Below are 57,671 nucleotides of genomic sequence, written 5' to 3' on the forward strand. Positions count from 1 at the left end.
GCGCGGGCTCTGACGTGGGGAGTTTACAGAGCAACTATACCCGTAAGAATGGTAAGGTTTATCTTAATGGCAGCAAATGCTTCATCACCAGCAGCGCTTATACCCCGTATGTGGTGGTCATGGCGCGCGATGCCGCCTCACCGGATAAAGCCATTTTCACCGAGTGGTGCGTCGACATGAGCAAGCCGGGCGTCAAAATCAACAAGCTCGAAAAGCTAGGTCTGCGCATGGACAGCTGCTGCGAACTGGTCTTCGACAACGTTGAACTTGATGAAACGGATATGTTTGGCCGGGAAGGCAACGGTTTTAACCGGGTAAAAGAGGAGTTTGACCATGAGCGTTTCCTCGTGGCGCTCACCAACTACGGCACCGCGATGTGCGCCTTTGAAGACGCGGCGCGCTACGCCAATCAGCGCGTTCAGTTTGGTGAAACTATCGGCCGCTACCAGCTTATTCAGGAGAAGTTCGCCCATATGGCCATCAAGCTCAACGCGATGAAAAACATGCTCTACGAAGCGGCCTGGAAAAGCGACAACGGCACGATCACCTCCGGGGATGCGGCGATGTGTAAATACTTCTGCGCCAACGCGGCCTTTGAGGTTGTCGATAGCGCAATGCAGGTGCTCGGCGGTATCGGCATTGCCGGTAATCACCGCATTACCCGCTTCTGGCGCGATCTGCGCGTGGATCGTGTCTCCGGCGGTTCGGATGAAATGCAGATCCTGACGCTCGGTCGTTCGGTCCTGAAACAGTATCGCTAACAGGCTGGCACTTTGCCCTGTAGCGACTGCCGGATGCGGCTATGCCTTATCCGGCCTACAACTGCATAACGCCATTGATGAGGTGAAGCATGACTGCTCAACTACCTATGCCAGAGTTCGGCCCGCTTTCCGGGCTGCGGGTTGTCTTTTCCGGAATTGAAATCGCCGGGCCGTTTGCCGGACAAATGTTTGCCGAATGGGGTGCCGAAGTTATCTGGATAGAGAACGTCGCCTGGGCCGACACTATCCGTGTCCAGCCCCATTACCCGCAGCTTTCACGCCGTAACCTGCGGGCACTGTCGCTTAACATTTTCAAAGATGAAGGCCGCGAGGCGTTCCTGAAGCTGATGGAAACCACCGATATCTTCATCGAAGCCAGCAAAGGCCCCGCCTTTGCCCGTCGCGGTATTACCGACGACCTGCTGTGGCAGCACAACCCTAAACTCGTTATCGCCCACCTTTCCGGCTTTGGGCAGTACGGCGACCCGCAATACACCCATTTACCGGCCTACAACACCATAGCCCAGGCCTTCAGCGGCTATTTGATCCAGAACGGTGATAAAGATCAGCCGATGCCCGCATTTCCCTACACCGCCGACTACTTCTCAGGCATGACCGCGACTACCTCTGCGCTTGCCGCCTTGTATAAAGCCCGCCAGACCGGCAAAGGGGAAAGCATTGATATCGCGATGTACGAGGTCATGCTGCGGATGGGCCAGTACTTCATGATGGACTACTTCAATGGCGGGGAAATCTGCCCGCGCATGACCAAAGGTAAAGATCCGTACTACGCCGGATGCGGACTATACCGCTGCAGCGATGGCTACATCGTGATGGAGCTGGTCGGCATCAGCCAGATTCAGGAGTGTTTTGCCGATATCGGCCTCGCCCATTTACTCGGGAGCAAAGAGATCCCTGAAGGGACGCAGCTCATTCATCGGGTTGAATGCCCCTTCGGTGAGCTGGTGGAGGACAAACTCGATGAATGGCTGGCGGCGCATACCATCGAACAGGTGCTGAAGCGCTTCGCCGAGCTAAATATTGCCTGCGCCAAAGTGTTGACGATCCCGGAGCTTGAGCACAACCCGCAGTATCTCGCCCGCGAATCCATCACCCAATGGCAAAACCTGGAGGGTCGCACCTGCAAAGGCCCCAACGTGATGCCGAAATTTAAGAATAACCCAGGACAGATCTGGCGTGGTATGCCCTCTCACGGCATGGATACCGCCGCTATTTTACAAAATCTCGGCTACAGCAGTGCCGATATCAGGGGGCTGGTCGACAAGGGGCTGGCTAAAATTGAGGAGTAATCGCCCGAAGGGTTCAGGCCAGACCTGAATATTCAGCGATTTGACAGGATACGCGCGCAATGGATGTCATTGGTGGACAACATTTAGGTCAGATGTGGGACGATTTAGCTGATGTTTACGGCGATAAAACGGCACTCATTTATGAGTCCGCTCAGGGTGAAACAGAGCACTTCAGCTACACGGGTCTGAATCAGGAAATAAACCGTACCGCCAACCTGTTTTCATCGCTTGGGATCCAGAAAGGCGATAAGGTTGCCCTGCACCTGGACAACTGTCCGGAGTTTATTTTCTGCTGGTTTGGGCTCGCGAAAATTGGCGCGGTGATGGTGCCGGTGAATGCCCGACTGCTCGGCGAAGAGTGCACCTGGCTTTTACAAGAGAGCCAGGCCAGGATGGTGGTGACCACCAGCCATTTTTATCCTGCCTATCAGCAGATCCTGGCGCAGAACGGCACGTTGCTGGAACAGATTCTGCTTATCAGGCAAACACCTATTGCGACCTGCGCGCGCACCCTCGATTTTCGGCATGAGCAGTCCCGACAGCCTGCGGAGCTCCTCCACGCCGTTGCGCTAAGTGTGGAGGATACGGCAGAAATTCTGTTCACCTCGGGCACCACCTCAAGGCCCAAAGGGGTGGTCATCACCCACTACAACCTGCGCTTTGCCGGGTACTACACCGCCTGGCAATGTCAGCTTCGCAGCGACGATGTCTACCTCACCGTCATGCCAGCATTTCATATTGACTGTCAGTGTACTGCCGCCATGGCGGCTTTCTCGGCGGGGGCCACGTTTGTGTTGCTCGAGAAGTACAGTGCCCGGGCATTCTGGGGACAGATCCTGAAGTACCAGGCGACGGTCACCGAATGCATTCCCATGATGATCCGCACACTAATGGCGCAGCCCCTCGCCGATAACGAAAAACAGCATCGCCTGCGCGAGGTGCTTTTCTACCTCAATCTCTCCGTTGAGGAAAAAGACCGCTTTATCGCACGTTTCGGCGTCAGGCTGCTGACCTCTTATGGCATGACGGAAACCATCGTCGGCCTGATAGGCGACCGCCCCGGCGACAAGCGGCGCTGGCCCTCCATTGGACGTCCCGGGTTTTGTTATGAAGCGCAGATCCGCGATAGCCAGAATCAGGTGCTGGGGGCCGGAGAGATTGGTGAAATCTGCGTCAGAGGCATCCCGGGGAAAACGCTGTTTAAGGCCTATTACAACCAACCGGAAGCCACCGCCAGGGTATGGGACAACGGCTGGCTGCATACCGGCGACTACGGCTATCACGACGCTGAAGGCTATTTTTATTTCGTCGATCGCAGCTGCAATATCCTCAAACGCGGCGGGGAGAATGTCTCCTGCAGCGAAATTGAAAACATCCTCTCCTCACATCCCAAAATTCAGGACGTGGCCATCGTTGGTATTCCGGATGCTATTCGCGATCAGGCGATCAAAGCATTTGTTGTGCTTTTCGAAGGCGAAACCCTCAGCGAAGAGGAATTCTTCCGCTATTGCGAACGAAATATGGCGAAATTCAAAGTGCCGTCGTTTGTGCAGATTTGCCCGGACCTGCCGCGCAACTGCTCAGGAAAAGTGATTAAAAAATATTTGCAATAACGTCTTTATTTAAAGGGATAAAAATATGAGCGAATCATTACATCTGACCCGCAACAGCGGCATTCTGGAAATCGTGCTCGACAGGCCAAAAGCTAACGCGATAGATGCCAGAACCAGCATGGAGATGGGCGAAGTTTTTCTGCAGTTCCGGGATGATCCTGCTCTGCGCGTCGCCATTATTACCGGCGCGGGGGAGCGTTTTTTCTCCGCGGGCTGGGATTTAAAATCGGCCGCCGGAGGCGAGGCGCCCGACGCCGATTTCGGTCCCGGCGGTTTTGCTGGCCTCACCGAAATTTTCACTCTCGATAAACCGGTGATTGCCGCCGTGAACGGCTATGCCTTCGGCGGTGGCTTTGAGCTGGCGCTGGCCGCCGACATGATTGTGTGCAGCGACACCGCAAGCTTTGCCCTGCCGGAGGCAAGCCTTGGCATCGTCCCTGACAGCGGCGGCATACTACGGCTGCCTAAAATCCTGCCCCCGGCTATCGTCAATGACATGGTGATGACCGGGCGGCGCATGGACGCAGAAGAAGCGCTGCGCTGGGGGATAGTCAATCGTGTGGTCAGCGCCGGTGAGCTGATGGCGTGTGCCCGCCAGCTTGCCGCTGATATCGTCAACAGCGCCCCGCTGGCGGTGGCGGCGCTAAAAGAGATTGGCCGCGCTACCGCAGAACTCTCCGTTGAGGAAGGCTACCGGCTGATGCGCAGCGGCGCGCTCAGGCACTATCCGGCGGTGCTGCACTCTGCGGACGCAACGGAAGGCCCGCTGGCCTTTGCCGAGAAACGCGCACCGCGCTGGCAGGGACGTTAATCCAAAGGAGTCATTTCGTGAGCTACTATGCGTTTGAAGGCCTGGTGCCGGTCGTTCACCCCAGCGCCTGGGTTCACCCATCCGCAGTCTTGATTGGCGATGTCATCATCGGTGCCGGGGTTTACATTGGGCCACATGCGTCGCTGCGGGGTGACTACGGGCGGCTTATCGTCGAAGCTGGAGCGAATATCCAGGATGGCTGCATTATGCACGGCTATTGTGACACCGATACCGTGGTGCAGGAGTGCGGGCATATCGGCCACGGCGCGGTATTGCACGGCTGTATCATCGGACGGGAAGCTCTGGTTGGTATGAACAGCGTGGTGATGGACGGCGCGCAGATTGGCGCCGGGAGTATTGTCGCGGCGATGAGCTTCGTTAAAGCGGGTTTTTCAGGGGCTCCCGGACAGCTGCTGGTGGGGTCTCCCGCCCGCTATCTGCGGGATGTCTCCGACGACGAGTTGCACTGGAAGCGCCTGAACACCCGTGAGTACCAGAATCTCGTCGGGCGCTGTCGCCACGGGTTACGAGAAACGACACCGCTTGCTGAGGCAGAACCCCATCGCCCACGGCTGCGCGGCACGACAGCGGTGCAACCAAAGCACCTGCGCTAACAAAAAAACAGGCGCCAGGCGCCTGTTTCTCCTTCCAGCCCGCCGTTTAACGACGCTGGGTTTTGGACAGCATCCACTGCCACTTTTGCTCCCGGTTGAGTTCACCCGGCGGTACAGCACTGCCCGGCGTACCAGAACATAGCGTACTTTTCACCGACGCCGGAGACTTAAGACGGTCGTACAACAGTTTGCTTATTCCATTCACGCGCACCAACCGCTGGCACTGACATCCCCGGCCTTCCAGCTGGTTAGGGATCGTTTTGGTTTCACATTCTATCTCCCCCACTTCGGCAAGAATGTAGGAGACGGTATTAATGGCTTTACAGTGGTCAATCTCGAATTGCCGGGCGATTTCTTTGGCGGTGACCCAGCGATTTTCCGCCATCACCCAGTCAGCGATTAACAAATAAAGCGGTTTATCGACATCTTTTTCGTGCATACCCACTCCCTGTATTTCAAGCTAATGATTCTGTGGTGGTAAACGGGTCACCAGATAAATTACCCGCATAATATGAATGGTTATTTAGGGGTAATATAAAACAGAAAAAACAGGGAGGGTAAGCAAAACGGCGGGCTCATTGTTCAATATCAAAATCGCGCAGCGTCATCCGCTGAGCGCCCTTTCCCTGTCGACCAGGGAAAGGGGTAAAACAGGAAGGGAATACGCCTGTCAGGACGGTTTCTTACTCACGGTTGCTTTCAACTGACCGACGATCTCCCGGCGGAAATCGCCGAGCTTCGGTTTGTCATTATCTATCCACGGCAGCGGGCGGCAGAGCTCCATTGCTTTAATGCCGAGACGCGCGGTCAGCAGCCCCGCCCCAATGCCCTGCGCAGCGCGGGCGGAAAGACGCGCCGCCAGATCCTGCGACATCCAGTCCATCCCAATTTCACGCACCAGTTCGCTGGCTCCCGCAAAGGCGATATTGAGCAGCACCAGGCGGAACAGGCGCAGGCGGCTGTAGTAGCCCAGCTCAATGCCGTACAGCGTGGCGATACGATTGATGAGACGCAGGTTACGCCAGGCGATGAACGCCATATCTACCAGCGCCAGCGGGCTGACGGCGATCATCAGCGCCGATTCCGCCGCCGAACGACTGATTTCACGTCGCGCCTGGGCGTCCAGCACCGGCTGGACCAGATGGGCGTACAGGCTCACCACTTCCCTGTCGTTTTGCGTTTCGTGGATGGCGGCATACCAGCGCTGCAGCGCCGGATGCGACTGGTCAATTCCCGCCTGTTGAGCAAGCTTTTCGCAGAACGCCCGGCCTTTACCGGTGCCATGGCTGTGCATCAGGTCGCGGGCTTCATCGCGCTCTTCCGCGCGCTGGCGCAGACGCCACAGACGGCGCCATTCCGTTGCGACGGAACCTACCCCGGCGCCGATGATCAGCGCCCCGGCGGCACAGCCCCCCAGCGCCACCCAGTCGTTCGTCTGCCAGGCGTTAACCGTCCACTGAACGCCCTGAGCAACCACGCTGATACCGAACAGCCCCAGCCCGGCGGTGACCATCCGCCGCCACAGGCTGCGCTTCGGACGTAGCGCGGCCTCAACCACCGCCTCGGCGGCGCCCTCTTCCGGCAACGCCTCTTCGCTGAGCGCCGGAGCAAAAGTTTCAGCCTGTTCAGCGGCAAAGGTCTGCGCCGTTTTAAACTGCTCGTGCTTTTCCACATCCAGCGGACCGGCGAAATCGATCCGCGGTTTTAACGGTTCGTTCATCGCAATTTATCTCCAAGCAAAAACTCCAGCGCCGCATCAACGCGAATATGCGGCAGCGGTTTATCGACATCCATGACCTGCGGGCGGAAGTTCTCAAACTGGAAGCCCTGCGTTTCCCAGAACGCCTGGCCGGGCAGACGCGCCGGGACTTCACCCGGGTATACCGTTAGCGGCTGGCCGTCGCTCAGGCGATGACCGCGCAGCGCCGGGATCTTCTCGCCGTTCACTTCAATCAGCCCGCTTTGCGTCGCCTGCACCGAGGCAAGCCCCAGGCAGTCCATCGCAATCCCTTCAAATGCCGCGTTCTGCCATGCATCCTGAATCAGCTGCTGGAGCAACGACACCATGTTGGCATGCTGATCGACGGTGACGTGATCGGCTTTGGTCGCGGCAAACAGCAGCTTATCGATAACCGGGGAAAACAGGCGGCGGAACAGCGTGCGCTGCCCGTAGTGAAAACTTTGCATCAGCTGCGTCAGCGCGAGCCGCATATCGTTAAACGCCTGCGGGCCGCTGTTCAGCGGTTGCAGACAGTCCACCAGCACAATCTGGCGGTCAAAACGCAGGAAGTGGTTGCGATAAAACCCTTTCACCACTTTCTCGCAGTAGTAATTAAAGCGTTCGCGCAGCATCCCGGCGTTGGTGTGTTTATCAGCCTGAGCCAGCTTCGCTTCACCCACCGCATCCACATCCGGCCACGGGAAGAACTGCAGCGCCGGGGCTCCGGCCATGTCGCCCGGCAGCACGAAGCGCCCGGGCTGAATGAAGTGCATGCCCTGCTGTTTACAGGTATGCAGGTAGTCGGTCCACGCGGCAGAGATTTCCGCCAGCCGGTTTTCATCGGCAGGTGCCAGCGGATCCAGACCCTCGCAGAGTTTGCGCCACTGCGCCGACCATTCGCCACGCTGCCCCTGCAGCAGCCCGACCATCTGCCGCGACCAGCTCAGGTAATCCTGCGCCAGCATCGGCAGGTCGAGCAGCCATTCACCGGGGTAGTCGACGATTTCCAGATACAGCGTTGAGGTGTCTTTGAAATGACGCAGCAGCGAATCGTTGGAGCGAAAACGCAACGCCAGACGGATCTCGCTCACGCCACGGGTCGGCGTCGGCCACACGGGTGGCGTGCCGTACAGTTGGGCAATCCCTTCGTCATAAGTAAAACGCGGGATGCCAAAATCGCGCTGCGGGACGCGCTTCACGCCGAGCAGACGCTCTTCCCTTACCGCGCTCAGCAGCGGCAAACGTGCCCCACCGTGTACGTTCAGCAGTTGATTAACCATTGCGGTGATAAACGCGGTTTTGCCGCTGCGGCTCAGCCCGGTCACCGCCAGTCGCAGGTGACGGTCTACCCCACGGTTCACCAGCGCGTTTAATTCGGATTTCAGTCGCTTCATCGCCATCCTGTTATGCCTGAAGGAGTTTGTAGGTTGATTTTAATAGAGATATGACATGGGGACGAGCAAGGAAGATGTAAAGGGTGAAATAAAAGTCGGCGGCACAGCCCTCGCTGTGCCGCGGCGCGTTACTTCATCGCGCGGTTCATCCCACGGGAAACTCGGCGGGCCAGTCGGGCCAGCAGCGGCTCAAGCGCCACCGCGAGCAGCATTTTCACCGGCCGACGAGCGACCGATTTCACCGCCCAGCCAGCGATACCCGCCGGGCCGTAGCGTAATGCGCCCAGCAGTACCAGCTTACCGGCAAGTTTCAGCCCCGGTTTCACTTTTTGTCCTGCCTGTTGCCATTTGTTGTTCATGACTCGCCTCGTGTTAGTAACACCGTGGTTTATAGCTGACGGAAGCGGCTACGCAACGTGAAGGTATCCGACGTGACATAGCGTTCCATATTACGCAGACGTTGCTCACCGGCGGCAAGCTCGGCGTCTACGGCATCCAGCAGTTCACCGCTGGATGGAATTCTTTCGCCGTGCAGCTCGCTGTCCGGCATCGGGTCGAGGGCGAAAGTCAGAATGATGTATGCCGCTACTACAAACAGGAACAGACCAAAGATCATCGCCAACACGGTAATAATGCGCACCAGCTTGACCGGCACGTCCAGATAGTGGGCAATCCCGGCGCAGACGCCTTTGACCATACCCTGCTGCGGGATACGCCACAGCTTTTTGTTCAGATCCAGTCCAGCCATTATTATTCTCTCCAGTTCGGATGCTCGGCATCAAGAATCGCTTCCAGCGACTGAATGCGCTCGCCCATCCGTTTTGCGTCGTCAGTCAGCTGCAGTAATCGCTGCTGGTCGCTCTGCGACAATCCACCCTGCTTTGAGCGGTTGTTGTAGTGCAGCCACAGCCAGACCGGCAGGACGAATAGCACGAACAGCGTCAGCGGTATGGCAAGAAAAAGCGCGCTCATATGTACTCCTTACAGATGATGGTCTGGCGACGCGAAACGTCGCGTCGCCAACGTATTATTATTAATTATCCTGCTTCATTTTGGCTTTCAGCTCTGCCAGCTGCGCGCTGATTTCATCATCCGCTTTCAGCTCCGCAAACTGTTGGTCCAGATTCTTCTGTTTGCCAAAGTTGTGGCTTTCCGCTTCCGCTTCCATCTGATCGATACGGCGCTCGAAGGATTCAAAACGCGCCATGGCTTCGTCGAGCTTGCCGCTGTCCAGCTGACGACGAACGTCACGGGATGAACTTGCCGCCTGGTGGCGCAGCGTCAGCGCCTGCTGGCGAGCGCGCGTTTCATTCAGCTTGTTCTCAAGCTCACCAATCTCTTTTTTCATGCGCGCCAGAGTGTCATCCACCAGCGTCACTTCATGCTCAAGCGTCGCGATAACGTCGGTCAGCTTCTGTTTTTCAATCAGCGCAGCACGCGCCAGATCGTCTTTCTCTTTACGCAGCGCCAGTTCGGCTTTCTCCTGCCATTCGGCCTGCTGGAGCGTCGCCTGCTCAATGCGGCGGGACAGCTGTTTTTTCTCTGCCAGCGCACGGGCGGAGGTAGAGCGAACTTCAACCAGCGTGTCTTCCATTTCCTGAATCATCAGGCGCACCAGCTTCTGCGGATCTTCCGCTTTCTCCAGCAGCGAGTTGATGTTGGCGTTCACGATGTCGGCAAAACGAGAAAAGATACCCATAATTTAAATCCTCACAGTTCTGATATCGGGCGGTGCCCTGCTGAATTCTTAATGCAGACATCGTGCCAACTTTTTATCTTATTGATTTTCAATGAACTGATTGCAATTCATACATCAGAGAACTACAGTAATCTGGCGAATCACACCAACAAGTGGTCAATTTCATCATGATGGAACACAAAGATAACCTGCTCGGCGAAGCCAACAGTTTTATTGAGGTGCTGGAACAGGTCTCGCGCCTGGCGCCGCTGGATAAACCGGTGCTGATTATCGGCGAGCGAGGCACCGGTAAAGAGCTGATTGCCAACCGCCTGCACTTTCTCTCGTCACGCTGGGACGGGCCATTTATTTCGCTCAACTGCGCGGCGCTGAATGAGAATTTGCTGGATTCTGAGCTCTTTGGCCACGAGGCCGGTGCCTTTACCGGGGCGCAAAAACGTCACCCTGGCCGCTTTGAGCGCGCCGACGGCGGTACGCTGTTTCTTGATGAGCTGGCCACGGCACCGATGCTGGTGCAGGAAAAACTGCTGCGCGTCATTGAATACGGGGAGCTCGAGCGCGTGGGCGGCAGCCAGCCGCTGCAGGTTAACGTGCGCCTGGTGTGCGCCACCAACGCTGACCTGCCAAAGATGGTGAGCGCTGGCACCTTCCGCGCCGACCTGCTCGACAGGCTGGCCTTCGACGTGGTGCAACTCCCGCCGCTGCGCGAGCGACAAAGCGACATCATGCTATTGGCGGAAACCTTTGCCATTCAGATGTGCCGCGAGCTGAAGCTGCCGCTGTTCCCGGGTTTCACCGATCACGCCCACGCCACCCTGCTCGGCTACCGCTGGCCGGGAAATATCCGTGAGCTGAAAAACGTGGTCGAGCGTTCGGTTTATCGTCACGGCACCAGCGAGTTTCCACTGGATACGATTATCCTCGACCCGTTTCATCGCCCCGCTACCGCTGCCGCGACGCCTGAAGCACCGCCGGGTCAGTCGTTACCCATCGATTTACGCGAGTTCCAGCATCAGCAGGAAAAAACGCTGCTGGAGCAGAGCCTGCAGGAAGCAAAGTTTAATCAGAAGCGCGCTGCTGAATTACTGGGGCTGACCTATCATCAGCTGCGGGCGTTACTGAAAAAACATCAGCTTTAAACCGCGACCACTGGCGACTTTTGCGCCAGTTAGTCGCAACATTTGTACCTGGCGCCCCTAAGTGCGATACACTTTGCAGATCAGCCTAAAATGCAAAGAAATTATGCGACTAAAATTGTCATCCCTGCTGGCAACGGCCGGATTACTGTGTGGTCAGGTTTTCGCCGCCCCCGCCCCCGTGGCGCAGGAGCCCGCACGTGCCGACATCCGCGACAGCGGCTTTGTCTACTGCGTGAATGGTCAGGTCAATACCTTCAACCCGCAGAAGGTGAGCAGCGGCCTTATCGTCGATACGCTGGCGGCGCAGCTCTACGACCGCCTGCTGGATGTCGACCCGTATACCTACCGTCTGGTACCCGAACTGGCAGAGAGCTGGGAAGTGCTCGACAACGGCGCGACCTACCGTTTCCATCTACGTAACAACGTGCAGTTCCAGACCACCGCGTGGTTTAAACCCACCCGGGCGCTGAACGCCGATGATATCGTCTTTACTTTCCAGCGCATTTTCGACCGCAATCATCCGTGGCATTACGTTAACGGCGACAATTTCCCCTACTTCGACAGCCTGCAATTTTCTGACAGCGTGCAGAGCGTACGCAAAATTGACAGCCACACCGTCGAGTTCCGTTTAAAGAATCCGGATGCCTCCTTCCTCTGGCACCTGGCAACCCACTATGCCTCGGTCATGTCCGCCGAATACGCACTGAAGCTGAGCCAGGAAGGCAGCCAGGAGCTGCTCGACCGCCAGCCGGTCGGCACCGGGCCGTATCAGTTGAATGAGTATCGCGCCGGACAGTACATTCGTCTCCAGCGCCATGATGCGTTCTGGCGCGGCAAACCGCTGATGCCACAGGTGGTGGTAGATTTAGGATCCGGGGGTACCGGTCGTTTATCTAAACTGCTGACCGGTGAGTGCGATGTGCTGGCCTGGCCCGCCGCCAGCCAGTTAACCATTCTGCGTGACGATCCACGTCTGCGCCTGACCCTGCGTCCGGGGATGAACATCGCTTATCTGGCCTTCAATACCGACAAGCCGCCGCTGAATAACCCGGCGGTACGGCATGCGCTGGCGCTGTCCATCAATAACCAGCGTCTGATGCAGTCCATCTACTACGGTACGGCAGAAACCGCCGCCTCGATTTTGCCACGCGCGTCGTGGGCTTACGATAATGAGGCTAAAATTACCGAATACAACCCGGAGAAATCCCGGGCCGAGCTTAAAGCGCTGGGGCTTGAGAACATGACGCTGCGCCTGTGGGTGCCGACCAGTTCTCAGGCGTGGAACCCCAGCCCGCTGAAAACCGCTGAGCTTATCCAGGCCGATATGGCACAGGTGGGGGTGAAGGTGGTGATAGTTCCGGTAGAAGGCCGTTTCCAGGAGGCGCGATTGATGGACATGAACCACGATCTGACCCTCACCGGCTGGGCCACCGACAGTAACGATCCCGACAGCTTCTTCCGCCCGCTGCTGAGCTGCGCGGCAATTGGCTCACAGACTAACTTCGCCCACTGGTGCAACCGCGAGTTTGACAGCGTGCTGCAAAAGGCGCTGATCTCACAGCAGCTGGCATCGCGCATCGATGCCTACGACGAAGCGCAGCAGATCCTCGCCCGTGACCTGCCGGTGCTGCCGCTGGCGTCATCGCTGCGCCTGCAGGCCTACCGCTATGATATCAAAGGCCTGGTGCTGAGCCCGTTCGGTAACGCCTCGTTTGCCGGCGTCTCAAGGGAAAAAGAAAAAGAGGTGAAAAAACCATGATCATCTTTACCCTGCGCCGCCTGCTGTTGCTGCTGGTTACGCTCTTTTTCCTGACCTTTATCGGCTTTAGCCTGAACTATTTCACCCCGCATGCCCCGCTGCAGGGCGCATCATTGTGGAACGCATGGCTGTTCTGGTTCGACGGCGTACTGCACTGGGACTTTGGCGTCTCGAGCATCAACGGCCAGTTGATTTCCGAGCAGCTAAAAGAAGTCTTCCCAGCCACCATGGAGCTGTGCGTTCTGGCGTTTGGATTTGCGCTGCTGGTCGGGATCCCGGTTGGGATGCTGGCCGGGATCACCCGCGACAAATGGCAGGACAACATTATTAGCGCCATGGCGCTGATGGGCTTTTCGATTCCGGTCTTCTGGCTGGCATTGCTGCTGACCCTCTTCTTCTCATTAACGCTGGGCTGGTTCCCGGTCTCCGGGCGCTTTGATTTACTCTATGAAGTGAAAAACGTCACCGGATTCGCCCTGATTGATGCCTGGCTTTCAGATTCGCCGTGGCGCGATGAGATGATCATGAGTGCCCTGCGCCACATGGTGCTGCCGGTGCTGACGCTGGCCGTGGCTCCGACAACGGAAGTGATTCGTCTGATGCGCATCAGCACCATTGATGTCTACGATTCAAACTACGTGAAGGCCGCCACCACGCGCGGCGTGTCGCGCCTGACCATTTTACGCCGTCATGTGCTGCATAACGCGCTGCCGCCGGTGATCCCGCGTCTGGGTCTGCAATTCTCCACCATGCTGACCCTGGCGATGATCACCGAAGTGGTCTTTAGCTGGCCGGGGCTCGGCCGCTGGCTGATTAACGCCATTCGCCAACAGGATTACGCGGCCATCTCTGCCGGTGTAATGCTTATTGGCTCACTGGTGATTATTGTGAACGTGCTCTCCGACGTGCTGGGCGCCATGGCAAATCCGCTGAAACATAAGGAATGGTATGCCTTACGATAGCGTCTATTTAGAGAAGCGCCCGCCTGGCGCGCTGCGCACCGTGTGGCGTAAATTCTATGGCGACACCACGGCGATGATCGGCCTGTACGGCTGCGCAGGCCTGGCGCTGCTGTGCATTTTTGGCAGCTGGTTTGCCCCTTACGGCATTGATCAGCAGTTCCTTGGCTATCAGCTGATGCCGCCGTCATGGTCGCGCTACGGGGAAGTTTCATTCTTCCTCGGTACTGACGATCTGGGCCGTGACGTGCTAAGCCGTCTGCTGAGCGGTGCCGCGCCTACCGTCGGCGGTGCCTTCGTGGTCACCCTCGCGGCCACCCTCTTCGGCTTGCTGCTGGGTGTGCTTGCCGGCTCTACTCACGGCCTGCGCTCGGCGGTGCTGAACCATATTCTCGATACCCTGTTGTCCATCCCGACGCTGCTGCTGGCGATTATCGTTGTCGCCTTTGCCGGGCCGCACCTGACGCACGCGATGTTTGCCGTCTGGCTGGCGCTGCTGCCGCGCATGGTGCGCTCCGTCTACAGCATGGTGCACGACGAACTGGAAAAAGAGTACGTGGTAGCCACCCGTCTTGACGGTGCCTCAACGCTGAATATTTTGTGGTTTGCGGTCCTGCCGAACATCGCCTCCGGACTGATTACCGAGGTCACCCGCGCGCTGTCGATGGCTATCCTCGATATCGCCGCACTGGGTTTCCTCGACCTCGGCGCTCAGCTCCCCTCGCCGGAATGGGGCGCGATGCTCGGCGATGCGCTGGAGCTTATCTACGTTGCACCGTGGACGGTCATGCTGCCAGGTGCTGCGATTATGATTAGCGTTCTGCTGGTGAACCTGCTCGGTGACGGCATCCGCCGCGCGATTATTGCGGGGGTGCAATAATGCCGTTACTTGATATCCGCAACCTGACCATTGAATTTAAAGCCGGAGACAGCTGGGTTAAAGCCGTCGACCGCGTCAGCATGACGCTTGCTGAAGGCGAGATCCGCGGCCTGGTCGGTGAATCTGGTTCCGGTAAAAGCCTCATCGCTAAAGCGATTTGCGGGGTGACCAAGGACAACTGGCGCGTTACCGCCGACCGTATGCGCTTCGACGATATCGATCTGCTGCGCCTGTCGCCGCGCGAGCGTCGTAAGCTCGTTGGCCACAACGTCTCGATGATTTTCCAGGAGCCGCAGAGCTGTCTTGACCCTTCCGAACGCATTGGCCGTCAGCTGATGCAGAACATTCCCGGCTGGACGTTCAAAGGCCGCTGGTGGCAGCGCGTGGGCTGGCGCAAACGCCGCGCCATTGAGCTTTTGCACCGTGTGGGCATTAAAGATCACAAAGACGCGATGCGCAGCTTCCCTTACGAGCTCACCGACGGTGAATGCCAGAAGGTGATGATTGCCATTGCGCTGGCTAACCAGCCGCGCCTGCTGATTGCCGATGAGCCCACTAACGCCATGGAGCCAACGACTCAGGCGCAGATTTTCCGTTTGCTGACGCGGCTTAATCAGAACAACAACACCACCATTCTGCTGATTAGCCACGACCTGCAAATGTTGAGCCAGTGGGCCGATAAGGTGAACGTGATGTACTGCGGGCAAACGGTGGAAACAGCGCTCAGCGAAGAGCTGATCACCATGCCGCACCATCCGTATACCCAGGCGCTGATCCGCGCCATTCCGGATTTCGGCAGCGCGATGCCGCACAAAAGCCGCCTGAATACGCTGCCGGGCGCTATTCCACTGCTTGAGCAGTTACCGATTGGCTGCCGCCTGGGGCCACGCTGCCCGTATGCGCAGCGCGAATGTATTGAGACACCGCGCCTGAAAGGGGCGAAGAATCATCTCTACGCCTGCCACTTCCCGTTAAACATGGAGAGAGAGTGAAATGGCCGAGTCGCTACTGGAAGTCCATAACCTCAGTAAGACCTTCCGCTATCGCACGGGTCTCTTTCATCGCCAGACGGTTGAAGCGGTCAAACCGCTGAGTTTTACCCTGCGTGAAAAACAGACGCTGGCAATCATTGGTGAAAACGGTTCAGGGAAATCGACGCTCGCCAAAATGCTGGCCGGGATGATTGAACCCACCACCGGCGAGCTGCTGATTGACGATCATCCCCTGCACTTCGGCGATTACTCGTTTCGTAGCCAGCGCATTCGCATGATTTTTCAGGATCCGTCGACGTCGCTAAACCCGCGTCAACGTATTTCGCAGATTCTGGATTTCCCGCTACGCCTTAACACGGATCTCGATGCCGAAGACCGCCAGAAACAAATCGTGGAAACGCTGCGTATGGTAGGTTTGCTGCCCGATCACGCGAGCTACTACCCGCATATGCTGGCGCCGGGACAGAAACAGCGTCTGGGCCTGGCGCGTGCGCTGATCCTGCGCCCGCAGGTCATTGTCTGCGACGAAGCGCTGGCGGCGCTGGATATGTCGATGCGCTCGCAGTTAGTCAATCTGATGCTGGAGTTGCAGGAAAAACAGGGGATCTCCTACATCTATGTGACTCAGCATCTGGGTATGATGAAGCACATTAGCGATCAGGTGCTGGTGATGCATCAGGGTGAAGTGGTTGAACGCGGTAGCACCGCCGATGTGCTGGCCTCTCCCCTTCACGACCTGACCAAGCGCCTGATTGCCGGTCATTTTGGCGAAGCGTTAACCGCCGATGCCTGGCGCAAAGATCGCTAGCCCGTCAGTTTATTGACCTGCCGCTGCTGGCACACATTGTGTAACGCCAGCAGCGCGCAGGGCAGTAATAGCGCCAGAAAATCAAACCACTGCGACGCCAGTGCCATCACCGCCACGCCCAGAATAAAACTGGCGTGTACTTTCATATAGTGCTTCAGCGCGTCTTTGTCGGCCTTTCCCGACCATAGTGCCAGGAGATTTCCCACCATATTGACGTAATTCCCGGTCATCAGAACGGTACCCGTTTGCAGGCTATGGTTGTGGCTGATGACATAATTTTGCAGATACACCGGGATCATCCCCAGACAGGCAATCGAAAACGCAATCCAGCCGTCCGCGGCTAATAACTGATTCCGCAAGGCGTAACTTCCGAGGCAGGCGTAAACCAGGATAATGATGGCTTCGAGGTTGATATAAGCGTAATTCGAGAGTCCCTGCCGCAGGCGATACCGCTCGTGGATAAGCTTGAACAGAAACACGAAGATAATAAAGAAGCCCACCAGATAGAGATGGAAGCCGATGTGGATACCGCTGTCGGGATTCAGGAGCCCAATAACGCCATACATGGTGTTAAAGGTCATAAGCCCGAGTAGCGTATGGAATAACAAGAGGAAGCTGATGCAGTCCATGCATCCCCCAACAAAACACAACGTATAAACCACTGAATGTTGTTTCACTATGCCCCTCAATACTGTTCATCCCTTAGAGCAGTAAAGACGAAACCGCAATAACGTCAACTCTTTTTGCCGCGCTGGTTGGATGAGGCGAAGCCTGGTCGGGATGATATACTTTGCAGATTCTGGAAAATTAAGTGACACACGAAGCAGCGCGTGGGCTATAATTTCCAGCTAATTTCGAATGACTTTGAAATTTTGCCTTTAACTGCTTGATACTAAAGGCAAAGAATAAGTAATGACTATAAGGATTACATGCTATGGGTTTTCTTTCCGGTAAGCGCATTCTGGTCACTGGCGTAGCCAGTAAACTGTCCATCGCCTACGGTATCGCTCAGGCGATGCATCGCGAAGGCGCAGAACTGGCCTTCACCTATCAGAACGACAAACTGAAAGGCCGCGTAGAAGAATTTGCAGCTCAGCTGGATTCCAGCATTGTGCTGGAATGTGATGTTGCGAAAGACGAAAGCATCGACGCAATGTTCGGTGAGCTGGCAAAAACCTGGCCGAAATTTGACGGTTTCGTGCACTCCATCGGTTTCGCACCGGGCGATCAGCTGGACGGCGACTATGTGAACGCTGTTACCCGTGAAGGCTTCAAAATCGCTCACGACATCAGCTCCTATAGCTTTGTGGCGATGGCGAAAGCCTGCCGCGAAATGCTGAACCCGAACGCCGCCCTGCTGACCCTGTCCTACCTGGGTGCAGAGCGCGCTATCCCGAACTACAACGTGATGGGTCTGGCGAAAGCCTCCCTGGAAGCTAACGTGCGCTACATGGCTAACGCCATGGGCCCGGAAGGCGTTCGTGTTAACGGTATCTCTGCAGGCCCGATCCGCACCCTGGCGGCATCCGGTATCAAAGATTTCCGTAAAATGCTGGCACACTGCGAAGCGGTTACCCCGATCCGTCGCACCGTGACCATCGAAGACGTGGGCAACACTGCAGCATTCCTGTGCTCTGACCTCTCCGGCGGCATCTCCGGCGAAATCGTTCACGTTGATGGCGGTTTCAACATCGCAGCAATGAACGAACTGGAAATTAAATAATTTCCCGAACCCTCTTCACGCTGTGAAGAGGGTCTCTCCTTTCCCCTCCCTTCGCGTTATTCCGTTCTGCTATTTGTTATCACCGAACAATATTTTCTCCTTTTGCCCCCATAAGCCAGGATATTCATTCATAAACGATCCGGCGAAGTGGCCTTTTTGCGTCTGGATCGCCACTTTCAGATCAAGGAATGCCCATGGAGCAGCGCCGCGTTAACGGCAAAAGCCAGTGGTATCATGAAACCCAGTCCCGCTCGAATCCTTTGGAGGTGCTTCCTCTGGTGCCGGAAGCCGCCCACGTCGATTGTCGGTTTTTGTTGGATCTCTGTGTACCCGATTCGCTTCTTACCGCCTGCGACGTCTGGCTACAGCCGGCCAGAGCGTTATGCGATACGTTATTCCCCGAGGGGGTGACGGTCACGCGTCTGCAAACCTTCAGCGCCTATGACCGTTTGAGCACCGCGCTCACCGTCGCTCAGGTTTTTGGCGTGCAGCGTTTGTGCAACCATTACGCAGCGCGATTAACCCCGCTGCCGGGGCCGGATTCGTCGCGCGAAAGCAACCGCCGCCTGGCACAAATCACCCAGTATGCGCGCCAGCTCTCCGGCACACCGTCCGTGATTGACGACAGCGCGTACGCGCAGCTTGATGAGGTTGGGCTGACGGCGTTCGATATTGTGCTTATTAATCAGATTATCGGCTTTGTTGGTTTCCAGGCGCGAGTACTGGCCGTGCTGCAGTCGCAGCTCGGCTCTCCTGTCCGCTGGCTCCCCGGCATGCCTGCCCTTGAAGATGCGATAAATACGCCCGCCAGCCTTCACAACCTGACGGAACTGACGCCGCAGCTGGTTTATGAGCCGGTCGTACTGACGCAGCTCACCGCCCTGGCGTCGTCGTTACAGGAGCGTGTTCCTGATATTCATGGTGTAAATATTACCGATGCCGGAATTAAAGAGAGCGCGAACGAAGTCATCCGACTGGGAGCGTTGGGCTACGCGAGTCATGAGGTCGTTAGCCTTCTCGCCTGGAGTGGATTACAGAGCTGGTTAAACCGTTTAAAAATAGCCCTGAGAAATGTAGAGGATCCGGGGGCAAAGCCGAAAGAACGCTTGCTGAGGCAGTGAGAATCGCGTAAAACAGTCAGCTGCTATTTGGCCACGAAAATACATGACTATGTTTCAGGACAACCCGCTGCTTGCGCAGCTAAAACAGCAACTGCATTCCCAGACGCCTCGTGCTGAAGGCGTCGTCAAAGGCACGGAAAAAGGCTTCGGCTTCCTCGAAGTTGATGCCCAAAAAAGCTACTTTATTCCGCCGCCGCAAATGAAGAAAGTCATGCACGGCGACCGCGTTATCGCCGTCATTCACAGCGAAAAAGACCGCGAAAGCGCAGAGCCGGAAGAGCTGGTTGAGCCGTTCCTGACGCGCTTCGTTGGCCGTGTACAGAGAAAAGACGACCGTCTGTCTATCGTTCCTGACCATCCATTGCTGAAAGATGCCATTCAGTGCCGCGCTGCCCGTGGCGTTGAACACGATTTTAAAGAGGGTGACTGGGCCGTAGCAGAAATGCGCCGTCATCCGCTAAAGGGCGACCGCAGCTTCTATGCGGAGCTCACCCAGTTTATTACCTACGGCGAAGATCACTTCGTACCGTGGTGGGTCACCCTTGCACGTCATAATCTTGAGAAAGAAGCGCCGAACGGCGTCGCCACCGAGATGCAGGACGAAGGGCTTGTCCGCCGCGACCTCACCTCGCTTGATTTCGTCACCATCGACAGCGCCAGCACCGAAGATATGGACGATGCGCTGTACGTAGAAGATGCGCAGGACGGCAAGCTGCATCTGACCGTTGCGATCGCTGACCCCACCGCGTGGATTGTAGAAGGCAGCAAGCTTGATGAGAGCGCGAAAGTGCGTGCTTTCACCAACTATCTGCCGGGCTTCAACATCCCGATGCTGCCGCGCGAGCTGTCTGACGACCTGTGCTCGCTGCGCGCCAACGAAGTGCGTCCGGTACTGGCCTGCCGCATGACCATCGCCGCCGACGGCACCATTGAAGATGACATCGAGTTCTTCGCCGCCACCATCGAATCGAAAGCTAAGCTCGCTTATGACGATGTGTCTAACTGGCTGGAGAATACCGGCGACTGGAAACCTGAGAACGAGCGCATTGCCGGTCAGATAACGCTGCTCAAGCGCGTCTGCGAGCAGCGTAGCGAATGGCGTAAAACCCATGCGCTGGTGTTCAAAGATCGCCCGGACTACCGTTTCGTGCTCGGCGAGAAAGGCGACGTGCTGGATATCATTGCTGAACCGCGTCGCATTGCGAATCGCATCGTGGAAGAATCCATGATTGCCGCCAACATCTGCGCCGCCCGCGTGCTGCGCGATAAGCTCGGCTTTGGTATCTACAACGTGCATACCGGCTTCGATCCGGCCAGCAGCGAGCAGCTTGCTGCCCTGCTGAAAACTCACGACGTACACGTTGATCCGCAGGAAGTGTTGACGCTTCCGGGCTTCTGCAAGCTGCGTCGCGAGCTGGATGCTCAGCCTTCTGGCTTCCTCGATAGCCGTATTCGTCGCTTCCAGTCATTTGCCGAGATCAGTACCGAGCCAGGTCCGCATTTCGGCCTGGGGCTTGAGGCCTACGCCACCTGGACTTCACCTATCCGTAAGTACGGCGACATGGTTAACCATCGTCTGCTGAAGGCTATCGTGAAAGGTGAAACCATCGCTCGTCCGCAGGATGAGATAACCGTACAGATGGCCGAACGTCGTCGCCTGAACCGCATGGCCGAGCGCGATGTGGCCGACTGGCTGTACGCCCGCTTCCTGAGCCCGAAAGCCGGTACCGACACCCGCTTTGCTGCTGAGATCATCGACATCAGCCGTGGTGGGATGCGCGTTCGTCTGGTGGATAACGGCGCAGTGGCCTTTATTCCGGCCCCGTTCCTGCACGCCGTGCGTGACGAGATGGTCTGCAGCCAGGAAAACGGCACCGTGCAGATCAAAGGAGAAGTGGCTTACAAAGTGACTGACGTTATCGATGTCACCATCGCGGAAGTTCGCATGGAAACCCGTAGCGTTATCGCCCGCCCGCTCGCCTGATCCCCCTCGCAGAGGCTTCCGCCCGGAAGCCTCTCGTTTTCACTTCTCTTCCGTCTCAGCTTGTACAAAATTTTTCCCCAAAAAACAGTAAAACCGTTCACAATAAAAGAGTGATTTCAGTGCAAATCAATAACAATGACTAACTGTTGCGCTTTAGCGGGTTGGGAGAAAGCATGAGTGAGGATCTGGAGCAAAACTTGCTCTATCGCTACCTGGGAACCACCAGTCCATACTGGCGTTTATCCGCAGACAGCAACGCCCTGCACTTGTCCGCCACTGAGGGTACGGATACTCGTCAGGTCGTGGCGCTGAACGCGAGTCAGGCGGATTCAATACGTGAGATGACGGTGATCACCTCAAGTATCACCATGTCTGTATCGCTGTATGGCAACGACGTTCCCGTGCACCTGGTGGGGCGTAAAATCAGTAAATCCCAGTGGGCAGGCACCGCATCAGCCTGGGCCGATACCACTTCGGTGGCCCGCGATCTGGTCCAGGGGCTCTCTTTTGCCGAGCAGGTGGTTTCCGAAGCCAACTCGGTTATCGTCATTCTCGATAAACAAGGCAATATTCAGCGCTTTAATCGCCTCTGCGAGGAATACACCGGCCTGAAAGAGCATGAAGTTATCGGCCAGAACGTCTTTAAGCTCTTCATGAGCCGTGCTGAAGCCGCGGCGTCGAAAAAAAATATCACCGGATTCTTCCGTAACGGCAGCTCCTACGAGGTGGAACGCTGGATAAAGACCCGCAAAGGGCAGCGTCTGTTCCTGTTCCGCAATAAATTCGTCCATAGCGGCAGCGGCAAGAACGAAATTTTCCTTATCTGCTCGGGTACGGATATCACCGAAGAGCGCCGCGCCCAGGAACGACTGCGGGTGCTGGCGAACACCGACACCATTACCGGGTTGCCAAACCGTAACGCTATCAATGAGATGATTAGCGATGCCATCACGCTTCGCGGTGACACCCAGGTCGGCGTAGTTTATCTCGACCTCGATAACTTCAAGAAAGTAAACGATGCCTACGGGCATATGTTTGGCGATCAGCTGCTGCAGTCTGTCGCCTTATCGATTTTGAGCTGTCTGGAAGAGGGCCAGACGCTGGCACGTCTGGGTGGTGATGAGTTTATCGTACTGGCTACCGACTCCTCACAGAGCTCGCTGGAGGCCATGGCGTCACGGATCCTCACTCGTTTGCGCGACCCCTTCCGCATCGGACTTATCGAAGTCTATACCGGCTGTTCGCTGGGGATTTCACTTGCCCCGCAGCACGGTACCGATCGCGAGAGCCTCATCCGCAACTCGGATACCGCGATGTACACCGCCAAAGAAGGCGGTCGCGGCAAGTTTTGCGTCTTCTCCCCGGAAATGAATCAGCGCGTCTTTGAGTATTTGTGGCTCGACACCAACCTGCGCAAAGCGCTGGAAAACGACCAACTGGTTATTCACTATCAGCCGAAAGTGACCTGGCGTGGCGAGGTGCGTAGCCTCGAAGCGCTGGTGCGCTGGCAATCGCCGGAGCGCGGGCTGATCCCACCGCTGGAGTTTATCTCCTACGCGGAAGAGTCGGGGCTGATTGTACCGCTTGGGCGTTGGGTGATGCTCGACGTCGTGCGGCAGGTGGCGCTCTGGCGCGAGAAAGGTATCGATCTGCGGGTTGCGGTGAACGTTTCTGCCCGCCAGTTGGCCGATCAAACTATTTTCAGCGACCTGAAACAGGCACTGCACGATTTAAACCTCGAGTTTTGCCCTATCGATGTAGAGCTGACGGAAAGCTGTCTGATTGAAAACGGTGAGCTGGCGCAGTCGGTGATAGAGCAGTTCAGCAAGCTGGGTGCGCAGGTGCATCTGGATGACTTCGGCACCGGTTATTCGTCGCTGTCGCAGCTGGCCCGCTTCCCCATCGATGCCATTAAGCTCGATCAGTCGTTTGTGCGCGATATTCACAAACATTCGGTCTCGCAGTCGTTGGTCAGGGCGATCGTAGCGGTAGCGCAGGCGCTCAACTTACAGGTGATTGCAGAAGGGGTAGAAAGCGCAAAAGAAGACGCCTTTCTTACCAAGAACGGCGTCAACGAACGGCAAGGATACTTATTTGCCAAGCCCATGCCCGCAGCCGTTTTCGAGCGATGGTTTAAGCGTCGTCAGTCACGGAAAACCCGTTAACTGGCCTGACGCAAAACAACCGAGTTGTGGCGATTTTGCAGCTGGACCAGACGTTCCATGTAGGCAATGTCTTTATCCTGCAGGCAAAACGCCGCATCAACCCAGTCTTCAGTAATATCCATCAGTTCGCTACGCGGCAGCTGCATCACTCTTTGGCGTGCACGCAACATGGCGCGAACACCGTTAAGCTTCGGCCGCAGCGTATCGATGAAGGTTCTTGTCGCCACATACCCGTCGTGCGGTTCGAACAGAACGTCAACCAGACCGTGCTGCTCGTGCCACTCCGCGGTGTGCGATTCCCCCAGATAGATAAGCTGTTCTGCAAGCTTCATCCCTGCCCGACGGCTGACCAGAGAATAACCGCCCATTCCCGGGAACAGGTTAAAGGCGATTTCCGGAAAGCCCATTCGGGCATCACGCTGCGCAAGGACAAAGTGGTGCGCCAGCGCCGCCTCAAAGCCGCCGCCAAGCGCACTGCCCTCAACCATTGCCAACGTTAATGCGCCAGTATCAAAACCCCGGGAAGCCGCATGGACACAATCCACGCAGGCACGGGCATAAGCCCGCAGCGCTTCACGTCGACCGCTGCGAATGCATTCGACGAAAAAGCGTAAATCCCCTCCGGTGTTATAGATACCCGAGACCAGAGATCCTGTGACCCAAAAATCCACCGCAAAGCCAGACTGCTTCACCAGCCACGAGAGATTCATGATCTCTTCAATGAGGACGTGGTTAAAACAGGGGCGTGGTTGGGCACGCAGCATCATCCAGACGGTACGGCGTTCCTCTTCATAATATGCAGAGAGCTGGGTGAAACGTTCAGTATCAGTGAACAGTTTACAGGTAGGCTGATTAATGACTGTCATGATAGGTTCCTCATAGAAAAAAGCGCATTACGCGCACGATTAGCCTAATCCAGCCATGGCCCCCGAGATATGCAGGCTCAGCAATTAATAATGTTTATTGATTCGACGTTTTGCATTTCAGTCTGATTTTTTTTCGCTTCTCTTTTGTCGTTATTTTTTGCATCATTGAATTCATTACTTTTTATCTGCAGGATCATGCCATGTCCGATCTCGATGCACGCCAGGTCGCCCAACGTATTGATACCGTTCTGGATATTCTTGTCGGGGGTGACACCCATTCGGCAATCAATAATCTGGAGATATTGAAATCAGAGTTGCTTTCCCGCGCGAGCGACGCGCAGGAACAAAAATCTGGCCCGGCGAAATCCCCCTGGGAAATTTGATTCACTCACTGATATGAAGTTGCTATGAACGCCCGACAACAATCCATCCTGCAAATGGTTATCGATAAAGGCCGAATGAGCGTCTCCGATCTCGCCAGAATGACCGGCGTCTCGGAAGTGACCATCCGCCAGGACCTGAACTTACTGGAAAAGCAGAACTATCTGCGTCGTACCCACGGTTTTGCCGTACCTCTCGACAGTGAGGATATGGAGACGCGGATGATGAATAATTTCTCCCTGAAGCGCGACCTGGCAGCCTTTGCTGCGTCACTGGTCACCCCGGGAGAGACCGTATTTATCGAGAACGGCAGCAGCAACGCCCTGCTTGCCCGCACGCTCGCCGAGCGTGGCGACGTTACGATCATCACGGTCAGTAGCTATATCGCTCACCTGCTGAAAGAAACGCCTGGCGAAGTGATTCTGCTTGGCGGTATCTACCAGAAGAAAAGCGAAAGCATGGTCGGCCCGCTTACCCGGCAGTACCTTCAGCAGATGCACTTCAGCAAAGCCTTTATCGGCATTGACGGCTGGTCGCCGGAAACCGGCTTTACCGGCCGCGATATGATGCGCACCGATGTGGTAAATGGCGTGCTGGAAAAAGGCGGCGAGGCTATCGTGTTGAGCGACAGCTCTAAATTTGGCGCAGTCCATCCATACACGTTAGATCCGGTTAACAAATTCAGCCGGGTGATTACCGACAACAACCTTGCCACCTCCATCCAGATGCAGCTCGAACAGAGTGGTCTGAAGGTCGATATCGTTCGTTGTAGTTAGCCTCTTCTCTCTTCCAGGCCCGGTGAGCGCTGCGCTGCCGGGCTTTTCTTTCTTCATTCGAGCTTCCTGACGCTATCGGTATGAGAGTTTTCCGAAGCGGCAATTCAGAGTTTTTACCTGTCTGGTCAAGCCAAAAAACGTAAAATTAATATTAGCGATATAACAGGATGTGATTATCACCTGCGTGATTTTTTACACGGCTTGTTCAATACGCATACCCGTTTTATGGAATTCCGTTAAGTGAGTACCAAACGTACTATGCTTAAAAGGTGTCTTTTCCATGAATCGTATATTCAGGAGAAAATAAGATGATGACTTCAATGAGCAAAAAAATGGCCGCGGCTGTAGTGGCAGTAACCCTGGTAATGTCACTGAGCGCATGTTCTAACATGTCCAAGCGTGATCGTAACACCGCTATCGGTGCAGGCGCCGGTGCCATCGGTGGTGCTGTATTAACCGACGGCAGTGCGCTGGGCACGCTGGGCGGCGCAGCAGTAGGTGGTCTTATCGGTCATCAGGTGGGTAAATAAGCCTCGACGACCCCATAACGATAATAAAGTATTCGGTTATTCAGGTCTGACTTACGCACCAAAAATATGGGCCACGGGGATTTTCCCCGTGGCCCAATTTATTGCAGCCGGGTAAAAAGAATATATTTTAACCGCCCGCCAGTTTGACCTTCATGCCTTTGGCTTCGAGCAGTGATTTAATCAGATCACGCTTGTCACCCTGAATTTCGATAACGCCATCTTTCAACGCCCCGCCGCAACCGCATTTCTTTTTAAGCTCAGCCGCCAGTTTGGTGAGGGTGGCATCGTCGGCGTCAATACCGGTAATCAGGCACACGCCCTTTCCCTTGCGCCCGCTGGTCTGACGCTGAATGCGGACAATACCGTCGCCTTTCGGACGCTCAACAACGGCTTTAGGTTCGTCGATCCGGCCGCTTTCGGTGGAATACACCAGGCGGCTGTTGGAATCACTCATGGTTACTCCTGACGCAATGACGCGTTGATATCACGCAGGGTTTGCGCCGGATCCGCCGATTGGGTAACCGGACGACCGATGACCATGTAGTCCACTCCGGCACTCAACGCCTGTTCTGGCGTCATGATACGACGCTGATCGCCTGCATCGCTGCCGGCCGGACGAATGCCCGGAGTCACCAGTTTGAACGCCTGGCCCAGCTCCTGTTTGAAGCGCACCGCTTCCTGAGCAGAGCAGACCACGCCATCCAGCCCGCATTTTTGGGTCAGCGCCGCCAGACGAGAGGCGTAATCAGCAGGTGACAACGTCACACCGAGGTCCTGCAGATCGCTCGCTTCCATACTGGTGAGCACGGTAACGGCAATCAGCAACGGCGCATCTTTACCAAAGGGTAGCAGAGCTTCACGCGCCGCGGTCATCATACGTGCCCCACCGGAAGCATGGACGTTCACCATCCAGACGCCGAGATCGGCCGCGGCGGCTACCGCATGCGCCGTGGTATTAGGAATATCATGGAATTTGAGATCGAGAAAAATCTCGAACCCACGCTGCTGCAACTCGCGGACAAACTGTGGCCCGAACAGGGTGAACATCTCTTTTCCGACTTTCAGACGGCAATCACGCGGGTCGATACGGTCGACAAATGCCAGCGCGTTGTCACGGTTGTTGTAATCGAGTGCAACAACAACGGGAGAAGCGGTAACCACGGAGGAAGGAGATGAAACGGTAGACGTCATGAGCGGACCTTCTTGTTGATGGGCGCAGTTCAGGCGCGAAAAAGGTAAACGGCGAGCATTCTACCGGGGAAGTCAGCAAATTAACAGGTCCGATTCCCTGCCCGACAATGGTGGCACGATGCCGAGGTGATGAGCGGTTAAACACGAGTAGTATGTTGTAACTAAAATCAGATTTTTTTAAAAATCACTGCCCATCGAGGCCGCGAATTGGCTTCACGGTTGACCAGGCACGGCAGGACGGGCAGTGCCAGTACAGGGTATAGGCGGTAAACCCGCACTTCTGGCAGCGGTAACGCGGTTTACTGCGAACCTGTTCGCCTACCATGTCGCGCAGTACCATCAGGCTCTCTTTCGCACGCCCTTCTTCCGCTTCATTGAGGTGGTAATCCATCAGTTTGTGGAAGACGCGCATCGTCGGGTGGCGCTGTAGCTGACGGGTAATGTAGGTCTGGGCGCTGTCGCCCCCCTCTTTTTGCTCCATGACCTGAGCCAGCATCAGCTCTGCGGTCGCACCGGTGTTCTCTTCCACGCAGCGGCGCAGGAAGGTTTCCCACTCGTCATCTTTACCGAGCTGCTGGTAACAGGTCTGGAGCATATCGAGCGTTTCACTAACCAGCTCTTTGTCCTGATCGATAACCCGCAGCAGGCTCTCTACCGCTTTCGCGTAGTCGCCTTTCGCCATCCACACGCGCCCCATCATGATAGAGATACGCGCGCTGTTGCGATCTGCCGACGCTCCTTTCTTCAGGAGCGTCATGGCTTTATCCATGTCGTTATTTGCCATCTGCTGCAGCGCCAGCTCGCACCAGAAGTGCGCGATTTCCGCACGGTGCTTTTCTTTGCCGAGCTTCACCAGACGTTCGGCGACGTCGATGGCTTTCTGCCACTCGCTGGTGGCCTGGTAGATTTGCAGCAGCTGCTGCAGTGCGCTAATGCGAAAATCGGTTTCATCCACCAGCTGGCTGAACATATCTTCGGCGCGGTCGTACATCCCGGCAGCCATGTAGTCACGGCCCAGTTGCTGTACGGCCAGCAGGCGCTGCTCGTAGGTCAGCGAAGCGCTTTCCATTAAGGTCTGGTGAATACGGATGGCGCGGTCAACTTCGCCGCGGGAGCGGAACAGGTTGCCAAGCGTCAGGTGGGCTTCGACGGTACCGGTATCCTCTTTAAGCATATCGAGGAACAGGTCTACCGCCTTATCTTGCTGATTGCTGAGCAGGAAGTTAACCCCCGCGACGTAGTCACGGGATAAACGGTTAGCATCGTCTGCTTTAGACTGTTGTGCACTTCTGCGCCCCATATACCAGCCGTAGGCAGCCGCAACGGGCAGAAGCAGAAACAACAACTCCAGCATAGATAATTATTCCTTCACGGCCGGAGCAGCCGGTTCTGACGTGGTGACCGTTGCCGGTGCAATCTGCTGCTCAAGGCGTTTAATTTTTCGCTCAGCGCGCATCAGTCCGACCCGGACGCGCAGCCAGAAAATGCCGCACACCAGCCAACCGATGACAAACCCGGCCGCAAACAGCGTTGCCAGAAGCGTTGACACTCTGAACTCGCCCTGCGCCAGAAGATAATTGAAGTTCACCAGCTGATCGTTTTGCGCCCCCAGCGTCACTGAGATAACAAAGACAGCCAACACCACTAAGAAAATGAGTAAATATTTCACATGACTTCCCGTTATGCGGTTTGTGCGAATAAATTATATGCAGCATGGCGCTTCCAGCCCTATAAAGTACCATCTTCGCTGCACCGGCGAAACGGTTAACCGCATTCCACCCACAGGATCTGCGGTTAACACAGGAGAAAATCAACCCTTACGGCCCTTCCTGCTCGCGCTTTTTAATTTCCGGCACTTCTTCTATCGGTGGCGTCAGTGGCCCACAGACTTTTTGTGCAAGCCATGTGGCGATGGTGACCAGCAGCCCGGACATCAAAGTCGCCACGATTAAATCCTGCGGCCAGTGCATTCCCAACAGCAGCCGACTCCCCATCACCGCAGTAGCCCATACCAGCAGAACAACAATGGTCAGCGTCCGACGGCGCGGCCATAATAGCCCAACGCCTAACAGTGCCCAGGTCGCGGCAAACATGGTGTGGCCGGAGGGAAAAGCAAATCCGGTCTCTTTTTGCCAATGAAGGCGTAAAAATTGAGGAATTTCTGTTTGTTGCGTGAGCTGTTTTTCCACCAGGGCTCCGCGTGCCTTACGCTTTAAATTGTAGAACGCAGACGTCGGTACCTGCTGTGTTTTTTCCAGCCAGACGACGAAGGGACGCGGCTCCTGAACCTGCTCTTTCACCCACGATTTCATGCCCTGCCCGACGAGGATCGCGCCGGCAAGGATGGCAAACAACATCACGGCGGCGCGCAGACGATACCGCAGGCACCAAAGGAACCACCCGCACAACAGCACGTGCGTGATAATACCCCACGGCTGCGTTACCGTTTCGGTGACCCACCACATGGCCTTTAACCACCCGCTGTCAGCGCCAGGCTGCCATCGCCAGCCTGAGATCCATACCGCAGCGGGCATGATAAGTAATACAGCAGTACCGATGGCGATACGTCGGGCAATCGACAGCATTTTCACTCCTTTTTCCCTTTCTGCTGTCATCATAACTGAAAATGCGTATTTCGCTCAAAGTGGTAAAATTTTGCAGTTTGTGCAGCAGCGTTTGCAGGCAATTAGGTGAAGTCCGTCGCAATGTGGCAAAATAAAGGGAAACAGAAAGCACATTGCGTGCTGGCGTAATCTGGAGAATCACATGCAGCTTAAACGTGTGGCAGAAGCCAAACTGCCAACCCCCTGGGGCGATTTCCTGATGGTGGGCTTTGAAGAACTGGCAACCGGGCAGGATCACGTGGCCCTGGTCTTTGGCGATATTTCCGGGCAACAACCGGTTCTGGCACGCGTACATTCGGAGTGCCTGACGGGCGACGCGCTCTTTAGCCTGCGCTGTGATTGCGGTTTTCAGCTGGAAGCGGCCCTGACACATATTGCAGAAGAAGGCCGTGGCGTCCTGCTGTATCACCGCCAGGAGGGTCGTAATATTGGCCTGCTGAATAAAATTCGCGCTTATGCGCTGCAGGACCAGGGCTATGACACGGTGGAAGCCAACCATCAACTGGGCTTTGCCGCCGACGAGCGTGATTTCACCCTCTGTGCCGATATGTTCAAACTGCTCGGCGTGGATGAAGTGCGTCTGCTGACCAATAACCCGAAGAAAGTGGAAGTGCTGACCGAAGCGGGCATCAACATCATTGAGCGCGTTCCGCTGCTGGTCGGTCGTAATCCGAAAAACGAACACTATCTTGATACCAAGGCCGCAAAAATGGGCCACCTGCTGAGCGAGTAGGCTCAAAAGCAACGCTAAAAAATGAAAGGGCCAACGCTGAGTTGGCCCTTTTCGTTTAGTTCAGCATATTGCGTATCACGTAATGCAAAATACCGTCGTTCTGGTAGTAGGTGAGCTCCGTTGCCGTATCGATACGGCAGCGGCACTGCAGCGTCTCTTTGCTACCATCCGCGCGGGTTAACGTCACCGGAATCACTCCCCCCGGCTTAATCTGATTAAGATTAACGATATCAATCCGCTCTTCCCCGGTCAGCTTCAACGTTTTACGCGTCTCACCGTGCGGCAATTCCAGCGGCAGGATCCCCATCCCTATCAGGTTAGAGCGGTGAATACGCTCAAAGGACTCGGCAATCACCACTCGCACCCCCAGCAGACGCGGCCCTTTAGCTGCCCAGTCACGGCTGGAGCCTGATCCATACTCTTTACCTGCAATAACCGCGAGCGGTGTTCCCTCGTCTTTGTACTTCATTGCCGCATCGTAAATAGAGATAGCCTCGGTTTCCGGCAGGTGCCGCGTCATACCACCTTCGACGCCCGGGACCATTTCGTTACGAATACGGATGTTGGCGAAGGTGCCACGCATCATAACCTCGTGGTTGCCGCGACGTGAGCCGTAGGAGTTAAAATCCCGACGCTCAACGCCATGATTTTGCAGATAGCGCCCTGCCGGGCTGTCGGCTTTGATGCTCCCGGCCGGTGAAATGTGGTCTGTTGTGACCGAATCTCCCAGCATCGCCAGCACTCGCGCCCCGTGAATATCTTCAACCGGATCCGGCTTCACGCCCATCTCATCGAAGAATGGCGAGAGGCGGATGTAGGTTGAATCATCCTGCCAGCCGTAGGTATCTGAGCGCGTGACTTTGATGGCCTTCCACTCCGGCGTACCTTCAAACACCTCGGCGTACTCTTTGTGGAACATCTCCGTCGAGACTTCGTCTACCGCACGGGCAATATCCTGACCGCTCGGCCAGATATCCTTCAGATACACCGGGTTGCCATTCTGGTCCTGGCCCAGCGGATCGGTCGTCAGGTTAACGTTCATGTTACCGGCCAGCGCATAGGCGACCACCAGCGGCGGTGAGGCCAGCCAGTTGGTTTTCACCAGCGGGTGGATACGCCCTTCAAAGTTACGGTTACCGGAAAGCACCGCGCCCACCGTCAGATCGCCCTGCTTGATGGCGGTTTCAATAGGCTCCGGCAGCGGGCCAGAGTTACCAATACAGGTGGTACACCCGTAACCCACCAGGTTAAAGCCCAGCTCATCCAGGAACGGCGTGAGCTTCGCGTGTGCAAGGTAGTCAGAAACCACTTTTGAGCCTGGCGCCAGCGAGGCTTTGACCCACGGCTGCGGTTTCAGACCGCGTTTTACCGCGTTACGCGCCAGCAAACCGGCGGCCATCAGCACGCTCGGGTTAGAAGTGTTAGTACAGGAGGTGATCGCGGCAATCACCACCGCGCCTTCCGGCAGTTGATACTGTTGACCGTTCAGCGAAAAATCCACCGGACGGTGGTCTTTCTGCGCGGCGTTGATTTCCAGCTCGTTACTGGCGTTGAAGGCTTTCGGGACATCGCCAAGCGCTACGCGATCCTGCGGGCGTTTTGGCCCGGCAAGGCTTGCCTCGACGTCGCCCATATCAAGCTCAAGCGTGCTGGTAAATACCGGTGCATCACCCGTATTACGCCACATCCCCTGCGCTTTAGCGTACGCCTCTACCAGCGCAATCTGTTCTTCGCTACGCCCGCTGAGGCGCATGTAATCGAGGGTCACGCCATCGATGGGGAAGAAGCCGCAGGTCGCGCCATATTCCGGCGACATGTTACCGATGGTGGCCCGATCGGCAAGCGGCAATGAATCCAGTCCATCGCCGTAGAATTCAACAAATTTACCCACCACGCCGTGTTTACGCAGCATCTGCGTGACGGTAAGCACGAGGTCGGTTGCGGTGATCCCTTCGCGCAGTTTGCCGGTCAGCTTGAAGCCGACGACGTCCGGAATGAGCATCGAGACCGGTTGGCCGAGCATCGCTGCTTCCGCTTCAATGCCACCCACGCCCCAGCCCAGCACGCCGAGGCCGTTGATCATCGTCGTGTGGGAATCAGTACCGACCAGGGTATCCGGATAAGCCACCCACTCCCCGTTCTGTTCTTCGCTCCAGACGGCTTTGCCAAGGTATTCCAGATTCACCTGGTGGCAGATGCCGGTGCCCGGTGGCACCACGCTGAAGCGGCTAAACGCCTGCTGGCCCCAGCGCAGAAAGACGTAGCGTTCGTGGTTACGCTCCATCTCCAGACGAACGTTTTCTTCAAAAGCGCTATCATCGCCAAAGTGGTCTACGGTCACCGAGTGGTCAATGACCAGATCAACCGGTGACAACGGGTTGACTTTAGCGGTATCTCCCCCCAGGCGCTTCACGGCCTCACGCATGGCGGCCAGATCCACCACCGCCGGTACGCCGGTAAAGTCCTGCATCAGTACGCGAGCCGGGCGATAGGCGATTTCGCGATCGGCGTGGGCGTTTTTAAGCCATCCGGCCAGCGCCTGGATATCTTGCTCGGTTACGGAATCCCCGTCCTGCCAGCGCAGGAGGTTTTCGAGCAGAACTTTGAGAGATTTGGGAAGACGGGAAATATCCCCGAGGGTTTTAGATGCCAGCGGCAGGCTGTAGTAGTGATACGTTTTATCTTTGACCTGCAATGTATCCTTACTGGCTGTTCGTAGGGTCGACGACATAGCTCCTCCTTAATGGCAGAGATTGGATTCCCTGATAATCCACAGGGTCTGTCATTAAAGATAACACAAACATGTCGTAACGATTTGATAACAACCCGAATTGATAAAATCGGTGAAAACTGCCGTAAAAACAATACCCGACGCACGGGCCGGGTTTGACGATCGATTAACTGATGAAGAGATGTGCCAGTTCGCTCCAGAAGAGAATTGACAGCAGGAAGGCAACCATCCACGACCAGTATTTCATATCGCTATGATTATTAGTCATATTCACACCCGTTAATAATATTCATTCCTGAACACTGCCATCGTAGTGGCAGCACATTATTGCTGTCGTGTAAATACAACCATGCTGTCGGGAAATAAATCCTGACGAAAAGATGGGTTAATTAATAATTTATTATTTTTTCTGGGCCGGAGTTTCTTCGATGAACGCTTCAATAAAAGCTTTCTGCTGCGGAGTTAACTTCCAGGACTCCGGAACAGACGTTGCCACCACCTTCTCAGATGGTTCGCACTGTTCATCTGACTGACACACTGGCTTAACGACTACAGATTGACCAGAAACAACCATAGTTAACCCCAATATTTCCAGATAAGTACGGCGATAACGACCCAGAACACAGTGGAACCCACAAAAACCGCTAGCCAGGCTTTACGCTTAAGTGCCGGATCCCTTTGCGGCTCTTCGCTTCCTGATGGCATTGCTAACCTCATATGATAGATTTCACTTATCGCTAAAGCACCAAACAATTGGCGCAATTAATCGTCATTGGGATAAATCCTAATTAAAATTTAGTCAAAAATCCAGTGAATTTGCCAATCAATTCCATGGAATTATTTAATCTTTTGACGTCGAAGAAATAATTGAACGGCAAAATTTGCATAGCGGAGAAATAGTTTCTACTTTGCTCACAGCGCATGATGTGAGATGAAACTTACGAATGGAAGCGGCGCGGGGAATTGTCACGAAAGAATGATAATGCAGGCAATTCTAATTTAGCTTTAGTGATCTTATTCACGAAATCCCCCCTTGGAGAGGGGATTTTATTTATCACTGACGGTATTATTTCTCTGGCAACTTAATATCTTTAAACATCGCCTCTATCTCTTCATTAGAGCGGAGCGCCACGGCGGTATCGACGACGTCGCGCGTCAGGTGTGGGGCGAATCGTTGAATAAAATCATACATATAGCTTCTCAGGAAGGTGCTGCGACGGAAGCCAATCTTGGTGGTACTGTGGCTGAAAACGCCCTGCGCATCGAGTTTCACCAGATCCGGGTCTGAATCCGGATCTACAGCCATGCTGGCAATCACCCCAACGCCAAGACCGAGGCGTACATAGGTTTTTATCACGTCAGCGTCGGTGGCGGTAAAGACGATGCGCGGCGTCAGACCAGCGCGGTTGAACGCCGTATCAAGCTCTGAACGCCCGGTGAAGCCGAAGGTATAGGTCACCAGCGGGTACTGCGCCAGCTCTTCAATAGTGACCGACGATTTCGCCGCCAGGGGGTGATCGGGGGTCACCACAATCGAGCGGTTCCAGTGATAGCACGGCAGCATCACCAGATCGTCATAGAGATGCAGCGCTTCGGTGGCAATGGCGAAGTCCGCATTGCCTTTTGAGACCGCCTCAGCAATCTGCGTCGGCGATCCCTGATGCATGTGCAGAGACACGCGAGGATAGCGCTCGATAAAGCCCTTAATCACGCCGGGAAGCGCATAACGAGCCTGGGTGTGGGTGGTGGCGACGTACAGCGAGCCTTTATCAGGCCAGGTGTGCTCACCGGCAACCGATTTAATGGCTTCGACCTTCGACAGCACCTCACGGGCGATGCGGATGATCTCCTGCCCTGCCGGGGTGACCTGGGTAAGATGCTTGCCGCTGCGGGCGAAGATCTGGACCCCCAGCTCATCTTCCAGCATGCGTACCTGCTTGCTGATGCCAGGCTGCGAGGTGTAGAGCCCTTCAGCCGTCGATGAAACGTTGAGATTGTGATTGACAACCTCAACGATATAGCGGAGTTGCTGTAGTTTCATGCAGGTACCCGATTAGCGCTGACGACTCATCGTTTAAGACGATTTGAGTATAAGAAGGTGGTTAACTATAACCACTATATCATTTATACCCGAACTGTATAGATGTGACTAAAAAATAATAACGCTGTTATAAAAAAAGGGCCGCTAAGCGGCCCTTTCACAAAAATGCTACCCGGTCAGGCAGAAATTACTTCTTACCTTCCACCCACTTACCGTCAACAAAGAAGGCTGACCAGCCGGTTGCCTTGCCGTCTTTTTCTGACGAGACATACTGCTGTTTGGTCTTACGGCTGAAGCGGACCATGGTCTTGTTGCCTTCTGCGTCGGTCTGCGGCGCATCGGCCAGATAACGCAGTTTTTCCGGCAGACGATCGCGGAAGCGGTACAGCTCTTCCACCAGCGGCGCGCGGGTCTCACGTGATTTCGGGAAGGTGTTGGCAGCCAGGAAGACCCCGGCAGCGCCGTCACGCAGTACGAACCAGGCGTCAGATTTCTCACACGGCAGCTCCGGCAGCGGGACCGGATCTTCTTTCGGCGGCGCCACATCCCCGTTACGCAGGATTTTACGCGTGTTCTTACAGTCGTCGTTGGTGCAGGCCATGTACTTACCAAAACGCCCCATTTTCAGGTGCATTTCAGAACCACATTTTTCACACTCGACGACAGGACCGTCATAGCCCTTGATGCGGAATTCACCTTCTTCGATTTCGTAGCCGTCGCAGGTCGGGTTGTTACCACAGACGTGCAGCTTGCGCTTCGGATCGATGAGGTAGCTGTCCATCGCCGTGCCGCATTTCAGGCAGCGACGCTTGGCGCGCAGCGCGTTGGTTTCAGCGTCGTCGCCTTCCAGCACGTTGAGCACTTCGTTTTCCGGCACCAGGTTAATGGTGGTTTTGCAACGTTCTTTCGGCGGCAGCGCATAGCCTGAACAGCCGAGGAATACCCCGGTGCTGGCGGTACGGATCCCCATCTTACGGCCACAGGTCGGGCAGTCGATGCTGGTCAGCACCATCTGGTTCGGCTGCATGCCGCCCTCTTCTGGATCTTTCTCTGCCGTTTCCAGCTGACGAGTAAAATCACCGAAGAAGTTATCCAGTACCTGCTTCCATTCCGCCTTATGGTTAGCCACCTCATCGAGGTGATCTTCCATCTGGGCGGTGAAATCGTAGTTCATCAGGTCGCGGAAGTTGTCTTCCAGACGATCGGTGACGATCTCACCCATTTTTTCGGCATAGAAGCGACGGTTTTCCACACGCACATAGCCACGATCCTGGATGGTGGAGATGATTGACGCGTAGGTAGACGGACGACCGATACCGCGTTTTTCCAGCTCTTTCACCAGAGAGGCTTCGCTGAAACGCGCTGGCGGTTTGGTGAAGTGCTGCGCAGGCAGCACTTCAATCAGGGACAGCGTATCGCCCTTATTCACCGCCGGCAGCGTGCGATCTTCATCGCCTTTACGCAGCGCGGGCATCACTTTGGTCCAGCCGTCGAAGCGCAGGGTACGACCGCGCGCCTTCAGTTTGAACTCAGAGGCTTCCACCGTCAGGGTGGTTGAGTCGTACTGGGCCGGCGTCATCTGGCAGGCGACAAACTGGCGCCAGATAAGCTGATACAGTTTCTGCGCGTCGGCTTCCATATCCTTCAGGCTTTCAGCCAGAACGGAGACGTCAGACGGACGAATAGCTTCGTGCGCTTCCTGGGAATTTTCTTTGCTGGCGTACTGGTTCGCATTCTCCGGCAGATATTTTTTGCCGAAGTTGTCGCTGATATAGTCGCGCACCATGCTGACCGCGTCCTGGCTCAGGTTGGTGGAGTCAGTACGCATATAGGTGATGTAACCCGCTTCATACAGACGCTGGGCCATCATCATGGTTTTCTTCACGCCGTAGCCCAGACGGGTGCTGGCAGCCTGCTGGAGCGTTGAGGTGATAAACGGCGCGCCAGGCTTGCTGCTGGTCGGTTTATCTTCGCGATCGAGCACGCTGTAGCGCGCTTTTTCCAGCAGCGCGACGGCAGCCATTGTTTCGTCACCGGTCACCGGGCGGAACGGCTTATCTTTCTGGTGTGTCACCTGCAGCGGCAGGTTCTCACCGGCCGGCGTCGTCACGTTGGCATCGACTTCCCAGTACTCTTCCGGGACGAACGCTTTGATTTCACGCTCGCGCTCTACCACCAGACGAACCGCAACGGACTGAACGCGACCGGCGGACAAGCCGCGGGCGATTTTCTTCCACAGCAGCGGAGACACCATGTAACCCACCACGCGGTCCATGAAGCGGCGCGCCTGCTGGGCATTAACTCGGTCGATATTCAGCTCGCCTGGCTTTTCGAACGCCTGGCGGATCGCGTTTTTGGTGATTTCGTTGAACACCACGCGGCTGTATCGCGTTTCATCACCACCGATCACTTCCCGCAGGTGCCATGCAATGGCTTCCCCTTCGCGGTCAAGGTCGGTTGCGAGATAGATGTGGTCGGCTTTTTCCGCCAACTGTTTGAGCTCTGAAACTACCTTTTCTTTGCCCGGGAGCACTTCGTAGTGCGCATTCCAGTCATGCCATGGGTCAACGCCCATACGGTTGACAAGCGCGCCACGTTCATCCTTTTTAGGCTTTTTAGCCGTTTTGGTGGAGGTAGAGTCAGCGCTCTTTTTGGAGGCTGAGCCACTGGTCGGCAAATCGCGGATATGACCGACGCTGGACTTAACCACGTAGTCATTTCCCAGATACTTATTGATCGTTTTGGCTTTTGCCGGGGACTCAACGATAACGAGAGCTTTACCCATATTCACCTTACCTAATTTGATTCTTCCAGAATACATCGCACACAGATTCACCTTCCACTGGCGACGAGCCTTGATATTGCGGCAGCGCCAATGGATATCAACCCCTGAGCGTTACGGCCCCAGAATGCCAGTGCCAGATGGCTGAGCGTACTGACGGTTCTCGCCAGGTGGTATAGCACGAAGATTTTTCGGTCGAATGTCAAGCAAATCTGTTGCCAGATTGCCGAAAGCGTCACACTGTACCTGATAAAATTCGTTACGCAACTTTATTAGCATGCAAAAGCAAATCCTGCCAGCAACCTCACGTGCTTGATGTCCGTGTAAAGACAAGGGAAAATTTGCCCGAGTGCGCCTTTGGGGCGTAAACTAGCAGCAGAGATTTCCAGGAGTGAATGATGTCTAATACCCAACCTATCGATAGACAAACCCTTCTCGTAGAAGCTAACCGACTCATTCGTGAGCATGAAGATACGCTTGCAGGCATTGAGGCCACCGGCGTCACGCAACGTAATGGGGTGTTGGTCTTTAGCGGTGAGTATTTCCTTGATGAACAAGGGCTGCCTACCCCGAAGAGCACCGCGGTCTTCAATATGTTTAAATACCTGGCGCACGAGCTCTCAGAAAAATATCACCTGATTGATTAAACAAAAACGCGGGGTTTACCCCGCGTTTTGCTTTTTAGACCATCGGCTTTTGCCCGCGCTGCCACCAGCGCAGCAGCAGTTTATCCGCGCTCTCTGCGGCGCTGCCGGTAAAGCGGTCCATCAGCTTTTTCTTTTGCAGATAGCGGACGCTTATCACTTCACGATCGGCAATCAGGCTGAGCAGCAGATCGTCGCTGGTGCGTACTTCATCAACCAGCCCTTTCTCCAGTGCCTGTACGCCGTACCAGTGCTCGCCGGTCGCCACCTGATCGATATCCAGCGTCGGACGCATCTGCTTAACGAAGGATTTAAACAGGTCGTGGGTTTCGTTTAGCGATTCGCGGAACTTCTGCCGTCCTTCTTCGGTATTTTCACCGAGCATCGTCAGGGTACGTTTGTACTGCCCGGCAGTATGCAATTCGACGTCGATCTCTTTACCCTTCAGAAAACGGTTAAAGTTCGGGATCTGCGCCACCACGCCGATAGAGCCAATAATGGAGAACGGGGCTGCGACAATTTTATTCGCCACGCAGGCCATCATGTAGCCGCCGCTTGCCGCTACCTTATCCACCGCCACGGTGAGTGGAATTGACTTATCGCGCAGACGCTGGAGCTGTGAAGAGGCCAGGCCATAGCCATGGACCACCCCGCCGGGGCTTTCGAGACGCAGCAGCACTTCATCCTGCGGTTTAGCCACCGCCAGCACGGCGGTTATCTCTTCACGCAGACCGCTGACCTCGTGGGCATCCATACTACCTTTGAAATCGAGCACCCAGACGCGCGGTTTACCGTGGTCGTGGGTCACGTTGAGTTTGGCCTTCGCTTTGGCTGCTTTCGCCTCAAGCTTGCGCTTTTTCTTTTGCGCCTTATGCCAGAGCTTCTGCTGATGGGGATCCAGTATCGCGACGGACATATCTTCCTGCATGTCCTGATACTGTTCGCTAAGGTTAGTCAGACGCAGCTCTCCGCGCTGTCGTTTACGTTGTGTCAGGTTAACGATGAGTGCAGCAATGATGGCAATCGCAACCACCACCGTGACAATCTTTGCTAAAAACAACCCATACTGAGACAGTAATTCCACTCTTCCACCTTGATTAAAATCACCTAACATTCGCGCTAAGTGTACAACACCGCCTGCTTACCGTCTCCGGCGTTATTTGACGCTGCGAGCTCTCTTCCTGTTTTTTTTCTGCCCGATGAAACCGTTGCAAAATGTTAATAACTCTACGATCTTTCCGCCTGGCTGATTGTATTAGCGCGCCGTTTAGGGCATAAAGCCCGAAAGCCAGACGAACAGAACCCAGGCGTGGTCGAAAAAGCGACCCCACAGGAGTCCCCGTGCACTATCAACCGCAACGCGATTTGCTGCAAAATCGTATTATTCTGGTGACCGGCGCCAGCGACGGCATTGGCCGTGAAGCAGCCCTCACCTATGCCCGCTACGGCGCAAGCGTCATTCTGCTTGGCCGTAACGAAGACAAACTGCGGGCTGTCGCCCAACAGATTCATGATGAAGGCCATCTCCCGGCCTCATGGTTTACCCTCGATTTACTCACCTGCACGCCAGAGTCCTGCCAGCAGCTGGCGCAGAAGGTTGCCGTCCACGCTCCGCGCCTTGACGGCGTGCTGCACAACGCCGGTCTGTTAGGCGATGTGGCACCGATGGCGGAACAGCGCCCTGAGGTGTGGCAACAGGTGATGCAGGTGAACGTGAACGCGACCTTTATGCTGACCCAGGCACTGCTTCCTTTATTACTGAAGTCTGAATCCGGATCGCTGGTGTTTACCTCATCAAGCGTCGGTCGTGAAGGCCGCGCCAACTGGGGAGCCTACGCGGCCTCCAAATTTGCGACAGAAGGGATGATGCAGGTACTTGCCGAGGAGTATCAAAACCGTCATCTGCGGGTCAATTGTATCAACCCGGGCGGAACCCGCACCGGCATGCGCGCGAGCGCGTTCCCGACGGAAGATCCGCTAAAACTGAAAACACCCGCCGATATCATGCCGGTCTATTTATGGCTGATGGGCGATGACAGCCGTCGTAAGACTGGCATGACCTTTGACGCCCAGCCGGGCCGCAAACCGGGGATCTCGCAATGAGTGAAGAACGTTACCGCGAACGACAGCAGAAGGTAAAAGAGAAAGTGGATGCCCGCGTAGCGGCAGCTCAGGAAGAGCGCGGCATTGTTATCGTTTTTACCGGCAACGGCAAAGGTAAAACCACCGCCGCCTTTGGTACGGCTACCCGCGCCGTGGGACATGGCAAAAAAGTGGGCGTCGTACAGTTTATCAAAGGTACCTGGCCGAACGGCGAGCGCAATTTACTGGAGCCGCACGGCGTTGAGTTTCAGGTGATGGCCACCGGCTTTACCTGGGACACCCAGAACCGCGAGAGCGATACCGCCTCCTGCCTGGAAGTGTGGGAGCATGCTAAGCGCATGCTGGCAGATCCGGCGCTGGATATGGTCCTGCTCGATGAGCTCACCTATATGGTGGCCTACGACTACCTGCCGCTCGAAGAGGTTCTGAGCGCGTTGAACCTGCGCCCGGAACAACAAACGGTGATTATTACCGGCCGCGGTTGCCATCGCGACATTCTCGAGCTTGCCGATACCGTCAGCGAACTGCGCCCGGTGAAGCATGCATTTGATGCCGGCGTTAAGGCGCAGATGGGGATTGATTATTAGGCATTAGCTTATCAATAAGCGTCTGATTCAGCGGCAGGCACAGGCAGTCTTCCCCTAAGGCCAGTTCGCTGTCGGGAAGGTTTTGCCGCGCGACGTAGCGTTTTCGGTACTCTGTCGGCGTCAGGCCGCAGTATTTATTGAAGGCGGCTATCAGGTATTTATGCTCCTGAAAGCCGCAGCTATGGCTAATTTCGGTTATCGGGGTGCGGGTATCGCGCAGCAGCGTCCGCGCCTTATTGAGCCGCACCAGCGTCAGATACTCTTTGAAGTTGTAGCGGCTGACTTTCTTAAACAGCCGCGAGAACCACGAGTAGCTCATGCCGCTGTGGTTCGCGACCTCGCTCAGGCTGAGCGGCTGATCGAAATGCTGGTTAATATAATCGATACCCTTCTTTATCATCGCATCTTCACGCAGCGAACTCTCTGCGCGCTGGTCTGGCTCTCCGGCCGCGGTCAGTGCATCAAGCAACAGATAGATGGCAGCAATGCGCTGGAACGGGGCATGGGAGTCGATAATCGCTTCCAGTAAGTGCACAAGGCGCTGGCGCACCTGCCGGTGATGGTTATCCGCAGGCCGCTCCTGGGTACACCAGTTCAGGCGTGGAGCGGGATGCAGTTCATCAAAAAGCCCCGGGGAGAACTGCACGGTCACCAGCGTGCTGTCCTCCACTTCAGCCCTTAAAGAATGTACCTCTTCGGCGTTGATATACAGCATGTTTCCCGCGGAAAGCTCAACGCTTTGCTGGCCCACCGCCAGCGAAAAACACCCGCTCAGTACGGTAATCAGCTCTGGCGCAGGGTGCCAGTGTGGCTCACAGTAGCGCACCTGAGCGGCAAACACGTTCAGCTTTTCAGCATCGAATGCAATCAGCTCATAGCCGCTGTTTTGCGTCTGTCGCCCGGCTTCGGGAGTCTGGCGAGGGTGAGTCAGCGAAAAGGGAAACACGCGTCATCTCCTGTAATTAAGGGTTACTCATGCCCGGCGAGCACCGCATTCAGTTCTTCGCGCGTAATATCGAGCGCTAAAAACTCGGTCAGGGCAATCAGCAGCCCGCAGAACAGATCCGGCGCCAGGCGGATGAGCTTTTCGCGGATCTGCTCCGGACTAACCGGGCTTTTACTCGCGATCAGCGCCACCACACGGGCAAAGGCCTCCGGCTGCTGAATCAGCTGCTGCAGTGAATTATCATCGCGCAGCGGTGCAAATCGCGGCGGGCACGCCACATTGAGCACCGCTTCAAGCGGCAGGTCACGGGAAGACCCACCGACCCGGATCTGCCAGTCTCCCGGCGTCACCACCCATGCTTTCAGTCCAGGATGATAACAGGCAAGGTCGGCCATCGGCAGCGCCAGGGTCACTCGCGTTGTTTCACCGGCGGCCAGCGCCACTTTACTGAACGCCTTCAGCGCCTGTTCTTCACGGATAAGTTCGCCCTGCGGAGCGCTGACGTACAGCTGAACCACCTCTTTACCCGCGCATTCGCCGCTGTTGGTGAGATCAAAGGATACCATCACGGTATCGTTCTCACCGGCCTCAGGGGCTGACAGCGTGAGATTACTGTAGGTAAACCGGGTGTAGCTTAAGCCAAAACCGAACGGGAACAGCGGCGCTATACGGCGTTTATCGTAATAGCGGTAGCCGACAAACAGCCCCTCACCATAATAGTGCTGCAGGTTCTCACCGGGGTAATGCAGCCAGGCCGGGGTTTCTTCCAGCGTATTGGGCACCGTTACCGTCAGTTTACCGCTCGGGTTGCGTTTACCGAAGAGGATCTCCGCCACCGCGCGTCCCATTCCCTGACCGGCAAAGAAGGTCTCAAGCAGCGACTTACACTGCGGCAGCCAGGGCATAACCACCGCATCGCTGTTTGCCAGTACCACCACCACGTTCGGCTGAACCGCCGAAACTTCGTGGATCAGCCGCTCGTGCACCGCCAGAATATTCAGGTCATGACGATCGCCGTTCTCACCGTCCTCACCCACGGCGGTGCTGACAAAAATCACCGCCACATCGGCCTGGCTTGCCACTTCACGCGCCTGCGCCAGCGCCTGTTCGTCGCTTTGAACGTCATCCGGTGCCCCCACCGCCCACGACACAGTGAAATCATCGCCCGCGAGGTCGAAGACCTCATCAAGCGGTCTGTCCAGCAGATACGGCACCGTCGTTGCACAGCCAGAGCCCTGGATCACCGGCTCCTGCGCCGGCTTGCCCAGCACCGCAATGCGCGGCGTTTTCTCCGCACGCAGCGGCAGGAGGTTGTCGTCATTTTTCAGTAATACGATGGATTCTGCAGCCAGATGCTGTGATAACGCGTGATGTGCCGGGAAATCGGCCTGGGTATCCGGGCGGCGATGACGCTGTACTTTATCCAGCAGCGCAAGCATGCGCAGACAGGCAGTATCCACGACCGCCATCGGCACCTCTCCGGCGTTGATGGCTGCCAGCAGGGTTTGCTTATCGCGACGGGTTTCCGGCATGGCGAGATCGTTGCCCGCCATGAGCGATGCCGGACGGTCTTTAATGCCGTACCAGTCAGACATCACCAGTCCGTCGTAACCCCACTCTTCGCGCAGTACCTGAGTGAGCAGGAACGGATCCTGCGAGGTCTGAACGCCGTTCAGGCGGTTATACGAGGACATCACCGTCCATGGTTGAGACTTGTCGATGGCCCTCCTGAAGCCAGCAAGATAGATTTCGCGCAGCGCGCGTTCTTCCACGACGGAGTCCATTTCGGTACGACGGTATTCGGAGTTGTTGGCCGCGAAGTGCTTCAGACTCGCGCCCACCCCTTCCTGCTGCAGGCCGTTAATCAGCGCGGCAGCGATATCACCGCTCACCACCGGATCTTCGGCGTAATACTCATATCCACGCCCGGCGAGCGGAGTGCGACGGATGTTAATACCGGGGCCAAGCAAAATACCTACGCCCATATGCTGGCACTCTCTGCCCAGCGCCTGGCCCATCTGCTGCACCAAATCGATATCCCAGCTACAGGCGAGGCTCGAGCCGTTCGGGAAGCAGGTGGCCGGCAGCGAGGTGCTGAACAGGGCTTCGCTCCCGCCTTTGGCGGCAGGCTCCTCCCCGTTCGCCTTGTCGGCGGTCTGGGTAATGACGGAGATGAAGTCATCCATGCTCCACTTTTCACTGCCGTCAATTTGTGCGCTGCTGTAGCGCACCCCATAGGTGCCGTCGGTCATCACGATATCGGCAATGCCGTGCTGGGGTAAAGACGCGGTTCGCCACAGGCCGTTGCCGGTCAGCAAATCGACTTTCTCTTCCGCCGTCATCGCGGCAATAATGCGGGTAAATTGGCTATTCATTCTCTCTGGCTCCCTGAGTTACAGCGCATTCTGCTTGCGCAGGCTAATTTTTTGCACGATATCGCGGTAGGTTTTTTCATCCAGCGAATAGCAGGCGACGAATATTGCACTCAATGCAAACATTACTCCGGGGAATAACGTCATCAGAATATTGATACCGTTAATTGCGCTGATAGTAATATTCCCGGCATCGTAGTGATAATAATCGAGCATCCAGCCAGCACAACCGCCACCAATGGCCATCGCTATTTTGGTGATGAAATTAAAGAAGCCATAAATGGCACCCTCGGTGCGCACACCATGGTGCCACTCCGCATATTCTACGGTATCAGCAATCATTGACCACATGGCAACAAAACCCATGCCTAAAGTAATACTGTAGAGACATACCCCGGTCATAATCAGCCAGATATTATTACCAGCGACGAAGTATTGCATCAGTACACCCAGTACACCGATCAGCAGTGCCAGCAGGGTCATTCTTTTTTTGCCCATCAGGGCGATGATTTTTTCCGAGATAACCGTTCCGGCAATATAGGCGGCCGACTGGATCATAAAGAACGTCGCGGTGAAACCCTCGTTGCCGATGATGTATTTAATAAAGTAGATAGCAATCGCCATCCAGACGGTATAAGCGATATAAAAGAAGATGGTAAACATCGACAGGTTAATCAACGGCGCATTCCCCATCACCGCACGCAGCATTTCCCGAAGCGTCGGCGCCGTCATCTCTTCTTCCTCGCCCACGCGCTCCCGGGTCATGCCGAAGCAGGCAAGGAACAGGAACGTCGCCAGCAGCGCAAAGCAGGAGACGGCAAAGACATAGCCCAGCTGTTTATCATTAAAAGGTGAAATCAACAGGTCTGCGGTGGTGGACACAATCAGATAGCCGACAATGGCCAGCACAAAGCGGTACACCGACAGCGATGAACGCGAGGCTTCATGCTGAGTCAGGCGGTTGGTCAGTGCGGAATACGGCGTATTCACCGCCGTGTATGCCAGACAATAAATGGTGTAGGAGAGCAGCGCGAAATAAAATTTCGCCTCACCACCGAATGGCAGGAAACACAGGACGGTTAAGAAACCCAGCGGAATGGAACCATATAATAACCACGGGCGTAATTTCCCATAGCGGCTGTGCGTTTTATCTATCGCAAAGCCAATCAGAATATTAAAGATAGCATCAATAACGCGCGCAATAACAAAAATCAGGCTCGCCTGCACAGCGCTAATGCCATAAATATTGGTGTAGAAGAACAGCAGGAATAACGACACAAAGCCAAATGACAGATTCGAGGCGAAATCACCAAAACCGTATCCTATTTTTTCTTTTACGCCTATAACCACATAGCTTGCCGATAACTTTTTGCTCGTATCCATTTTAGGCTACCTGTTTTTGTAATCAGTATCGACAGTATATGGCGTTGCCTGAAGCGCTACTTTGCGTTATTTGTCCGGGCATTTCCTGTTTTTTGTCTTTATACAGAAGTGTGAAAAACATCACAGGAGGAGGAGCAGAAAAGAAAAATCCGGCGAATTTTCGCCGGATTTTCAAGGGATTAACCGTTACCGTTGTTTCGCGTACTGGAACGACGGTTACTGTTGTTGTTACGGTTACTGCTATTGCTGTTCACCTGACTGTGACGCTTCACCGCACGGCGGATCTGATTTGCCTTCATACGGCGACGGTCTTTTTCTACCGCCACTTTTGAGGTGGTTTCCGGGGTCAGCTCTACCAGCTCGCGCAGGTAGTTGGTCTGCGCCAGGTCAAGCTCGGTATAGCCACCGCGCGGCAGGCCTTTCGGCAGCTGGATATCACCGTAACGCACGCGGATAAGGCGGCTTACCTGTACGCCAACCGCTTCCCACAGGCGACGAACCTCACGATTACGCCCTTCTGTCAGGGTCACGTTGTACCACTGGTTGATACCTTCACCACCGCTGAACTTGATGGTTTTAAACGCGGCAGGACCGTCTTCCAGCTGTACGCCACGCGACAGATCGCGCAGTTTCGCTTCATCCACCTGACCAAATACGCGAACGGCGTATTCACGTTCAACTTCACGGCTCGGGTGCATCAGGCGGTTTGCCAGTTCACCGTCGGTGGTAAACAGCAGCAGACCACAGGTGTTAACGTCCAGACGACCAACGGCAATCCAGCGCGCGCCGCGCAGTTTTGGCAGGCGGTCAAACACGGTCGGACGCCCTTCCGGGTCGTTGCGGGTACAGAGTTCGCCTTCCGGCTTGTAGTAAGCCAGCACGCGGCAGATCTGCTCGGCGGACTCTTTAACGGAAATAAGATGCCCGTCGATACGGATTTTCAGGCCAGGGACAATGTCCACACGATCGCCAAGCGTGGCGATTTTGCCGTCCACGCTCACGCGGCCAGCAGAAATAATGGTTTCGATTTCACGGCGGGAGCCGTGGCCAGCTCGCGCCAGGACTTTCTGTAACTTTTCGCTCATTGAGCTTCCTTTAGCTGTCGCCTTCCCAGGCGTCGGGATGTAATTATGCGATTATTTTCAATAACTTATGAAAAGATCAGCCTGCTATTATACAGCGTTTTATCTGCGCTGTAATCCGCTTTGTTTCGCTTACGTCTCAAACACAGGGCCCGGTGGCACAGCCGTACACCATGATGAATGGAAATGCCGGGACCATCACCGGTACCCAGAGTGGGTTCATGCCCCGCGTTTTGTCACTGATGGTGACGGTAATTGGCGGGTTCATCTGCTGGAAACTGCTGTCCTGGCTGAAGTTGCGTGTCTCGCCCCAGTGCCCTGTCGCGCGGAACGTGACAACCTGCTGCCCTGCGGTTTTCGCCGGTACGGCGGCGTACTTCTGCGTCAAATCCAGGCGTTGCTGCGCGCTCAACCCCTTTTCATCAATCCAGGTGTTGTACTGCGCTTCGACGTCACGCTTGTCCACTTCGAAATGGATAGCCATGCCGCGAACGTGGTTCCCGTACTCCTGCGACAGCGCCTTCCAGCGGTCATACAGCCCGCGCTGATTATCGAAATAATAGACGTAATCGCGAGACACCGCCGTCATGCCATTGTCGTTAACACGCAGGTCAATAATTTGGTCGCTTTCCGGCAGTGCCGGTTCATGTACGCTACAGGCGCTGAGCAGCACGCTGGCTGCCAGGACTCCTGGCATCATCCCGATTTTCACAACCCAACTCCCCAGATTGCAGGCAAATAAAAGGCGCCATCCGGCGCCCTCTGACAGCTGACTTTACAGGAACGGCTTTACATCGCCCACGCCTTCGCGCAGCACTTCCGGCGAGTCTTCCGTGAGGTCGATAACCGTCGTCGGCTGCTGCCCCAGATAACCGCCATGAATGATGAGGTCAACCTGCTTCTCGAGACGATCTTTGATCTCTTCCGGGTCAGATTCGGTAAACTCGCTCCCCGGCAGCATCAGCGAGGTAGAAAGCATCGGCTCACCCAGCGTTTCAAGCAGCGCCTGAGCGATTGGGTTGGAAGGTACACGCATGCCGATGGTTTTACGTTTTTCCTGCAGCAGACGGCGCGGCACCTCTTTTGTCCCTTTCAGGATGAAGGTGTAGTTACCCGGCGTGTTGTTCTTGATAAGACGAAACGCCACGTTATCGACCCACGCATAGGTCGAGAGCTCAGAGAGATCCCGGCACATCAGGGTAAAGTTGTGGCCATCAGGCAGATGACGGATACGACAGATTCGCTCCATCGCCCCCTTCTCTTCGATTTTACACCCCAGGGCATAGCCGGAGTCGGTCGGATAGACAATAACCCCACCCTTGCGCACGATCTCCACGGCCTGGTTAATCAGGCGAGCCTGCGGGTTTTCAGGATGAATATAGAAAAACTGACTCATACTTCCCTCTCGGTTATGTTTTGCGGCTGCTCCCAGGTATGCCATACGCCTTCAACACCCGCAGGGAGCCACAGCTTGCGGCCAAGCTCAATCCACGGGCAGGGCTGATGGAAATCCGATCCCTGTGACGCCAGCAAACCATACTGACGGGCATAGGTAGCAAGCTGTGCGCGCTCATGCGGCGCCTGCTGACACTGCGAGACTTCCATCGCATCACCCCCGCTTTCGGCGAAGAATGCCAGCAACCGCTTCAGCCATTTGGCGGAAAGATCGTACCTGCCGGGATGGGCAAGTACCGCTTTGCCACCAGAATGATGAATCACATCAATAGCTTGATCTATTGTACACCACTGCGGCGGAACGTAACCGGTTTTCCCACGTGCAAGATACTTTTTAAAGACGTCAGCCATATTGTTGGCCTTCCCGGCTTCGACCAGGAAACGGGCAAAATGCCCGCGGGTTACGACGCCGCCGTCGGCAAGTTTTAACGCCCCTTCCCAGGCACCGCTGATTTGCGCTTTCTCAAGCCGCTCGGCGATAAGCTGCGCCCGGGTCTGGCGGCGCTCAAGCTGCTCTTCGAGCAGTTTCGTCAGCGCCGGATGTTCAATATCGATGTTCAGACCGACGATGTGGATCTCATGATTTTCCCAAAGGGTGGAGATCTCGGTGCCGGTCACAAGCCGCAGCGGTAGTCCGGCACGGGCAATTTCTGCCCGGGCGGCTGGAATGGCTGCCACGCTGTCGTGATCGGTTATCGCCAGCGTGCCAACACGCATTTCGTGGGCACGGTGAACGAGCGCTTCCGGGGTCAGTCGCCCGTCGGAAGCAGTGGTATGGCTGTGCAGGTCATAAATCACTGCAAATTGGTTGTCACTCAAGGTGGCTCCCGTTACAACTGTGGGGGTCAGTGCGACATCATAACGGTTCAGGCGGATTTTCTGAAATCAGAGGTTGACTTTATCTCGCTGGACTAGTTAACTAGTACGCAAGTTCACAATGAGGTATCTGAAATGAAAACGCACTTCCGCACTCTGCACAACTGGTGGCGCACTTCCTGTTTACGGGCCGTGTGATCGCGTCTGCGCTCAGCATACAGATACCTGGCCCGCCCCTTCGGCGGGCTTTTTTTTGAACACCATATTCCAGAACAGGCGAGAAAGATAATGCAAACCACAAAACCTGCACTCGAACTTCTGACCGATAATGCGATTTACCGGGAAAACCCGACCGCACTGTTCCACCAGCTTTGCGGTGCACGTCCAGCCACCCTGCTGCTGGAATCGGCTGACATCGACAGCAAAGACGATTTAAAGAGCCTGCTGCTGGTCGACAGCGCCCTGCGTATTATCGCGCTTGGCGATACTGTCACCCTGCAGGCGCTCTCGGAAAACGGTGCCTCGCTGCTCGCTCTGCTTGACGCGGCCTTACCCGCCGGCGTCGATAACCAGCGCCAGCCGATGTCCCGCGTACTGCGCTTCCCGCCGGTCAGCGCTCTGCTTGATGAAGACGCTCGCCTGTGCTCGCCGTCGGTGTTTGACACCTTCCGCCTGCTGCAACAGCTGGTCACCGTGCCCGAAGAAGAGCGCGAAGCCATGTTCTTCGGTGGTTTGTTTGCTTATGACCTGGTCGCAGGTTTTGAAGACTTGCCGCAGCTTGAGAGCGACAGCGCCTGTCCGGACTACTGTTTCTATCTCGCCGAAACCCTGCTGGTTATCGATCACCAGAGCAAAAGTACCCGCATTCAGGCGAGCCTGTTTACGCCCGCAGCCGGAGAAAAGCAGCGCTTAATCCAGCGTATCGCCCAGCTGCGTCAGCAGTTGAACGAACCCCCTGCCGCGCTGCCGGTCAAAGAGATCCCGCAGATGCGTTGCGAAGTTGACCAGAGCGACGACCAGTATGGTGCCGTGGTGCGCAAAATGCAGAAAGCGATCCGTGCCGGGGAGATTTTCCAGGTGGTGCCTTCGCGCCGCTTCTCGCTGCCCTGTCCGTCGCCGCTGGCCGCTTACGATGTGCTGAAAAAGAGCAACCCCAGCCCGTATATGTTCTTCATGCAGGACAACGATTTCACCCTGTTTGGTGCGTCGCCGGAAAGTTCTCTCAAATACGACGCCACCTCACGCCAGATTGAGATCTACCCGATTGCCGGTACCCGCCCACGCGGTCGCCGCGCCGACGGCTCGCTGGACCGCGATCTCGACAGCCGCATTGAACTGGAAATGCGTACCGACCATAAAGAGCTCTCCGAGCATCTGATGCTGGTTGACCTGGCGCGTAACGATCTGGCGCGGATCTGCACGCCGGGTAGCCGCTACGTGGCCGACTTAACCAAAGTGGACCGCTACTCCTTCGTTATGCACCTCGTTTCCCGGGTGGTGGGCGAGCTGCGTAAAGACCTCGACGTGCTGCACGCTTACCGCGCCTGCATGAACATGGGCACCCTCAGCGGCGCGCCAAAAGTTCGTGCGATGCAGTTGATTGCCGGGGCCGAAGGCAAACGTCGCGGCAGCTACGGCGGTGCAGTGGGTTATTTCACCGCCCACGGCGATCTCGATACCTGCATTGTTATCCGTTCGGCGTATGTCGAAAACGGGATCGCCACCGTGCAGGCCGGTGCCGGGGTCGTGCTGGATTCCATTCCGCAGGCGGAAGCCGATGAAACGCGTAATAAAGCGCGCGCGGTGCTGCGCGCCATTGCTCAGGCCCACCGTGCCGAGGAGATGTTCTGATGGCTGATATCCTGCTGCTCGATAATATTGATTCCTTTACTTACAACCTGGCAGATCAGCTGCGCGCAAGCGGCCACCATGTGGTGATTTACCGTAACCACGTTCCGGCACAGACCTTGATCGACCGACTGGCGACGATGGATAACCCGGTGCTGATGCTCTCACCTGGCCCGGGCGCACCGTCCGAGGCGGGCTGTATGCCAGAGCTGTTGACCCGTATGCGCGGCAAGCTGCCCATCATCGGTATTTGTCTCGGTCATCAGGCCATTGTCGAAGCCTACGGCGGCTATGTGGGTCAGGCCGGAGAGATCCTGCATGGCAAAGCCTCCAGCATTGAACACGACGGCCAGGCGATGTTTGCCGGGCTGGCAAACCCGCTGCCGGTGGCACGCTATCATTCGCTGGTTGGCAGTAACATTCCGGCAGGCCTCACTATTAATGCCCACTTCAACGGCATGGTGATGGCCGTGCGTCACGACGCCGACCGCGTGTGCGGCTTCCAGTTCCATCCGGAGTCTATCCTGACAAGCCAGGGAGCGCGCCTGCTGGAGCAGACCCTGGCCTGGGCGCTGCAGAAACTTGAACCTGCTAACACCATCCAGCCGATCCTCGAGAAACTGTATCAGGCGCAGACCCTGAGCCAGCAGGAGAGCCATCAACTGTTCTCCGCCGTGGTGCGGGGTGAAGTGAAGCCTGAACAGCTGGCGGCGGCGCTGGTGAGTATGAAAGTGCGCGGTGAACACCCGAACGAAATTGCCGGTGCCGCCACCGCGCTTTTAGAAAACGCCGCCCCGTTCCCGCGCCCGGACTATCTTTTTGCCGATATCGTCGGCACCGGCGGTGACGGTAGCAACAGCATTAACATCTCCACCGCCAGCGCGTTTGTGGCAGCGGCCTGTGGCCTGAAGGTGGCAAAGCACGGTAACCGCAGCGTCTCCAGCAAATCTGGTTCATCCGATCTGCTGGCCGCCTTCGGCATTAATCTGGATATGAACGCCGAGAAGTCCCGTGATGCGCTCGACGAGCTGGGGGTCTGCTTCCTGTTCGCCCCGAAGTACCACACCGGCTTCCGCCACGCCATGCCGGTGCGCCAACAGCTCAAAACCCGCACCTTGTTCAACGTGCTGGGGCCGTTGATCAACCCGGCGCACCCGCCGCTGGCGCTGATCGGTGTGTACAGCCCGGAGCTGGTGCTGCCGATTGCGGAAACCCTGCGCGTACTGGGTTATCAGCGGGCTGCGGTCGTACACAGCGGAGGAATGGATGAGGTTTCTCTCCACGCGCCAACCGTGGTGGCCGAGCTGAATCAGGGGGAGATCAGCAGCTATCAGCTGACCGCCGATGACTTTGGTCTGACGCCCTATCGCCAGGAGCAGCTGGCGGGCGGCACACCGGAAGAAAACCGTGACATTCTCACCCGCTTATTACAAGGTAAAGGTGACGCTGCCCACGAGGCCGCGGTGGCCGTCAACGTCGCGATGCTGCTACGTTTACATGGCCATGAAGACTTAAAAGCCAACGTCCAGACCGTGCTCGACGTGCTGCGCAGCGGTGCAGCCTATGACAGAGTGACCGCACTTGCGGCAAGAGGGTAAATGATGCAGACCGTTTTAGCGAAAATCGTCGCCGACAAAGCCATCTGGGTAGCGGCACGAAAGAAACAGCAGCCGCTGGCCAGTTTTCAGAACGACGTGGTACCAAGCCAGCGCCACTTTTACGATGCACTGCAGGGTGCCCGCACAGCCTTCATTCTTGAATGTAAAAAAGCCTCGCCGTCTAAAGGGGTGATTCGGGACGATTTCGACCCGGCTTTTATTGCCAGCATCTACAAGCACCACGCTTCGGCAATTTCCGTGCTGACCGATGAGAAATATTTCCAGGGCAGCTTCGATTTTCTGCCAATCGTCAGCCGTGTTGCCCCGCAACCGGTGCTGTGTAAGGACTTTATCATCGATCCTTACCAGATTTATCTGGCGCGTTTCTACCAGGCCGATGCCTGCCTGCTGATGCTGTCGGTGCTCGACGATGAACAGTATCGCCAGCTGGCTACCGTCGCGCACAGCCTCAGTATGGGCGTGCTGACGGAAGTCAGTAATGAAGAGGAGCTGGAACGCGCCATCGCGCTGGGAGCAAAAGTCGTCGGCATCAATAACCGCGACCTGCGCGATCTCTCCATCGATCTCGACCGTACTCGCCAGCTGGCGCCGCGTCTGGGTCATGGGGTAACGGTGATCAGCGAGTCCGGCATCAACACCTATGCCCAGGTGCGTGAGCTGAGCCACTATGCGAACGGCTTCCTGATTGGTTCTGCACTGATGTCGCACGACGACCTCCACGCCGCGGTGCGCCGGGTGCTGCTCGGCGACAATAAAGTCTGCGGTCTTACCCGCCCACAGGACGCCCAGGCCGCCCAGGAAGCCGGTGCCATCTATGGCGGACTGATTTTCGTTGCCAGCTCACCGCGCGCGGTGAATGCGACAAAGGCGCGTGAAATTATCCAGGCGGCGCCGCTCAGCTACGTTGGCGTATTCCGCGATGCGCCCATTGAAGATTTGGTTGAGCTTGCAAGCTCGCTGCAGCTGACCGCGGTTCAACTGCACGGCAGCGAATCGCAGGATTATATCGATACCCTGCGTGATGCTCTGCCGGAACAGATTCAAATCTGGAAAGCGCTCAGCGTTAATCACGAGCTTCCGGCCCGCAATCTGAACCACGTCGATCGCTATCTGTTCGACAACGGCCAGGGCGGCAGCGGGCAGCGCTTTGACTGGTCATTACTGAACGGCGCCGACCTCAGCAACGTGATGCTGGCGGGCGGTCTTAGCCCCGATAACTGTGTAGAAGCCGCTAAAAGCGGTGCTGCCGGACTTGATTTCAATTCAGGTGTAGAGTCGCAACCAGGTATTAAATCAAAAAGCTTGATGGCCTCGGTTTTTCAGACGCTGCGCGCATATTAAGGAGCAATAATGAGCACATTACTTAACCCGTATTTCGGCGAGTTTGGCGGCATGTACGTGCCGCAGATCCTGATGCCAGCCCTGCGCCAGCTCGAAGAGGCGTTTGTCAGCGCACAGAAGGATCCGGCGTTTCAGGCCGAATTTACCTCTCTTCTGAAAAACTATGCCGGTCGTCCGACGGCGCTGACCAAATGCCGTAACCTGACCGAAGGTACCCGCACGACGCTGTATCTCAAGCGTGAAGACCTGCTGCACGGCGGCGCGCACAAAACCAACCAGGTGCTTGGCCAGGCGCTGCTCGCCAAACGCATGGGGAAAACCGAGATCATCGCCGAGACCGGCGCGGGTCAGCACGGGGTGGCCTCTGCCCTGGCAAGCGCCCTGCTCGGCCTCAAGTGCCGCATCTATATGGGTGCCAAAGACGTTGAACGTCAGTCGCCGAACGTGTTCCGTATGCGCCTGATGGGTGCCGAAGTTATCCCGGTGCACAGCGGATCCGCCACCCTAAAAGATGCCTGCAATGAGGCGCTGCGCGACTGGTCTGGCAGCTACGAAACGGCGCACTACATGCTCGGTACCGCGGCGGGCCCGCATCCGTTCCCGACCATCGTGCGTGAGTTCCAGCGCATGATAGGTGAAGAAACAAAAGTACAGATCCGCGAAAAAGAGGGTCGCCTGCCGGACGCGGTTATCGCCTGCGTCGGCGGTGGTTCTAACGCCATCGGGATGTTCGCCGATTTTATCGATGATACCTCCGTTGGGCTTATCGGCGTTGAGCCGGCAGGTCACGGGATTGAAACCGGCGAGCACGGGGCACCGCTCAAGCATGGTCGCACAGGGATTTACTTCGGCATGAAATCGCCGATGATGCAGACCGACGAAGGGCAGATTGAAGAGTCCTACTCTATCTCTGCGGGTCTTGATTTCCCGTCGGTCGGGCCGCAGCATGCGTACCTCAACAGCATTGGTCGCGCCGATTATGTCTCCATTACCGACGATGAAGCGCTGGAAGCATTCAAAGCGCTGAGCCGCCACGAAGGGATTATTCCGGCACTGGAGTCGTCTCACGCCCTGGCACACGCGCTGAAAATGATGCGTGAAAACCCGGAGAAAGAGCAGTTGCTGGTCGTCAACCTGTCCGGCCGCGGTGACAAAGACATTTTCACCGTTCATGACATTCTGAAAGCGCGAGGGGAAATCTGATGGAACGCTACGATAATCTGTTTGCACAACTGAAAGCCCGCAAGGAAGGCGCCTTTGTTCCCTTCGTGACGCTGGGTGACCCAACACCGGAGCAGTCGCTGAAAATTATCGACACGCTAATTGAAGCAGGCGCAGATGCGCTGGAGCTCGGGATCCCGTTTTCTGACCCGCTGGCGGATGGCCCGACGATTCAGAATGCCACCCTGCGCGCATTTGCTTCTGGCGTCACGCCGACCCAGTGTTTTGAAATGCTGGCCGCCATTCGTCAGAAACACCCGACCATTCCGATTGGCCTGCTGATGTATGCCAACCTGGTGTTTAACCGCGGCATTGACGCGTTCTATGCCGAATGCGCTCGTGTGGGTGTGGATTCGGTACTGGTTGCCGACGTGCCGGTTGAGGAGTCGGCGGAGTTTCGCCAGGCGGCAATGCGCCACAACGTTGCACCTATCTTCATCTGCCCACCGAACGCCGACGACGACCTGCTGCGCCAGATTGCCTCTTATGGCCGCGGTTATACTTACCTGCTCTCCCGAGCGGGCGTTACCGGAGCAGAAAACCGCGCGGCGTTACCGCTGCATCATCTGGTCGAGAAGCTCACCGAATACCATGCCGCTCCGCCGCTGCAGGGCTTCGGTATCTCAGCACCCGATCAGGTAGCCGGTGCCCTCAGCGCTGGCGCAGCGGGGGCGATTTCCGGTTCGGCAATCGTCAAAATCATCGAGAAGCACGTCGATAACCACGCGCTCATGCTGAGTGAGCTGAAGACCTTTGTGCAGAACATGAAAGCCGCCACGAAAGCATAAGCTCCTTACCGTCCGGTATCCTGCCGGACGGTATCCCCCCTCGTTTTAGCCTCGTTGAGAAAAAAATCCGTTTTCACATAAACATTGGGGTTGATATCTTAGATGAGAACTATTATCTTTCTCATTACCGAATAGTTGAGCGAATCACTCAGGTATTCGGTACGACATTGCTCACATTGCTTCCAGTATTATTTGCCCGCACTCTGTGCGGGCTTTTTTTTGCCCTGAACTCACAAAGCACGCTAAACAATGAATGATTCTGTCCGAAGGGATAAAAATAGCGATAATTACTCTGAATTAGCCGGGTGGTCACTTGCCTCTATATATGAGTGAATATAACATGCTCGATAGTCTTCGGAATATCACCGCACATCGGCGGCTGATAAAGTGAAAATTGAGTAAGGCCAGGATGTCAAATACGCCCATCGAACTAAAAGGCAGTAGCTTTACCTTATCAGTGGTTCATTTGCACGAAGCAAAACCCGAGGTTATTCGTCAGGCGTTAGAAGACAAAATCGCCCAGGCCCCTGCTTTTCTGCGCCATGCGCCGGTGGTGGTTAACATCAGTACCATCGACGGCAAGGTAAACTGGCTGCAGATGCAGGACGCCATCGACAGCACTGGTCTACGTATTATGGGCGTCAGCGGCTGCAAAGATGCCGAACTGAAAGCCGAGATTGACCGCGCAGGCATTCCCTTACTAACTGAAGGGAAAGAAAAAGTTGCCCGCGCTGCTCCAGCGGCGAAAATTTCGCCAGCCCCCGCGCCAGTTGTTAACCCCGTCACAAAAACGCGATTGATTGATACGCCGGTTCGTTCCGGTCAGCGCATTTATGCACCACACTGTGATCTGATTGTTACAAACCATGTGAGTGCTGGCGCAGAACTGATTGCGGATGGCAATATCCATGTGTATGGCACGATGCGGGGACGCGCACTGGCGGGAGCAGCCGGCGATAAAGAAGCGCAAATTTTTTGCACCAGCCTTGCAGCGGAACTGGTTTCCATTGCAGGAGTCTATTGGCTGAGCGACAAGATCCCAGCTGAATATTATGGCAAAGCGGCACGCCTGCAGCTCGCAGACAGCGCTTTGACCGTTCAATCGTTGAACTGATCCCTTTTTAACAAGGAATTTCTATGGCACGCATTATTGTTGTGACTTCGGGTAAAGGAGGCGTTGGCAAGACCACCTCCAGCGCGGCCATCGCTACTGGTTTGGCCCAGAAGGGAAAGAAAACAGTCGTTATCGACTTCGACATCGGCCTGCGTAACCTTGATCTGATCATGGGTTGCGAACGCCGTGTGGTTTACGATTTCGTTAACGTTATCCAGGGTGACGCTACCCTGAACCAGGCGCTG

General features: G+C 55.9%; 56 protein-coding genes and 1 other annotated feature (2 of these 57 running past the window's edge). Of the genes, 29 read left to right on the top strand and 27 right to left on the bottom strand.

Annotated elements, in window-relative coordinates:
- The 5 genes from caiA to caiE form a co-directional block, all read left to right on the top strand.
- Positions 1-761: the 3' portion of a crotonobetainyl-CoA dehydrogenase gene (gene caiA / locus C7387_RS07095; protein ID WP_038257840.1), read on the top strand. 382 nt of this gene lie to the left of the window's left edge; the window shows 761 of its 1,143 coding nt (coding positions 383-1,143); its start codon lies beyond the left edge, outside the window; the stop codon is at positions 759-761.
- A gap of 89 nt (positions 762-850) precedes the next feature.
- The gene (gene caiB, locus C7387_RS07100; protein ID WP_038257842.1) at positions 851-2,071 is read left to right on the top strand and encodes an L-carnitine CoA-transferase; all 1,221 of its coding nucleotides are present in this window, start codon (positions 851-853) and stop codon (positions 2,069-2,071) included.
- A gap of 59 nt (positions 2,072-2,130) precedes the next feature.
- Entirely contained in the window at positions 2,131-3,684 is a 1,554-nt protein-coding gene (gene caiC / locus C7387_RS07105; protein WP_120816387.1) for a crotonobetaine/carnitine-CoA ligase, read from the top strand.
- Between the two features lie 25 nt (positions 3,685-3,709).
- Entirely contained in the window at positions 3,710-4,495 is a 786-nt protein-coding gene (caiD, locus tag C7387_RS07110) for a crotonobetainyl-CoA hydratase (protein ID WP_120816388.1), read from the top strand.
- A 17-nt stretch (positions 4,496-4,512) separates the two neighbouring features.
- Complete coding sequence (caiE, locus tag C7387_RS07115; RefSeq protein WP_120816389.1) at positions 4,513-5,109, top strand: carnitine operon protein CaiE; 597 nt, start codon at positions 4,513-4,515, stop codon at positions 5,107-5,109.
- Between the two features lie 46 nt (positions 5,110-5,155).
- On the opposite strand, the gene caiF is transcribed toward caiE, so the two are convergent.
- From caiF to pspA, 7 genes are all read right to left on the bottom strand, one after another.
- Positions 5,156-5,548 (bottom strand): carnitine metabolism transcriptional regulator CaiF, encoded by a 393-nt coding sequence (gene caiF / locus C7387_RS07120; RefSeq protein WP_006819748.1) that lies wholly within the window; start codon positions 5,546-5,548, stop codon positions 5,156-5,158.
- Between the two features lie 231 nt (positions 5,549-5,779).
- The gene (locus C7387_RS07125) at positions 5,780-6,829 is read right to left on the bottom strand and encodes a YcjF family protein (protein ID WP_006819747.1); all 1,050 of its coding nucleotides are present in this window, start codon (positions 6,827-6,829) and stop codon (positions 5,780-5,782) included.
- Positions 6,826-8,223, bottom strand: coding sequence for a YcjX family GTP-binding protein (locus C7387_RS07130; protein WP_038257891.1), 1,398 nt, complete (start codon positions 8,221-8,223; stop codon positions 6,826-6,828). The genes C7387_RS07125 and C7387_RS07130 overlap by 4 nt, the downstream gene beginning before the upstream one ends.
- 128 nt (positions 8,224-8,351) lie before the next feature.
- Complete coding sequence (gene pspD / locus C7387_RS07135) at positions 8,352-8,582, bottom strand: phage shock protein PspD (protein ID WP_006819745.1); 231 nt, start codon at positions 8,580-8,582, stop codon at positions 8,352-8,354.
- Between the two features lie 29 nt (positions 8,583-8,611).
- Positions 8,612-8,971 carry an envelope stress response membrane protein PspC gene (gene pspC / locus C7387_RS07140; protein WP_038257855.1) on the bottom strand — a complete coding sequence of 120 codons (360 nt, stop codon included), beginning with the start codon at positions 8,969-8,971 and terminating at the stop codon, positions 8,612-8,614.
- Positions 8,972-8,973: 2 nt separating this feature from the next.
- Positions 8,974-9,195, bottom strand: coding sequence for an envelope stress response membrane protein PspB (gene pspB, locus C7387_RS07145; protein WP_006819743.1), 222 nt, complete (start codon positions 9,193-9,195; stop codon positions 8,974-8,976).
- Positions 9,196-9,256: 61 nt separating this feature from the next.
- Positions 9,257-9,922, bottom strand: a complete 666-nt coding sequence (gene pspA / locus C7387_RS07150) for a phage shock protein PspA (RefSeq protein WP_006819742.1) — start codon at positions 9,920-9,922, stop codon at positions 9,257-9,259.
- Positions 9,923-10,074: 152 nt separating this feature from the next.
- On the opposite strand from pspA, the gene pspF reads away from it, so the two are divergent.
- From pspF to sapF, 6 genes are all read left to right on the top strand, one after another.
- Positions 10,075-11,061 (top strand): phage shock protein operon transcriptional activator, encoded by a 987-nt coding sequence (gene pspF / locus C7387_RS07155; RefSeq protein ID WP_166791160.1) that lies wholly within the window; start codon positions 10,075-10,077, stop codon positions 11,059-11,061.
- A gap of 103 nt (positions 11,062-11,164) precedes the next feature.
- Positions 11,165-12,820: an ABC transporter substrate-binding protein SapA gene (gene sapA / locus C7387_RS07160; protein WP_006819739.1), complete on the top strand. Its 1,656-nt coding sequence runs from the start codon at positions 11,165-11,167 to the stop codon at positions 12,818-12,820.
- Complete coding sequence (gene sapB / locus C7387_RS07165; RefSeq protein WP_006819738.1) at positions 12,817-13,782, top strand: putrescine export ABC transporter permease SapB; 966 nt, start codon at positions 12,817-12,819, stop codon at positions 13,780-13,782. The genes sapA and sapB overlap by 4 nt, the downstream gene beginning before the upstream one ends.
- Positions 13,769-14,659 carry a putrescine export ABC transporter permease SapC gene (gene sapC, locus C7387_RS07170; protein WP_006819737.1) on the top strand — a complete coding sequence of 297 codons (891 nt, stop codon included), beginning with the start codon at positions 13,769-13,771 and terminating at the stop codon, positions 14,657-14,659. Before sapB ends, sapC begins: the two co-directional genes overlap by 14 nt.
- Positions 14,659-15,651 carry a putrescine export ABC transporter ATP-binding protein SapD gene (sapD, locus tag C7387_RS07175; RefSeq protein ID WP_006819736.1) on the top strand — a complete coding sequence of 331 codons (993 nt, stop codon included), beginning with the start codon at positions 14,659-14,661 and terminating at the stop codon, positions 15,649-15,651. Before sapC ends, sapD begins: the two co-directional genes overlap by 1 nt.
- Before the next feature lies 1 nt (position 15,652).
- On the top strand, positions 15,653-16,459 hold the full coding sequence (gene sapF / locus C7387_RS07180) for a putrescine export ABC transporter ATP-binding protein SapF (protein WP_006819735.1): 807 nt from the start codon (positions 15,653-15,655) through the stop codon (positions 16,457-16,459).
- Here the strand turns inward: sapF and C7387_RS07185 are convergent.
- On the bottom strand, positions 16,456-17,136 hold the full coding sequence (locus tag C7387_RS07185) for a DUF1275 family protein (RefSeq protein ID WP_134436951.1): 681 nt from the start codon (positions 17,134-17,136) through the stop codon (positions 16,456-16,458). The genes sapF and C7387_RS07185 overlap by 4 nt on opposite strands.
- 257 nt (positions 17,137-17,393) lie before the next feature.
- Between C7387_RS07185 and fabI the strand changes: the two genes are divergently transcribed.
- The 4 genes from fabI to pdeR all read left to right on the top strand — a co-directional run bounded on the left by fabI (position 17,394) and on the right by pdeR (position 23,452).
- The gene (gene fabI, locus C7387_RS07190) at positions 17,394-18,182 is read left to right on the top strand and encodes an enoyl-ACP reductase FabI (protein WP_006819733.1); all 789 of its coding nucleotides are present in this window, start codon (positions 17,394-17,396) and stop codon (positions 18,180-18,182) included.
- Positions 18,183-18,376: 194 nt separating this feature from the next.
- Positions 18,377-19,303 carry a CMD domain-containing protein gene (locus tag C7387_RS07195; RefSeq protein WP_120816391.1) on the top strand — a complete coding sequence of 309 codons (927 nt, stop codon included), beginning with the start codon at positions 18,377-18,379 and terminating at the stop codon, positions 19,301-19,303.
- A gap of 49 nt (positions 19,304-19,352) precedes the next feature.
- Positions 19,353-21,287: an exoribonuclease II gene (locus C7387_RS07200; protein ID WP_040903977.1), complete on the top strand. Its 1,935-nt coding sequence runs from the start codon at positions 19,353-19,355 to the stop codon at positions 21,285-21,287.
- A gap of 173 nt (positions 21,288-21,460) precedes the next feature.
- Positions 21,461-23,452, top strand: a complete 1,992-nt coding sequence (gene pdeR, locus C7387_RS07205) for a cyclic di-GMP phosphodiesterase (protein WP_006819730.1) — start codon at positions 21,461-21,463, stop codon at positions 23,450-23,452.
- On the opposite strand, the gene C7387_RS07210 is transcribed toward pdeR, so the two are convergent.
- Positions 23,449-24,318, bottom strand: coding sequence for a crotonase/enoyl-CoA hydratase family protein (locus tag C7387_RS07210; protein WP_006819729.1), 870 nt, complete (start codon positions 24,316-24,318; stop codon positions 23,449-23,451). The two genes, pdeR and C7387_RS07210, sit on opposite strands and share 4 nt — an antisense overlap.
- A 200-nt stretch (positions 24,319-24,518) precedes the next feature.
- On the opposite strand from C7387_RS07210, the gene yciZ reads away from it, so the two are divergent.
- From yciZ to osmB, 3 genes are all read left to right on the top strand, one after another.
- A complete protein-coding gene (gene yciZ / locus C7387_RS07215; protein ID WP_166791161.1) occupies positions 24,519-24,701 on the top strand; it encodes a protein YciZ/DeoL in 183 nt (60 codons plus the stop codon).
- A 24-nt stretch (positions 24,702-24,725) separates the two neighbouring features.
- Entirely contained in the window at positions 24,726-25,475 is a 750-nt protein-coding gene (gene yciT / locus C7387_RS07220) for a DNA-binding transcriptional regulator YciT (RefSeq protein WP_006819727.1), read from the top strand.
- A 311-nt stretch (positions 25,476-25,786) separates the two neighbouring features.
- Positions 25,787-26,005 carry an osmotically-inducible lipoprotein OsmB gene (gene osmB, locus C7387_RS07225; RefSeq protein ID WP_038257900.1) on the top strand — a complete coding sequence of 73 codons (219 nt, stop codon included), beginning with the start codon at positions 25,787-25,789 and terminating at the stop codon, positions 26,003-26,005.
- A gap of 127 nt (positions 26,006-26,132) precedes the next feature.
- Here the strand turns inward: osmB and yciH are convergent, their stop codons facing one another.
- The 5 genes from yciH to pgpB form a co-directional block, all read right to left on the bottom strand.
- Positions 26,133-26,459 (bottom strand): stress response translation initiation inhibitor YciH, encoded by a 327-nt coding sequence (yciH, locus tag C7387_RS07230; protein WP_006819725.1) that lies wholly within the window; start codon positions 26,457-26,459, stop codon positions 26,133-26,135.
- Positions 26,460-26,461: 2 nt separating this feature from the next.
- Complete coding sequence (pyrF, locus tag C7387_RS07235; protein ID WP_120816392.1) at positions 26,462-27,196, bottom strand: orotidine-5'-phosphate decarboxylase; 735 nt, start codon at positions 27,194-27,196, stop codon at positions 26,462-26,464.
- Between the two features lie 184 nt (positions 27,197-27,380).
- Entirely contained in the window at positions 27,381-28,550 is a 1,170-nt protein-coding gene (gene lapB, locus C7387_RS07240) for a lipopolysaccharide assembly protein LapB (RefSeq protein ID WP_006819723.1), read from the bottom strand.
- Positions 28,551-28,556: 6 nt separating this feature from the next.
- The gene (locus C7387_RS07245) at positions 28,557-28,865 is read right to left on the bottom strand and encodes a LapA family protein (RefSeq protein ID WP_006819722.1); all 309 of its coding nucleotides are present in this window, start codon (positions 28,863-28,865) and stop codon (positions 28,557-28,559) included.
- A gap of 148 nt (positions 28,866-29,013) precedes the next feature.
- A complete protein-coding gene (gene pgpB, locus C7387_RS07250) occupies positions 29,014-29,781 on the bottom strand; it encodes a phosphatidylglycerophosphatase B (protein ID WP_120816393.1) in 768 nt (255 codons plus the stop codon).
- Positions 29,782-29,962: 181 nt separating this feature from the next.
- Here pgpB and ribA point away from each other — a divergent pair, with 181 nt between their 5' ends.
- On the top strand, positions 29,963-30,553 hold the full coding sequence (gene ribA / locus C7387_RS07255) for a GTP cyclohydrolase II (protein WP_006819720.1): 591 nt from the start codon (positions 29,963-29,965) through the stop codon (positions 30,551-30,553).
- Positions 30,554-30,608: 55 nt separating this feature from the next.
- Here the strand turns inward: ribA and acnA are convergent, their stop codons facing one another.
- The 5 genes from acnA to topA form a co-directional block, all read right to left on the bottom strand.
- Positions 30,609-33,284 (bottom strand): aconitate hydratase AcnA, encoded by a 2,676-nt coding sequence (gene acnA, locus C7387_RS07260; protein ID WP_120816394.1) that lies wholly within the window; start codon positions 33,282-33,284, stop codon positions 30,609-30,611.
- A 166-nt stretch (positions 33,285-33,450) separates the two neighbouring features.
- The gene (gene ymiC, locus C7387_RS23130) at positions 33,451-33,552 is read right to left on the bottom strand and encodes a small membrane protein YmiC (RefSeq protein ID WP_237723264.1); all 102 of its coding nucleotides are present in this window, start codon (positions 33,550-33,552) and stop codon (positions 33,451-33,453) included.
- Positions 33,553-33,860: 308 nt separating this feature from the next.
- Positions 33,861-34,010 carry a YmiA family putative membrane protein gene (locus C7387_RS07265; RefSeq protein ID WP_475556569.1) on the bottom strand — a complete coding sequence of 50 codons (150 nt, stop codon included), beginning with the start codon at positions 34,008-34,010 and terminating at the stop codon, positions 33,861-33,863.
- A gap of 340 nt (positions 34,011-34,350) precedes the next feature.
- Positions 34,351-35,325 carry an HTH-type transcriptional regulator CysB gene (cysB, locus tag C7387_RS07270; protein ID WP_006819715.1) on the bottom strand — a complete coding sequence of 325 codons (975 nt, stop codon included), beginning with the start codon at positions 35,323-35,325 and terminating at the stop codon, positions 34,351-34,353.
- A 187-nt stretch (positions 35,326-35,512) separates the two neighbouring features.
- Positions 35,513-38,110 carry a type I DNA topoisomerase gene (gene topA, locus C7387_RS07275; RefSeq protein WP_120816395.1) on the bottom strand — a complete coding sequence of 866 codons (2,598 nt, stop codon included), beginning with the start codon at positions 38,108-38,110 and terminating at the stop codon, positions 35,513-35,515.
- 392 nt (positions 38,111-38,502) lie between these two features.
- Here topA and C7387_RS07280 point away from each other — a divergent pair, with 392 nt between their 5' ends.
- Positions 38,503-38,754: a YciN family protein gene (locus C7387_RS07280; RefSeq protein WP_120816396.1), complete on the top strand. Its 252-nt coding sequence runs from the start codon at positions 38,503-38,505 to the stop codon at positions 38,752-38,754.
- Positions 38,755-38,788: 34 nt separating this feature from the next.
- Here C7387_RS07280 and sohB read toward each other — a convergent pair whose 3' ends face one another.
- Complete coding sequence (sohB, locus tag C7387_RS07285; RefSeq protein ID WP_038257870.1) at positions 38,789-39,835, bottom strand: protease SohB; 1,047 nt, start codon at positions 39,833-39,835, stop codon at positions 38,789-38,791.
- A gap of 257 nt (positions 39,836-40,092) precedes the next feature.
- On the opposite strand from sohB, the gene C7387_RS07290 reads away from it, so the two are divergent.
- Positions 40,093-40,854, top strand: coding sequence for a YciK family oxidoreductase (locus C7387_RS07290; protein ID WP_120816397.1), 762 nt, complete (start codon positions 40,093-40,095; stop codon positions 40,852-40,854).
- Complete coding sequence (gene cobO, locus C7387_RS07295) at positions 40,851-41,441, top strand: cob(I)yrinic acid a,c-diamide adenosyltransferase (RefSeq protein ID WP_120816398.1); 591 nt, start codon at positions 40,851-40,853, stop codon at positions 41,439-41,441. Before C7387_RS07290 ends, cobO begins: the two co-directional genes overlap by 4 nt.
- Here the strand turns inward: cobO and C7387_RS07300 are convergent.
- The 7 genes from C7387_RS07300 to rnm all read right to left on the bottom strand — a co-directional run bounded on the left by C7387_RS07300 (position 41,413) and on the right by rnm (position 49,498).
- Positions 41,413-42,387, bottom strand: coding sequence for a helix-turn-helix transcriptional regulator (locus C7387_RS07300; RefSeq protein WP_120816399.1), 975 nt, complete (start codon positions 42,385-42,387; stop codon positions 41,413-41,415). The genes cobO and C7387_RS07300 overlap by 29 nt on opposite strands.
- 23 nt (positions 42,388-42,410) lie before the next feature.
- Entirely contained in the window at positions 42,411-44,762 is a 2,352-nt protein-coding gene (locus C7387_RS07305) for a beta-glucosidase (protein WP_120816400.1), read from the bottom strand.
- 18 nt (positions 44,763-44,780) lie between these two features.
- Entirely contained in the window at positions 44,781-46,142 is a 1,362-nt protein-coding gene (locus tag C7387_RS07310) for an MFS transporter (RefSeq protein WP_120816401.1), read from the bottom strand.
- Between the two features lie 179 nt (positions 46,143-46,321).
- Positions 46,322-47,227, bottom strand: a complete 906-nt coding sequence (rluB, locus tag C7387_RS07315; protein ID WP_006819703.1) for a 23S rRNA pseudouridine(2605) synthase RluB — start codon at positions 47,225-47,227, stop codon at positions 46,322-46,324.
- 136 nt (positions 47,228-47,363) lie between these two features.
- Positions 47,364-47,924, bottom strand: coding sequence for a hypothetical protein (locus C7387_RS07320; RefSeq protein ID WP_006819695.1), 561 nt, complete (start codon positions 47,922-47,924; stop codon positions 47,364-47,366).
- A 75-nt stretch (positions 47,925-47,999) separates the two neighbouring features.
- A complete protein-coding gene (locus C7387_RS07325) occupies positions 48,000-48,620 on the bottom strand; it encodes an L-threonylcarbamoyladenylate synthase (protein WP_006819694.1) in 621 nt (206 codons plus the stop codon).
- Positions 48,617-49,498, bottom strand: coding sequence for an RNase RNM (rnm, locus tag C7387_RS07330; RefSeq protein WP_006819693.1), 882 nt, complete (start codon positions 49,496-49,498; stop codon positions 48,617-48,619). Before rnm ends, C7387_RS07325 begins: the two co-directional genes overlap by 4 nt.
- A gap of 156 nt (positions 49,499-49,654) precedes the next feature.
- Positions 49,655-49,750, top strand: a sequence feature (Trp leader region).
- A gap of 33 nt (positions 49,751-49,783) precedes the next feature.
- On the opposite strand from rnm, the gene C7387_RS07335 reads away from it, so the two are divergent.
- The 7 genes from C7387_RS07335 to minD form a co-directional block, all read left to right on the top strand.
- Positions 49,784-51,346 carry an anthranilate synthase component 1 gene (locus C7387_RS07335; RefSeq protein ID WP_006819692.1) on the top strand — a complete coding sequence of 521 codons (1,563 nt, stop codon included), beginning with the start codon at positions 49,784-49,786 and terminating at the stop codon, positions 51,344-51,346.
- A complete protein-coding gene (trpD, locus tag C7387_RS07340; RefSeq protein WP_038257913.1) occupies positions 51,346-52,941 on the top strand; it encodes a bifunctional anthranilate synthase glutamate amidotransferase component TrpG/anthranilate phosphoribosyltransferase TrpD in 1,596 nt (531 codons plus the stop codon). Before C7387_RS07335 ends, trpD begins: the two co-directional genes overlap by 1 nt.
- A 3-nt stretch (positions 52,942-52,944) precedes the next feature.
- Positions 52,945-54,303, top strand: a complete 1,359-nt coding sequence (trpCF, locus tag C7387_RS07345; RefSeq protein WP_038257977.1) for a bifunctional indole-3-glycerol-phosphate synthase TrpC/phosphoribosylanthranilate isomerase TrpF — start codon at positions 52,945-52,947, stop codon at positions 54,301-54,303.
- 9 nt (positions 54,304-54,312) lie between these two features.
- Positions 54,313-55,506 (top strand): tryptophan synthase subunit beta, encoded by a 1,194-nt coding sequence (gene trpB, locus C7387_RS07350; RefSeq protein WP_006819689.1) that lies wholly within the window; start codon positions 54,313-54,315, stop codon positions 55,504-55,506.
- A complete protein-coding gene (gene trpA / locus C7387_RS07355) occupies positions 55,506-56,312 on the top strand; it encodes a tryptophan synthase subunit alpha (RefSeq protein WP_006819688.1) in 807 nt (268 codons plus the stop codon). Before trpB ends, trpA begins: the two co-directional genes overlap by 1 nt.
- A 409-nt stretch (positions 56,313-56,721) precedes the next feature.
- A complete protein-coding gene (minC, locus tag C7387_RS07360) occupies positions 56,722-57,426 on the top strand; it encodes a septum site-determining protein MinC (protein WP_006819687.1) in 705 nt (234 codons plus the stop codon).
- Positions 57,427-57,449: 23 nt separating this feature from the next.
- A protein-coding gene (minD, locus tag C7387_RS07365) for a septum site-determining protein MinD (RefSeq protein ID WP_006819686.1) crosses the window boundary here: on the top strand, positions 57,450-57,671 show its start. The gene runs 591 nt beyond the window's last position; the window shows 222 of its 813 coding nt (coding positions 1-222); its start codon is at positions 57,450-57,452; the stop codon falls past the right edge of the window.

Source organism: Yokenella regensburgei (genome assembly GCF_003634235.1).
GTDB lineage: Bacteria > Pseudomonadota > Gammaproteobacteria > Enterobacterales > Enterobacteriaceae > Yokenella > Yokenella regensburgei.

Bases quoted from the DNA above. Each gene is read 5' to 3' on its own strand.
- caiB (WP_038257842.1), top strand. From the start codon at position 851: ATGACTGCTCAACTACCTATGCCAGAGTTCGGCCCGCTTTCCGGGCTG.
- caiC (WP_120816387.1), top strand. From the start codon at position 2,131: ATGGATGTCATTGGTGGACAACATTTAGGTCAGATGTGGGACGATTTA.
- caiD (WP_120816388.1), top strand. From the start codon at position 3,710: ATGAGCGAATCATTACATCTGACCCGCAACAGCGGCATTCTGGAAATC.
- caiF (WP_006819748.1), bottom strand. From the start codon at position 5,548: ATGCACGAAAAAGATGTCGATAAACCGCTTTATTTGTTAATCGCTGAC.
- C7387_RS07125 (WP_006819747.1), bottom strand. From the start codon at position 6,829: ATGAACGAACCGTTAAAACCGCGGATCGATTTCGCCGGTCCGCTGGAT.
- C7387_RS07130 (WP_038257891.1), bottom strand. From the start codon at position 8,223: ATGAAGCGACTGAAATCCGAATTAAACGCGCTGGTGAACCGTGGGGTA.
- pspD (WP_006819745.1), bottom strand. From the start codon at position 8,582: ATGAACAACAAATGGCAACAGGCAGGACAAAAAGTGAAACCGGGGCTG.
- pspC (WP_038257855.1), bottom strand. From the start codon at position 8,971: ATGGCTGGACTGGATCTGAACAAAAAGCTGTGGCGTATCCCGCAGCAG.
- pspB (WP_006819743.1), bottom strand. From the start codon at position 9,195: ATGAGCGCGCTTTTTCTTGCCATACCGCTGACGCTGTTCGTGCTATTC.
- pspA (WP_006819742.1), bottom strand. From the start codon at position 9,922: ATGGGTATCTTTTCTCGTTTTGCCGACATCGTGAACGCCAACATCAAC.
- sapA (WP_006819739.1), top strand. From the start codon at position 11,165: ATGCGACTAAAATTGTCATCCCTGCTGGCAACGGCCGGATTACTGTGT.
- sapB (WP_006819738.1), top strand. From the start codon at position 12,817: ATGATCATCTTTACCCTGCGCCGCCTGCTGTTGCTGCTGGTTACGCTC.
- sapC (WP_006819737.1), top strand. From the start codon at position 13,769: ATGCCTTACGATAGCGTCTATTTAGAGAAGCGCCCGCCTGGCGCGCTG.
- sapD (WP_006819736.1), top strand. From the start codon at position 14,659: ATGCCGTTACTTGATATCCGCAACCTGACCATTGAATTTAAAGCCGGA.
- sapF (WP_006819735.1), top strand. From the start codon at position 15,653: ATGGCCGAGTCGCTACTGGAAGTCCATAACCTCAGTAAGACCTTCCGC.
- fabI (WP_006819733.1), top strand. From the start codon at position 17,394: ATGGGTTTTCTTTCCGGTAAGCGCATTCTGGTCACTGGCGTAGCCAGT.
- C7387_RS07195 (WP_120816391.1), top strand. From the start codon at position 18,377: ATGGAGCAGCGCCGCGTTAACGGCAAAAGCCAGTGGTATCATGAAACC.
- C7387_RS07200 (WP_040903977.1), top strand. From the start codon at position 19,353: ATGTTTCAGGACAACCCGCTGCTTGCGCAGCTAAAACAGCAACTGCAT.
- pdeR (WP_006819730.1), top strand. From the start codon at position 21,461: ATGAGTGAGGATCTGGAGCAAAACTTGCTCTATCGCTACCTGGGAACC.
- C7387_RS07210 (WP_006819729.1), bottom strand. From the start codon at position 24,318: ATGACAGTCATTAATCAGCCTACCTGTAAACTGTTCACTGATACTGAA.
- yciZ (WP_166791161.1), top strand. From the start codon at position 24,519: ATGTCCGATCTCGATGCACGCCAGGTCGCCCAACGTATTGATACCGTT.
- yciT (WP_006819727.1), top strand. From the start codon at position 24,726: ATGAACGCCCGACAACAATCCATCCTGCAAATGGTTATCGATAAAGGC.
- osmB (WP_038257900.1), top strand. From the start codon at position 25,787: ATGACTTCAATGAGCAAAAAAATGGCCGCGGCTGTAGTGGCAGTAACC.
- yciH (WP_006819725.1), bottom strand. From the start codon at position 26,459: ATGAGTGATTCCAACAGCCGCCTGGTGTATTCCACCGAAAGCGGCCGG.
- pyrF (WP_120816392.1), bottom strand. From the start codon at position 27,196: ATGACGTCTACCGTTTCATCTCCTTCCTCCGTGGTTACCGCTTCTCCC.
- lapB (WP_006819723.1), bottom strand. From the start codon at position 28,550: ATGCTGGAGTTGTTGTTTCTGCTTCTGCCCGTTGCGGCTGCCTACGGC.
- pgpB (WP_120816393.1), bottom strand. From the start codon at position 29,781: ATGCTGTCGATTGCCCGACGTATCGCCATCGGTACTGCTGTATTACTT.
- ribA (WP_006819720.1), top strand. From the start codon at position 29,963: ATGCAGCTTAAACGTGTGGCAGAAGCCAAACTGCCAACCCCCTGGGGC.
- acnA (WP_120816394.1), bottom strand. From the start codon at position 33,284: ATGTCGTCGACCCTACGAACAGCCAGTAAGGATACATTGCAGGTCAAA.
- ymiC (WP_237723264.1), bottom strand. From the start codon at position 33,552: ATGACTAATAATCATAGCGATATGAAATACTGGTCGTGGATGGTTGCC.
- cysB (WP_006819715.1), bottom strand. From the start codon at position 35,325: ATGAAACTACAGCAACTCCGCTATATCGTTGAGGTTGTCAATCACAAT.
- topA (WP_120816395.1), bottom strand. From the start codon at position 38,110: ATGGGTAAAGCTCTCGTTATCGTTGAGTCCCCGGCAAAAGCCAAAACG.
- C7387_RS07280 (WP_120816396.1), top strand. From the start codon at position 38,503: ATGATGTCTAATACCCAACCTATCGATAGACAAACCCTTCTCGTAGAA.
- cobO (WP_120816398.1), top strand. From the start codon at position 40,851: ATGAGTGAAGAACGTTACCGCGAACGACAGCAGAAGGTAAAAGAGAAA.
- C7387_RS07305 (WP_120816400.1), bottom strand. From the start codon at position 44,762: ATGAATAGCCAATTTACCCGCATTATTGCCGCGATGACGGCGGAAGAG.
- C7387_RS07310 (WP_120816401.1), bottom strand. From the start codon at position 46,142: ATGGATACGAGCAAAAAGTTATCGGCAAGCTATGTGGTTATAGGCGTA.
- rluB (WP_006819703.1), bottom strand. From the start codon at position 47,227: ATGAGCGAAAAGTTACAGAAAGTCCTGGCGCGAGCTGGCCACGGCTCC.
- C7387_RS07320 (WP_006819695.1), bottom strand. From the start codon at position 47,924: ATGATGCCAGGAGTCCTGGCAGCCAGCGTGCTGCTCAGCGCCTGTAGC.
- C7387_RS07325 (WP_006819694.1), bottom strand. From the start codon at position 48,620: ATGAGTCAGTTTTTCTATATTCATCCTGAAAACCCGCAGGCTCGCCTG.
- C7387_RS07335 (WP_006819692.1), top strand. From the start codon at position 49,784: ATGCAAACCACAAAACCTGCACTCGAACTTCTGACCGATAATGCGATT.
- trpD (WP_038257913.1), top strand. From the start codon at position 51,346: ATGGCTGATATCCTGCTGCTCGATAATATTGATTCCTTTACTTACAAC.
- trpCF (WP_038257977.1), top strand. From the start codon at position 52,945: ATGCAGACCGTTTTAGCGAAAATCGTCGCCGACAAAGCCATCTGGGTA.
- trpB (WP_006819689.1), top strand. From the start codon at position 54,313: ATGAGCACATTACTTAACCCGTATTTCGGCGAGTTTGGCGGCATGTAC.
- trpA (WP_006819688.1), top strand. From the start codon at position 55,506: ATGGAACGCTACGATAATCTGTTTGCACAACTGAAAGCCCGCAAGGAA.
- minC (WP_006819687.1), top strand. From the start codon at position 56,722: ATGTCAAATACGCCCATCGAACTAAAAGGCAGTAGCTTTACCTTATCA.